Annotated in this window: 43 protein-coding genes, 1 rRNA gene and 1 pseudogene; 6 read left to right on the top strand and 39 right to left on the bottom strand. The window is 51.8% G+C overall.

What is annotated here, in order from left to right:
* The 3 genes from M891_RS25860 to M891_RS0115465 all read left to right on the top strand — a co-directional run.
* On the top strand, window positions 1-196 hold a 196-nt coding region (locus M891_RS25860), incomplete at its 5' end, for a hypothetical protein (protein WP_028539484.1).
* A 237-nt stretch (window positions 197-433) separates the two neighbouring features.
* Complete coding sequence (locus tag M891_RS0115470; RefSeq protein ID WP_009223289.1) at window positions 434-1,336, top strand: aldo/keto reductase; 903 nt, start codon at window positions 434-436, stop codon at window positions 1,334-1,336.
* A 215-nt stretch (window positions 1,337-1,551) separates the two neighbouring features.
* Complete coding sequence (locus M891_RS0115465) at window positions 1,552-2,058, top strand: DUF3231 family protein (RefSeq protein ID WP_009223288.1); 507 nt, start codon at window positions 1,552-1,554, stop codon at window positions 2,056-2,058.
* A gap of 68 nt (window positions 2,059-2,126) precedes the next feature.
* Here the strand turns inward: M891_RS0115465 and M891_RS0115460 are convergent, their stop codons facing one another.
* The 15 genes from M891_RS0115460 to M891_RS0115390 form a co-directional block, all read right to left on the bottom strand.
* Entirely contained in the window at window positions 2,127-2,540 is a 414-nt protein-coding gene (locus tag M891_RS0115460) for a hemerythrin domain-containing protein (protein WP_028539483.1), read from the bottom strand.
* Between the two features lie 38 nt (window positions 2,541-2,578).
* Entirely contained in the window at window positions 2,579-4,081 is a 1,503-nt protein-coding gene (locus M891_RS0115455) for a nitrate/nitrite transporter (protein ID WP_036700671.1), read from the bottom strand.
* Window positions 4,082-4,274: 193 nt separating this feature from the next.
* The gene (locus M891_RS0115450) at window positions 4,275-4,793 is read right to left on the bottom strand and encodes a hemerythrin domain-containing protein (protein ID WP_028539481.1); all 519 of its coding nucleotides are present in this window, start codon (window positions 4,791-4,793) and stop codon (window positions 4,275-4,277) included.
* A 14-nt stretch (window positions 4,794-4,807) separates the two neighbouring features.
* Window positions 4,808-5,455: a response regulator gene (locus M891_RS0115445; protein ID WP_036700661.1), complete on the bottom strand. Its 648-nt coding sequence runs from the start codon at window positions 5,453-5,455 to the stop codon at window positions 4,808-4,810.
* A gap of 43 nt (window positions 5,456-5,498) precedes the next feature.
* Entirely contained in the window at window positions 5,499-6,560 is a 1,062-nt protein-coding gene (locus M891_RS0115440) for a sensor histidine kinase (protein WP_028539479.1), read from the bottom strand.
* The gene (locus tag M891_RS0115435) at window positions 6,557-7,015 is read right to left on the bottom strand and encodes a GAF domain-containing protein (protein WP_028539478.1); all 459 of its coding nucleotides are present in this window, start codon (window positions 7,013-7,015) and stop codon (window positions 6,557-6,559) included. Before M891_RS0115435 ends, M891_RS0115440 begins: the two co-directional genes overlap by 4 nt.
* 26 nt (window positions 7,016-7,041) lie before the next feature.
* Window positions 7,042-7,740: a respiratory nitrate reductase subunit gamma gene (gene narI, locus M891_RS0115430; RefSeq protein WP_016312187.1), complete on the bottom strand. Its 699-nt coding sequence runs from the start codon at window positions 7,738-7,740 to the stop codon at window positions 7,042-7,044.
* Window positions 7,727-8,302 carry a nitrate reductase molybdenum cofactor assembly chaperone gene (gene narJ / locus M891_RS0115425; protein WP_009223280.1) on the bottom strand — a complete coding sequence of 192 codons (576 nt, stop codon included), beginning with the start codon at window positions 8,300-8,302 and terminating at the stop codon, window positions 7,727-7,729. Before narJ ends, narI begins: the two co-directional genes overlap by 14 nt.
* The gene (gene narH, locus M891_RS0115420) at window positions 8,295-9,842 is read right to left on the bottom strand and encodes a nitrate reductase subunit beta (RefSeq protein WP_028539477.1); all 1,548 of its coding nucleotides are present in this window, start codon (window positions 9,840-9,842) and stop codon (window positions 8,295-8,297) included. Before narH ends, narJ begins: the two co-directional genes overlap by 8 nt.
* Entirely contained in the window at window positions 9,832-13,509 is a 3,678-nt protein-coding gene (locus tag M891_RS0115415) for a nitrate reductase subunit alpha (protein WP_028539476.1), read from the bottom strand. Before M891_RS0115415 ends, narH begins: the two co-directional genes overlap by 11 nt.
* Before the next feature lie 195 nt (window positions 13,510-13,704).
* Entirely contained in the window at window positions 13,705-14,181 is a 477-nt protein-coding gene (locus M891_RS0115410; RefSeq protein ID WP_028539475.1) for a GNAT family N-acetyltransferase, read from the bottom strand.
* 18 nt (window positions 14,182-14,199) lie between these two features.
* A complete protein-coding gene (locus tag M891_RS0115405) occupies window positions 14,200-14,598 on the bottom strand; it encodes an NUDIX hydrolase (protein ID WP_028539474.1) in 399 nt (132 codons plus the stop codon).
* 25 nt (window positions 14,599-14,623) lie between these two features.
* A complete protein-coding gene (locus M891_RS0115400) occupies window positions 14,624-15,112 on the bottom strand; it encodes a DMT family transporter (RefSeq protein ID WP_028539473.1) in 489 nt (162 codons plus the stop codon).
* A gap of 14 nt (window positions 15,113-15,126) precedes the next feature.
* A complete protein-coding gene (locus M891_RS0115395) occupies window positions 15,127-15,825 on the bottom strand; it encodes a Crp/Fnr family transcriptional regulator (protein WP_028539472.1) in 699 nt (232 codons plus the stop codon).
* 41 nt (window positions 15,826-15,866) lie between these two features.
* A complete protein-coding gene (locus M891_RS0115390) occupies window positions 15,867-16,292 on the bottom strand; it encodes a DMT family transporter (RefSeq protein WP_028539471.1) in 426 nt (141 codons plus the stop codon).
* 150 nt (window positions 16,293-16,442) lie between these two features.
* Here M891_RS0115390 and M891_RS0115385 point away from each other — a divergent pair, with 150 nt between their 5' ends.
* Window positions 16,443-17,003: a GNAT family N-acetyltransferase gene (locus M891_RS0115385; protein WP_028539470.1), complete on the top strand. Its 561-nt coding sequence runs from the start codon at window positions 16,443-16,445 to the stop codon at window positions 17,001-17,003.
* A 236-nt stretch (window positions 17,004-17,239) separates the two neighbouring features.
* Here the strand turns inward: M891_RS0115385 and M891_RS0115380 are convergent, their stop codons facing one another.
* Window positions 17,240-17,755: a GNAT family N-acetyltransferase gene (locus M891_RS0115380; RefSeq protein WP_028539469.1), complete on the bottom strand. Its 516-nt coding sequence runs from the start codon at window positions 17,753-17,755 to the stop codon at window positions 17,240-17,242.
* Window positions 17,756-17,759: 4 nt separating this feature from the next.
* On the bottom strand, window positions 17,760-18,209 hold the full coding sequence (locus tag M891_RS0115375; protein ID WP_028539468.1) for a MarR family winged helix-turn-helix transcriptional regulator: 450 nt from the start codon (window positions 18,207-18,209) through the stop codon (window positions 17,760-17,762).
* A gap of 146 nt (window positions 18,210-18,355) precedes the next feature.
* Here M891_RS0115375 and M891_RS0115370 point away from each other — a divergent pair, with 146 nt between their 5' ends.
* Complete coding sequence (locus tag M891_RS0115370) at window positions 18,356-19,846, top strand: MFS transporter (protein WP_028539467.1); 1,491 nt, start codon at window positions 18,356-18,358, stop codon at window positions 19,844-19,846.
* A gap of 80 nt (window positions 19,847-19,926) precedes the next feature.
* Here M891_RS0115370 and M891_RS0115365 read toward each other — a convergent pair whose 3' ends face one another.
* The 17 genes and pseudogenes from M891_RS0115365 to pxpB form a co-directional block, all read right to left on the bottom strand.
* A complete protein-coding gene (locus M891_RS0115365; RefSeq protein WP_028539466.1) occupies window positions 19,927-20,217 on the bottom strand; it encodes a hypothetical protein in 291 nt (96 codons plus the stop codon).
* A 60-nt stretch (window positions 20,218-20,277) separates the two neighbouring features.
* On the bottom strand, window positions 20,278-20,904 hold the full coding sequence (locus M891_RS24695) for a nucleotidyltransferase family protein (RefSeq protein WP_139816690.1): 627 nt from the start codon (window positions 20,902-20,904) through the stop codon (window positions 20,278-20,280).
* Window positions 20,897-21,631 carry an XdhC family protein gene (locus M891_RS25855; protein WP_232228356.1) on the bottom strand — a complete coding sequence of 245 codons (735 nt, stop codon included), beginning with the start codon at window positions 21,629-21,631 and terminating at the stop codon, window positions 20,897-20,899. The genes M891_RS24695 and M891_RS25855 overlap by 8 nt, the downstream gene beginning before the upstream one ends.
* Window positions 21,632-21,895: 264 nt before the next feature.
* Window positions 21,896-22,048: pseudogene (locus M891_RS26175) on the bottom strand (XdhC family protein); the annotation flags it as partial.
* Between the two features lie 83 nt (window positions 22,049-22,131).
* Window positions 22,132-24,447: a xanthine dehydrogenase family protein molybdopterin-binding subunit gene (locus M891_RS0115350; protein WP_028539464.1), complete on the bottom strand. Its 2,316-nt coding sequence runs from the start codon at window positions 24,445-24,447 to the stop codon at window positions 22,132-22,134.
* Complete coding sequence (locus M891_RS0115345; RefSeq protein WP_028539463.1) at window positions 24,444-24,941, bottom strand: (2Fe-2S)-binding protein; 498 nt, start codon at window positions 24,939-24,941, stop codon at window positions 24,444-24,446. The genes M891_RS0115350 and M891_RS0115345 overlap by 4 nt, the downstream gene beginning before the upstream one ends.
* A 30-nt stretch (window positions 24,942-24,971) precedes the next feature.
* Window positions 24,972-25,931, bottom strand: a complete 960-nt coding sequence (locus M891_RS0115340; RefSeq protein WP_028539462.1) for a 4,5-dihydroxyphthalate decarboxylase — start codon at window positions 25,929-25,931, stop codon at window positions 24,972-24,974.
* Between the two features lie 21 nt (window positions 25,932-25,952).
* Entirely contained in the window at window positions 25,953-26,801 is an 849-nt protein-coding gene (locus M891_RS0115335) for an FAD binding domain-containing protein (protein ID WP_028539461.1), read from the bottom strand.
* 33 nt (window positions 26,802-26,834) lie between these two features.
* Window positions 26,835-27,146, bottom strand: a complete 312-nt coding sequence (locus tag M891_RS0115330) for a 2Fe-2S iron-sulfur cluster-binding protein (protein ID WP_028539460.1) — start codon at window positions 27,144-27,146, stop codon at window positions 26,835-26,837.
* 63 nt (window positions 27,147-27,209) lie between these two features.
* Complete coding sequence (locus M891_RS24020) at window positions 27,210-28,910, bottom strand: FAD-binding protein (protein WP_036700658.1); 1,701 nt, start codon at window positions 28,908-28,910, stop codon at window positions 27,210-27,212.
* A gap of 23 nt (window positions 28,911-28,933) precedes the next feature.
* Window positions 28,934-29,716, bottom strand: coding sequence for a LamB/YcsF family protein (locus tag M891_RS0115320; RefSeq protein ID WP_028539459.1), 783 nt, complete (start codon window positions 29,714-29,716; stop codon window positions 28,934-28,936).
* 131 nt (window positions 29,717-29,847) lie between these two features.
* Window positions 29,848-31,275 carry a UbiD family decarboxylase gene (locus tag M891_RS0115315; RefSeq protein ID WP_028539458.1) on the bottom strand — a complete coding sequence of 476 codons (1,428 nt, stop codon included), beginning with the start codon at window positions 31,273-31,275 and terminating at the stop codon, window positions 29,848-29,850.
* Window positions 31,276-31,374: 99 nt separating this feature from the next.
* Window positions 31,375-32,415 (bottom strand): ABC transporter substrate-binding protein, encoded by a 1,041-nt coding sequence (locus tag M891_RS0115310; protein ID WP_028539457.1) that lies wholly within the window; start codon window positions 32,413-32,415, stop codon window positions 31,375-31,377.
* A gap of 91 nt (window positions 32,416-32,506) precedes the next feature.
* On the bottom strand, window positions 32,507-33,313 hold the full coding sequence (locus M891_RS0115305; protein ID WP_036700655.1) for an ABC transporter permease: 807 nt from the start codon (window positions 33,311-33,313) through the stop codon (window positions 32,507-32,509).
* 18 nt (window positions 33,314-33,331) lie between these two features.
* The gene (locus M891_RS0115300) at window positions 33,332-34,108 is read right to left on the bottom strand and encodes an ABC transporter ATP-binding protein (RefSeq protein ID WP_028539455.1); all 777 of its coding nucleotides are present in this window, start codon (window positions 34,106-34,108) and stop codon (window positions 33,332-33,334) included.
* A gap of 68 nt (window positions 34,109-34,176) precedes the next feature.
* Window positions 34,177-35,196 carry a biotin-dependent carboxyltransferase family protein gene (locus M891_RS0115295; protein WP_028539454.1) on the bottom strand — a complete coding sequence of 340 codons (1,020 nt, stop codon included), beginning with the start codon at window positions 35,194-35,196 and terminating at the stop codon, window positions 34,177-34,179.
* Window positions 35,193-35,954, bottom strand: coding sequence for a 5-oxoprolinase subunit PxpB (gene pxpB / locus M891_RS0115290; RefSeq protein ID WP_157268818.1), 762 nt, complete (start codon window positions 35,952-35,954; stop codon window positions 35,193-35,195). Before pxpB ends, M891_RS0115295 begins: the two co-directional genes overlap by 4 nt.
* A gap of 293 nt (window positions 35,955-36,247) precedes the next feature.
* Here pxpB and M891_RS0115280 point away from each other — a divergent pair, with 293 nt between their 5' ends.
* On the top strand, window positions 36,248-37,039 hold the full coding sequence (locus M891_RS0115280; RefSeq protein WP_028539452.1) for an IclR family transcriptional regulator: 792 nt from the start codon (window positions 36,248-36,250) through the stop codon (window positions 37,037-37,039).
* Window positions 37,040-37,107: 68 nt separating this feature from the next.
* Here the strand turns inward: M891_RS0115280 and M891_RS0115275 are convergent, their stop codons facing one another.
* The 5 genes from M891_RS0115275 to rrf form a co-directional block, all read right to left on the bottom strand.
* Window positions 37,108-38,160, bottom strand: coding sequence for a UDP-N-acetylmuramate dehydrogenase (locus M891_RS0115275; RefSeq protein ID WP_028539451.1), 1,053 nt, complete (start codon window positions 38,158-38,160; stop codon window positions 37,108-37,110).
* A gap of 161 nt (window positions 38,161-38,321) precedes the next feature.
* Window positions 38,322-39,044, bottom strand: coding sequence for a YebC/PmpR family DNA-binding transcriptional regulator (locus M891_RS0115270; protein WP_009223249.1), 723 nt, complete (start codon window positions 39,042-39,044; stop codon window positions 38,322-38,324).
* A 174-nt stretch (window positions 39,045-39,218) separates the two neighbouring features.
* Window positions 39,219-40,775, bottom strand: a complete 1,557-nt coding sequence (locus M891_RS0115265; RefSeq protein WP_028539450.1) for an ABC-F family ATP-binding cassette domain-containing protein — start codon at window positions 40,773-40,775, stop codon at window positions 39,219-39,221.
* A gap of 295 nt (window positions 40,776-41,070) precedes the next feature.
* Complete coding sequence (locus tag M891_RS0115260) at window positions 41,071-42,747, bottom strand: methyl-accepting chemotaxis protein (RefSeq protein ID WP_028539449.1); 1,677 nt, start codon at window positions 42,745-42,747, stop codon at window positions 41,071-41,073.
* Between the two features lie 279 nt (window positions 42,748-43,026).
* Window positions 43,027-43,143, bottom strand: a 5S ribosomal RNA gene (gene rrf / locus M891_RS0115255).
* Window positions 43,144-43,259 lie beyond the last annotated feature (116 nt).

Below are 43,259 nucleotides of genomic sequence, written 5' to 3'. Positions count from 1 at the left end.
TCACGTCAATACCGACAAAAAGCTTCAAGTGAAATTCCTCCTTTCGCTAGGGATTCAGGGAATGGACGCTCCGGGATGCCTCCGGCGCACGCGCAGATCTATCACCCTCGCGTATGAGGACACACTTCGGGCCATGAGCTGCCCCGGATCTGCTAAAACCGGGCATGGGATGCCGAAGGGAACAGCCAGCGGGTAAGAAGCTCAGACGCGTACCGGAGAAACAGACTTAAGGAGTAGACGATGCTACTGGAGGCAGAAGGATTTCCCCGAATGGACCCTACGTTCCATTGTCCAGAGGCATACCGGAAAGTCCAGTCCCTGATAGAATTTTCAAAGAACAAGCTGAAAATTTGGAGGCTGTTTTCCATCCCCCGGGGGGATGGAAATGAACCTAAAAGAGCTTTTTAAAGATACTATACGAGGAGTCTAGAAAATGAAAATGAACCGTTTAGGCAACTCCGAGCTGATTGTCAGTGAAATCGGGCTGGGATGCATGTCGCTAGGGACGGAAGAATCCAAAGCGATTGGCCTGATTCACGAGGCGTTGGACCGGGGCGTCAATTTTCTCGACACAGCTGATTTGTACGATGCCGGAACCAATGAAGAAATCGTCGGCAAGGCGATTAAGGGGCGCCGGGATCGCGTCATTCTGGCAACCAAAGTCGGAAATCGGCGGATTCCTGGACAAGACGGCTGGGTCTGGGATGCATCGAAATCGTATATCCTCTCGGCAGTGAAAGATAGCCTGCGCCGGCTCGGCACGGATTATATCGATTTGTACCAACTGCACGGCGGAACGATCGAGGATCCCATCGATGACACGATCGAAGCGTTTGAACAACTGAAGCGGGAAGGCGTCATCCGCGAGTATGGGATATCTTCCATTCGTCCGAATGTCATCCGGGAATATGTCTCTCGCTCGTCCATCGTCAGCGTCATGAATCAGTACAGTATCGTAGACCGGCGCGGCGAAGAAGAAGTGTTCCCCCTGCTGCAAGAGCATCAGATCAGCGTAATAGCTCGAGGGCCATTAGCCAGCGGTGCGCTGGCAGCGAACCGCGAACCCGCTAAAGGTGTGCTGGATTACGAGCTGGATGAACTCCGTGAACTGCGCCGCAAACTACAGGACCTGGAGACGCCGGAGCGCAACCTTACTCAGTTGGCTATCCGCTATTCCCTCGCCCATCCTGCGGTTGCCGTGGTCATTCCGGGAGCCAGCTCACGCGAGCAGCTGCTGCAAAATCTTGCTGCTGCAGAAGTTCCCGAATTAAGTACGAAAGAAGTTGAACTGATTCGCAGTTTAAGTAAAGCGAATCAATATACGTTGCACCGTTAATCTCAAAATAAGAGCAGGCCCTATAAGTGAACAGCATCCTCGCTAACTCGAGTTTAGTGACGGGAAGCCCCTCACCAAAGGGTCTGTTTTTTATGCGGCTTCTAATCATTTGTCACGGTTCCTTACTAGCCCCATAGTTTCGGCTTCATACAACACGACTTAAGGAGACATACTACTTGCGGTAAGCAAAATGACGAAGCAAAGGAGATTTCTTCATGGGTGTGTTAGACGGGAATCCGAAGCATGAGCCAATGCACTACGGCGAAATTTTCACGATATGGGAAAGTTCGATGGCAGCAAAAATGATGTTATCCTGCTACCAGCTGTTCACGTACCATGCGGGTGACAAAGATCTGAAAGAGATTCTAAAGGACCTGATGGATCAGGCTAAACTGGAGATTAAAGAACTGGACAAGCTGTTGACGGACAATGGGATCACCCCCTCCCCCATGTTGCCGGAACGACCGGAAACGAAGCTTGAGGATATTCCACCAGGAGCCAGATTTGCCGATGCAGAAATCGCCGCGAAAATCGCCATGGATACTGCAGCTTCTTTGGCCGGTTGCAGCGGAGCCATGGGGTTATCGATCCGAGAGGATATCGGCGCGTTGTTTGCAAAATACCACGCCACCAAAACCGCATTGGGGCTTAGAATCTTACGGATGAGCAAGGAAAAGGGCTGGCTGGTTCCTCCGCCTCTGCAACTCAAAAAACCAGAGTAATTCGTGTTTACAAGTCATGAAAAAAGCGATTAAACAGACCCGCTGCTTAATCGCTTTTTCCTATTTCATTAAAACAATAACCTTTCTTCTTCCCTGCTGTGGAGTTCATTAATCTCCAGCAAAGCATAAAGCTTGTGCAAAATAGCCTCGCTCCAACCAGAGGTCTCTCGCTGTTGGTGAATGCTGCGAACGACGATTCGCATCAGTTCATGATCGCGTTTTAATTGCACGACCGCCTCCTGGAGGTCTGGATTCTTCTCAGTTACTTCTTGATAGAAGCCGTCTTCTTCTGCATCCGCATGACTTAGAATCCGCGACTCCCAGTATCCCAACAATTCATTCGTTGCCTGCTCTGCCAACTCCAGATCTCCGCTGGCGTAGAAACCCGCAACTTCCTCCGTTTTCGACTTCGCCCCTGCCAAGCCGCCGTCATGAATGGCCTGATGAGCATGGAGTTGCCGCAGCGATGGACCAACCGGCATTGGACTCTCCCCCTATTCTCTGATGTAATCTGGATTCGTTACTTCTCCGCCTTTCCCTTTGGAAGCTCAGAGAACGTTCCGACATAGCGGATATCCTCACCGGTTTCGTCTTTAACCGTGCTGATATTTAGCCACTGTAAGTAGATCTCACCGTTTTTGCGCTTATTCCAAATCTCCCCCTGCCACATGCCAGTTTCTTTAATGCTCTTCCACATGCGGTCATAGAAATCCGGGGCTTGTCGATTCGCTCGCAGAATATTCGGCTTCTTCCCTAATGCTTCCTCTTCACTAAACCCGGTTACGGCAGTAAACGCCGGATTCACAGCCACAATGGTACCTTTCGGGTCAGTGACCAGAATCCCTTGCGCTGTATTGTTGAAGACTTCCGAAGACAAACTCAGCTTATCGGAATAAATCATCCAGAGTACGAGAATCAAGCTGGCTAAAGCGACCTGCGACAGCAGCATAAAACCGATGGAATACTGACCGGTTACCGAATGGATATAGGACAATAACAGCGGCGGGAAGAATCCGCCCAGGCCGCCCATCATGGACACGATCCCGTTGACGATCCCGGCCTGCTTATTGAAATATTGTGGAACCAACTTAAAGATGACACCATTTCCTGCACCGGCAACAATTGCGATTACCAGACAACCGATGGTGTACAAAGTGAATGTTGGTGAGAACGCCAGCACGATAGCCGCAAGCGTAAACCCGGAAAAGATGACGATCAACAGCATCAAAGCATTAAACCGATCCGCCAGCCAGCCGCCAACCGGACGCATAAAGGTCGCCAAAGCGATAAATCCGGCGGTACGCATCCCTGCATCCACCTTGGTAAGTTCAAAGTTCGTCACCAGGAAATTGGGCAAATAGACGGTAAACGCAACGAACGAACCAAACGTAATAAAGTACAACAGCGAGAACAACCAAAGCTTTTCATTCTTATAAACGCCTTTGATTTGTTCCATCATAGCCGTTTTCACCTTCGGCTCTTTACGGTCACCAAAGAAAAGATTTAGCGCTGCAAAAACAAGCAGAAGGATCAAGTACAGCTTGACCGTCGCCGACCAACCGATTTGCGTCGCGATGACCGGTGCGGAGAACGAAGTCACGGCCGTCCCGAGATTCCCGAGACCGTACACGCCGTTGACCAGACCATGACGCTCCTTCGGATAATATTTCGGCAGCGAAGTGACGCCTACGGAGAAGACGGCGCCGCCGATGCCGAGGAACAGCCCGCCGATGATCAAATCGACGTAAGAGTTCGCCTCACTAATGTAGAACACTGGAAACAACAGCAAAATGAAACTAATTAGAAAAACCAACCTTGCCCCGAAAATATTCGCGTAATACCCCAGCGGAATACGTAAAACGGAACCCAATACGACAGGAATAGCCGTAATGATCGCGACCTTATCGGCTGGGATCTGAATGTCCTCTCCCATAAAGGATACGAGGGACGAGATAATGACCCATACGGCAAAACCGACGATCAAATTGAGTGTTTGTAGCGGTAACTGAACTTTTTTTATCAAATCGCTCACCTTTTCCAAAATGACTTCTGAATGACCATTGATTTCCCCACTCATATTGTAGCTGATCCGCTTTGGGGGCCTGTATAGGGTTTTCCCCCGTTTGCCCAGGGAAACTCCCTATCCGCCCGGTTTGGTCACAAAAATACCCATAACCATTGGATAATGATTATGGGCTGTACATTTTATTGGAAAACTATTCAACAATTAACGTGTAAAGTTCCTGATTCAACTGCTCTTGTTCCGCCGATCTCATGACCTGCCTGGTCATTGGAAATAAGACGGTTTCTTCCTTCACGAAATGCACCGTCAAAATTTCAAACGCTTCCCCTGCGTCTCGGCACAAAGCCTTCATTTCCTCCAGCGAATGCTCACTGTTGGCATGGTGAAGAAAATGATCGATATAAGCGAAGATCTCTTCATGCTCTTGTTCGATAGACACGAGAGGCCCTTGGTCATACCCAATATGTTGACCTAATCTCGGAAAAAAGTACGTTTCTTCTTTATGAAAATGCTTGCGCAAAGGCGCTTTAAACTCATGTAACAGCTCCTGAAGAAGCGCGAACTGCTGCGTCGCCTGATCCCCGGAGTAGCGGTCGTTTTGAAAGTCCAGTACAATCGCATGCCATTCGTTCATCAAACTAGCCAAATAACGGTGCTCGTTCTCTAGAATACGCATGGCGGGCGTTTCATTTAACAGTGTTCCTCGTTCCATGTCATAGGCCTCCATTAGAAATCCAGCAGCTTCTTCTTAATTGCGTATTCCACCAGCTCAGGTCTTGATTTCAAATTCAGCTTCTCCATAATTTTGGCTTTATGGGCCTCTACCGTTTTGACGGAGATGTGCAGCATTTCAGCGATTTCTTTATTTCCGTAGCCTTTGGCGACCAGCGGCAGAATCTCAACCTCACGGGTAGACAACAGCTGGTAAGGGTTGTTCTCATCGGCTTGCTGATCTTGGCTAACGAATTCTCGGACAAGGGAGGAGGCGAGCTTCGGATGGATATAAACCCCTCCTTGATGCACCATGCGAATGGCTGAGACGAGTTGCTCATCTGGCGAATTTTTTAAGACATACCCTCTGGCGCCTTTCTTAAGCACATGAAATAAATATTCCTCGTCATCGTGCATCGTGAGGATAATAATATTCGTTTCGGGAAAATCCTCATGGATTTTGGCCGTCGCGATCAAGCCGCTTTCGCCTGGAGGCATGCTGAGATCCATCAACAGGATGTCAGGCCGGTGTTTGGCTACCATTTTGTATGCTTCGATCCCGTCTGCGGCCGTCGCCACGACCTCCATATCCTCTTGAAAATTAATAATCATCGCAAACCCGCTTCGAACAACCGCATGATCATCCGCGATTACCACTTTCACGATCCATACCTCCCTATCCAAGCTTTCGTTCTTGCAGCACCGTTTACGGGGAGACGGCGGCCAACGGAATTCGTAAATGAACGGTGGTCCCTTTCCCCCGCTCCGAAGTCACAGTGATCTCTCCGCCGACCAGCTCTGCCCGTTCTTTCATCCCATATATGCCAAGTCCGGTTCCCTTCGGATCGTTTGCATTCACGTCAAATCCGCTTCCCTGATCGGAAACGACAAGCTCCAGCGTATGCTCGGAAGCAAATAAACGTACGTCAACTTCGTCAACGTTGGCATATTTCAGTGCGTTAAGCACGGATTCCTGACATACCCGGTAGACTACTGTCTCAACCTCACTGTTAAACCGCTGCCCGCCGAGCTCCGCCACAAAACGCACGACGACCCCGTAGTTCTTCTCAATCCATTTGAAATGCGAACGAAAAGCCGCATCCAGACCAAGATCGTCCAAGGAGGCTGGACGCAGCTCCACCGATAGATTGCGAATTTGCTCCAACAATCGGGTGAGCGAAGCCTCCGTTTGTTGGATTTTCTGCAAGGCTTCCTCTTGCACATTCAAATATTTCAACACCCGAAGATCCACCAGCGAGCTGATCAACTCTTGAGCGACACTATCGTGCAACTCGCGGGAGATCCGCTTGCGTTCATCCTCCTGAGCTTTAATAATGCTCTTCATCATAGTATTGCGGTTCAGCATTTGCTGCGTCATGATGGGATTCGTCAGATCGCGCAAGATCAGCACCCGAACCCCCGACTCTTGGTCCACCGTCTGAAAACTGGCCGAAAACGGGACGACGCCTTTCGTCTTGGTCTCCAAATAGAGCTGGAAGGAGCTAAAATCCTTCTTGGTGTTGGAAAGATAGCAATTGATACAGGACATCGGTTCATCTTCACTAGTATATCCACGGCACGAGAAGCAAAAAGCGTTGTGCTCGGTGTCTGCTGATTCCTCCAGCACCCGGCGATCCAGCAGCTTCTCGGCCTGAGGATTCATCGCAATAATCCGATGCTGTGCATCAAAGAATATGATAGCATCGGAGCTTTGCTCATACTGCTTCTGCAGAAGCTCGATGGGTATGTTCAAGGATAACGGATTCATGGGATCAGCTCCTTGATCTCAAAATCACCAAACTGGCCTTGCAGCCATTCATACAGCTGGAGCAAATCTTCCTGGGACATCCGTTGCTCTCCCCGGTAACCGGCCAAGAGCACGCCTTCCACCCGATCCGCCAAATACAGCGGAAGCGCAGCCAAACTGGTCAATCGCTCCGAGAGTAAGATCGGAAAATTGTACTGCTCTTGCGGTTGAAGCACTTCGTCTACACGGGGAACCAGCATGGGGCTGCCGGTTTTGAACACGATGCCGGCAACCCCCTTCCCCGACTGGAGAACGATCCGTTTGTAGCGGTTATTCAAATTGCCTGAAGCGTATTTCCAGGTAAGTACAAAGTCGTTGATCGCCGACTCCGCAAAGGCCAGCGACACAAAATCATACCCCATTTGCTCTCTTAATTGATCGATCATCACCTGGTAGCAACCGGAGGTTGGTTTCATGAACTCGTCTCCCTAATCTCAAATCCTTAACGTCCCGCAGAGTGCGAGCGATTCTTCCTATAAAGGATATAGCTTCTCCGGGCATAATTCAAGGGTACGCTCCACACATGAACGAGCCGGGTAAACGGCCACAGAGCAAAGATGATAAAACCTGCTAAAATGTGGATTTGAAACGTGATCGGCACCTCTGACATATAGCTGGCTTCCGGACGCAAGATCAGCAGGTTACGGAACCAAATGGATATCGTCTCCCGATAGTCAAAGTCCGGTTGCACGTTATTTGTCACCAGCGTAGAGTACATCCCCATAAAAACGATAAACAGCAGCAAACCGTTAACGATCATATCCGATGCGGAGCTGAGCCGGCGCACGTTTTTCATCGTCAATCGACGGGCTGTCAGAATCAGCATTCCGGCAAACGTCACCACGCCAAAAAATCCACCGCCATACATCGCCCCGATATGATACAAATGCTCGTTGACGCCAATCGCATTCATCCATGCCTTCGGAATCCCCAGCCCGGCCACGTGACCCATAATAACTGGGATAATCCCGATATGAAACAGGAGGCTGCCGAGCATCAGCCGTTTTTTCTCGATGAACTCACTAGATTTGGCCGTCCAGTTAAACTGGTCGTAGCGGTAACGGAAGATATGCCCCACCACGAACGTGACCACACAGAGATAGGGAAAAATCACCCATAGAAATTGCTCAAACAGGCTCATGGACTTTCACCTCCTGCGACAAACACAGCTTAAACGTTTCCCGAAGGGCTTTGATTAATGGATAATAAGGGTTCCCCTTCGACTCCAGTGACTTCATTAATTGGTAAGTGCCGTCCTCCAAAATCGAGATTACCGTCTGCATCGCCATCAAGCCATGCGGATGATGGAGCCAATCGGCCGCATACAAAAACTCCAGCATCAGCGGCAGAAAATCCGGCAGCTCCCGGTCCACCATCTCCATGCCAAACATCTCGTAAACCAATTTAAGCGAGGTCAGCAGTTGTCCGCGGTCTTTAGAATCTTCATATTTGAAATACGTCATATACAGCGTTGACGACTTCTCAAAATCAAATGTATCGACGTAAAGCTCCTCGATCTCTTCCATGCTTCGTGCAAGCATCTGTTCCCGGTATTTCGACACCGGCTCCATGACGGAAGCAGGGAAAGCCTCTTCCCCACCTTCCTGAATGGAAGCGAACGTCTCCTTGTCGGGGTAAACGAGCTGCCCGGCAAAAAAGCCGAACAACTCGCGATGTGCATCCAGTTTCACCAGATCAATCACGCCAGATCCCCCCATAGAAGTTTTGTTCATACAGATCCCGTCCACTCTTGCCGGTGCTCGCCGGAATCGGAGTGGCAGGACCGCAGCCGTCACAATCCATGCCAAATCCGGCGGTGCCTTGGGCCCGGTACGGGTCCATGTACCCCTCCTTATGCGAGGTTGGAATGACGAACCGATCCTCATATTTCGCGATCGCCAGCAAACGGTACATTTCTTCAACCTGTTGTGCGGTCAGCCCCACGCGATCCAATCGTTTCTCGTCAAACGGCTGCTTGGAGAATTGTGCGCGTTGGTATTGGCGCATCATTGCCATCCGTTGCAGAGCGATTTTTACCGTTTCCATGTCCCCAGCCGTCAGCAGATTCGCCAGGTATTGAATCGGCGTTCTCATTTCCTCAATTGCCGGGAAGATGAGATCCGGGTTCTGAATCGAATCCTTGCCTTCAAAATGGCTCATGATCGGGCTGAGCGGCGGTACGTACCACACCATTGGCAGCGTCCGGTATTCTGGATGCAGCGGGAAGGCCAGTTTATATTCGATGGCCAGCTTGTAGACCGGCGAATTTTGCGCCGCTTCGATCCATTCCTCAGAAAGTCCATCTTTGCGGGCTTGCTCGATGATTTTCGGATCATTTGGATCAAGGAACAGGCTTAGCTGAGCTTCGTACAAATCCTTCTCATCTAGGGTAGATGCCGCTTCTTGCACGCGATCCGCATCATACAACAGCACGCCGAGATAACGGATACGTCCGGTGCAGGTTTCGGAGCACACGGTTGGAAGTCCTGCTTCGATTCTTGGGAAGCAGAATGTGCATTTTTCCGCTTTGTTGGTTTTCCAGTTAAAGTAAACCTTCTTGTATGGGCAACCCGTCATGCAATAACGCCAGCCGCGGCAAGCTTCCTGGTCGACGAGGACGATGCCGTCCTCATCGCGTTTATAAATTGCGCCGGATGGACAGGAAGCCACGCAGCTTGGATTTAAGCAATGCTCGCATAGACGAGGCAAGTACATCATAAACGACTGTTCGAAGTTAAACTTGATGTCCTCTTCGATCTTCTCGATGTTTGGGTCCTTTGGTCCGGTGATATGGCCGCCGGCCAGATCGTCTTCCCAGTTTGGCCCCCAATCCAGGTCCATCGTGTCGCCGGTGACGGCGGATTTCGGACGGGCCACAGGCTGGTGCTTCTTCTCACCCGAATTCGTCAGCTTCTCGTAATCATAAGTCCAAGGCTCGTAGTAGTCTTTCATTTCCGGCATATCCGGGTTATAGAAAATTTTACCGAGCGCGATCTTGGACAGCTTGCTGCCGGATTTCAGCTCCAGCTTCCCGTTACGCAGCGTCCAGCCGCCTTTGTAATGCTCTTGGTCTTCCCAACGTTTCGGATAACCGATCCCCGGCTTCGTTTCAACGTTGTTAAACCACATATATTCGGCGCCTTCCCGGTTCGTCCAGGTGCTCTTACAGGTCACACTGCAGGTATGACAGCCGATGCATTTGTCCAGGTTCATCACCATGGCGATTTGCGCTTTAATCTTCAAGCCAGTCAACCTCCTTCAGTTTGCGCACGGCAACGTACACATCGCGCTGGTTGCCGATAGGTCCGTAATAGTTGAAACCATAGCTAAGCTGGGCATAGCCCCCAACGAGCTGAGTTGGCTTCAAATGGATTCGCGTCGGCGCATTATGGCTGCCGCCTCGCTCACCCGTAATTTCCGAACCAGGAACATTAATGTGTTTGTCTTGGGCGTGATACATAAACATCGTGCCCTTGGGCATCCGGTGGCTGACTACGGCTCTAGCCGTAACAACGCCATTGCGGTTATAGACCTCCAGCCAATCGTTATCGTTAATTTGATGCGCTTCGGCATCCTCATTGTTGATCCAGACGGTAGGCCCGCCGCGGAACAGGGTCAGCATGTGCAGGTTATCCTGATAGGTGCTATGGATGTTCCATTTCCCGTGCGGTGTTAAGTAGCGCAGGACAAGTGCATCCTTGCCGCCCTCAACCTGTTTGTCCCGTGGACCAAACACCATCGGCGGAAGCGTTGGTTTGTAAACCGGCAGCGCCTCACCGAATTGCAGGAAGATCTGATGATCCAGATAAAAATGCTGGCGTCCCGTTAATGTCCGGAACGGCACCAACCGTTCAATATTCGTTGAAAACGGCGAATACCGGCGTCCTGATTTGTTCGAACCGCTGAATACCGGAGTTGGGATGACCTCGCGAGGTTGTGCGGTAATGTTCGCAAAGGTGATGCGTTCCGCCGCACGATCTGCAGAGATATCCTTCAACTCCACGCCGGTATCCTGTTCAGCAGATTCCCAAGCTCTCTGCGAAACTTTGCCGTTTGTTGCCGAGGACAGGTGCAGCACTGCATTGGCCGCTTGTCTTGCGGTACGCAGCTTCGGACGACCGTTTTTGATCGTATCATCGGTGTAAGCGCCGTTGATCTTTTTCAGTTCCTCGTATTCTTCCTTCACGGAGAAGCTGACCCCGTGGGCGCCCACCTTGCCAGATTCCAGGTTAGGTCCCAGCGTGATGTACTTGTCGTAGATCTTCGTGTAATCGCGCTCAACCACGCTAAAGCTAGGCATCGTTTTGCCAAGTACCGGCTTGACTTCACCGCGCTTCCAATCCTTCACTTCCCCATATGGCTGGGAAATTTCAGCCATCGAGTCATGACCCAGCGGAGAGGAAACTACGTCTTTGTATACGCCCGGCATATGTTCCTTCGCCATCTCAGACAAGACGTTGGCCAGCGACCGGTAAATATCCCAGTCCGTCCGCGATTCCCACAGCGGATCGATCGCCGGGTTAAACGGATGCACGAACGGGTGCATGTCGGTTGAGGAAAGGTCGATCTTCTCATACCAGGTTGCGGCAGGCAGGACGATATCAGCGTACATCGGGGTCGCTGTCATCCGGAAATCCAGTGCCACTAGCAGATCCAGTTTGCCTTCCACTTCATCACGCCAAACGATTTCCTCCGGCTTCTCCTCTTCGTTCGGATTGGATAACAACCCGTTATGCGTGCCGAGCAGATGTTTCATGAAGAACTCTTGCCCTTTCGCCGAGCTGGAGATCAGGTTCGACCGCCAGACGAACAGCGTACGCGGGAAGTTCTCCGGCGCATCCGGGTCTTCCACCGCAAACTTCGTTTCGCCTGACACCACTTGCTCGTAAGCATGCTTGATGATGTCCGCGTTATCGGTTTTACCTTGAGCCGCCGCTTCTTCGGCGAACGATAGGCTGTTCTTATTAAACTGCGGGTACGAAGGCAGCCAGCCCAGTCGGGCAGCCAGCACATTGTAGTCCGCTGGATGACGGTACGGAATCTCCCCGCCGGTTGGCGATTTCAGCGATTCCGCGCTCATCTCCTCGTATTTCCATTGGTCTGTAGCAAAATAGAAGAACGAAGTCGCGTTTTGCAGCCGCGGCGGTGCCTGCCAATCGCGGGCAAACGCGATTGTCGACCACCCTTCAATCGGGCGGCATTTCTCCTGCCCGACATAGTGGGCCCAGCCGCCGCCGTTCACGCCTTGGGATGCCGTCAACACAACCAGGTTCAGAATGGAGCGATAGATCGTATCGCTGTTGAACCAGTGGTTAATCCCGGCGCCCATGATGATCATCGAACGGCCGCCAGTATCCAGCGCGTTCTGCGCGAACTCGCGTGCGATTTGCACTACCAGCGATGCCTTCACACCGGTAATGCGCTCTTGCCATGCAGGCGTATAGTGCGATTCCGCATCATCGTACCCTTTGGCGGTATGGGTGCTGCCAGGGCGGTTCACGCCATATTGACTAAGCATCAAATCAAAGACAGTCGCAGCCAATCGGGTGCTGCCGTCTGCCAAAGTGACCGTTTTTGCCGGAATCGACCGAGTAAACGTGCCGTTGCCTGCCGCATCGAAGTAAGGGAAGACGATTTCTGTCCATTCTCCGCCGTGCGGTTCGACTGACAGCGCCGGTTCGATCCGGGTGCCGTCTTCCCGCTCCAGAATCAGATTCCACTTCACGTCCTTCTCCCAACGTTGGCCCATCGTTCCGTTCGGAACGATCAGCTCTCCAGCCGCCTCGTCGTAAATGACCGGCTTCCATTCGGCATGCTCCGTCGCCTGCCCCAGATCGCTGGCCCGCAGGAAACGTCCGGCCTTATATCCACCTTCATGCGGATCCAACAAAATGAGGAACGGCATGTCCGTGTATTGTTTGGCATAATTCAAGAACATCGGTTCTTGGCGCTTCACATAGAACTCGTCAAGGATGACATGGGTCATCGCTTGGGCAACCGCAGCGTCTGTACCCGGATGCGGCGCGAGCCAGTTATCGGCAAATTTGACGTTCTCCGCATGGTCCGGCGCTACGGACACCACCTTGGTTCCTTTGTAGCGAACTTCGGTCATAAAGTGGGCATCCGGGGTCCGCGTGAGCGGCACATTGGAGCCCCACATGATCAAATATCCGGCGTTATACCAGTCGGATGATTCCGGTACATCGGTTTGCTCGCCCCAGATTTGCGGCGAAGCCGGCGGCAGGTCAGCGTACCAGTCGTAGAAGCTAAGCATTTCGCCGCCCAGCAATGAAATGAACCGCGCGCCCGATGCATAGCTGATCATCGACATCGCTGGAATCGGTGTAAATCCAGCAATCCGGTCAGGCCCATATTTTTTAATGGTATAAAGGATTTGTGCTGAAATCAGCTGGGACGCTTCTTCCCAGGTCACGCGAACATGTCCGCCTTTCCCGCGAGCTTGCTTATAGGATCTTGCAGCTTCCGGATTCTCCACGATGCTCGCCCAAGCTTGCACGGGATTCCCTTGAGACTTGGTCATCGCCTCGCGCCATAAGCGCAGCAGCTTCCCGCGCATATAAGGGTATTTCACCCGCAACGGGCTGTACTCGTACCACGAGAACGAGGCGCCCCGTGGGCAGCCGCGCGGTTCAAACTCGGGCATATCCGGTCCGCAGGACGGGTAATCAATCTGTTGATTTTCCCAGGTAATGATGCCGTTCTTCACGAACACCTTCCAGCTGCAAGAGCCGGTGCAGTTCACCCCGTGCGTCGTGCGCACAACTTTATCATGCGACCAGCGGCCGCGGTACATATTTTCCCATTCCCGGCTTTTCTCTTCGATCTTGGTCCATTTCCCCGAGATCGTTTCCGGCTTCTTAAAAAAGCTAAGTCCTGATCTTCGTTTCACGGAAGTGTTCACTCCTTCATCGCCCAAATGAATGCCTTTGATGGGGAATCAATGGTATTCGAGCTTCTGACTCCATTATGAAACGAATTTCACTTGCTTTCCCATCAGGGAATTCCCTCGGCTTGTCGGTGAACGCCCTATAACGACAAAAAAACGCCCAAATGGCGTTTTTTGAAGAACAAATTTCGGTATTCGTTAGGAATGAAGATCCATCATGTACCAGGCGTCACAGGCAAAATGCTCGGAGCCGGCTAGCGGAACTTCCAGCTTCCGGAAGCCATGCTTGCGGTAAAAACGGTTCGCCGCCTCCATCGTCTGCAGCGTTTCCAGATAACATTGCTTATAATGACGCTTGGCAAAGTCTAAGCAGGTCGCCAGCAACTGGGCTGCGATCCCGGTCCCGCGGATTTCTTGCCGCAAATACATTTTCTGCAGCTCGCACACCTCGCTGGAATCAGCAAACGGGGCAATCCCAGCTCCTCCGATCACCCGGCCATCTTTCTCCACGACCCAGTAAGCTCTTCCAACTGGCTCATAATAGCGGGAAAGCGCGCGAAGGCTGTCGTCCTGCCAAGCCAGCCCTTCCCGGTTTCCGCCGAACTCGATCAGACAATCGCGGATCACCGCTTCAATCTCTGCATTATCCTTCGATTGGATAGGTCTAATGATCATCGGTCGTCCATCCTTCCGTTATAGAAGATCCATCTCATGGAGCTTGCCGAAGATCATCCGACTGACCAGCGATGTCCGAACGCGCTCCTCATAGCTAAGCCAAGCCATTTCCTCGATCTCGGAAGCGGGTTGAGGCTCGCCTTCGACCTCCGCAAAGTAACAGGTCATCCGTACAAGTATCCCTTCCGGCTTGCCGTCAGCTTGCGCTTCAAACGTTGCAAAGTAGTTGATCGTCTCCGGCTTTACAGTCACGGATAACTCCTCTTGAATCTCTCGTTGCAAAGTTTCGTGATCGGACTCGCCTGGTTCTCTTTTGCCGCCTGGTATATAAAACAGCTCTTTCCCCTTCGAACGGACATTTAACATGCGACCATTCCGCAGGTGAATCCAGGCGATTTTATCGATGTTTCCCTCCATATTTTGACGCCCCCTAACTCCTAGCTTAATTCAAAGCTTCTCTCTTCCGAACAGAGCTTTCCTCCTCGCTCTCGCTTCCCCCGCCCAGCTTAAATACGAAGATGCCGCCGATAATCACTAACACGCCGATCAGTTGGTTCAGCGTAAACGGCACCTTCTGTAAGCCGAGCCAACCTAGCGAATCAAACAACAAGGCAAACCCTAACTCCGAAGTCATCACGATGGCTACAGCATACGTTGGCCCCAACAGTTTGACACCCTGTACCATGCAAGTAACAACGCCCACCCCAATCAAGCCGCTGAACCAAAACCAAACCGGCATCCCGGGTAATGACGTAAACATTCCTTTTCCTTCAACGATCAGTCCAATGACAAAGGAGGCGGCGAACCCCAGAGCTAACACCAGCGTCGTCGTCGTCCAATTGCCGGTCTGCTCATTCACCTTCGTATTAAACACGTTTTGCATCCCCACCAACGCTCCGGCAGTCAATGCGAACATTATTCCTAACAGCACGTCTCTCCGTCCCCCTATTCGTAAATATTCCGGCTCGCCAGTTTGTGAAGCCCTTCCCGATCCTTCACCGTGATGCCCTCGCGGCTTCGCTCGATCAAACCTAACGCCGCGAATTTCTGCAGCACCCGGTTCAAATGGCGATAGCTGGTACCGATCAAATTAGCCGCATCGGCCAAATCGGCGGTGCCGAGTTTCCCCTGAAACCGCGCATCCGCTTCGTCGAAAGATACAGACAAGAGATAACTCGCCAGGCGGATCTCCACCGGATACAGCAGATTAAAGCTCATCGAGCTGGATTTCATATAGAACTTCTTGGTGATAATGTCCAGTAAAAAATGCAACAGCGGCGAATGATCCGCACCGTATTTCCGCAGCCAACGGTACTCTACCCCGATCATGTGAACCGGGGACACAGCCTCAACGGTATTGATGATATCCCCATCCCGAATGTATTCGACATCCCCGATGATCTCCAGCGGATTCTTAAAAGAAATGACCAGCCTACGGCCTTCCGGAGAGGTGTTATAGATTTTGATCTTCCCCCGAACCAGCACGTACATGGTATGCGATGGCTCGCCTTGCGTGCAAATCAGCTCTCCTTGGTCAAACCCGTGAAGCGTCAGATAAGGCAGCAACGCTTTGGGAAATACCTTCTGAAGTCCATACGATTCGATATAGTCATTTAGCAGGTCCGGGTCTGCCACTTCTTTCATATCCGTTCTCCTCCTTGAGGCTTGGGCCATTCACTCATCCTTTAAAATTTAAGAATAATTACTCCCGCAATCATCAAGCCGATTCCGATAAACTGCGGCAGCCGCATTTTTTGCTTCGGTACACCAAACCAACCTAGGCTATCAATCAGAAAGGTGATGCACAACTGGGCAATCAAAACCGCTGAGATCGTCAAAGTGACTCCAACCTGCTGGATCGCCGTGACATTGCTAAAAATAATAATCGCTGCCCAGGCCCCGCCGCTGATATACAGCGGCTTCACCTTGCGCAAGTCGTTCAGCCCCCCGTCACGAATCATCAGCCAAATCAGCAAAGCCGCGACAAAGCCGGTACATTGAGTCAACGCTGCCGCCGGCCATGTGCCGATCTCGCCGCTGATTCTTGTATTGGCCACCCCTTGCAAGGTGATGAACGCCCCGGCCAAAAACGCAAATAACAAACCCCTCATCGTCTCTCTCCTCGTTCTCGAATCTTCGCGATCCTTTATATCAATACCTAATTAAAGGATATCTTCTGCCGTTTGGAAAGGACATATGTCCTGAATGCCGGTGGAAGGATAAAATAGAAGTAACCGTACATCTAAAATGGGGGGCCCAAAATGCAATGGACATTCACAACCTTAAACCAATGGGATGACGTTTGGTGGGACAAGCTCGAACCCATCTATCGCGAAGCATTCCCGCACGGTGCCAAGCCTGTAAAGGTGCTGAAGAGCATGCTGGATCGCGGAATCGCCAGCTTGCACGCAGGGCTGTTAGACGGCGAAGCGGTAGCGATGGGCGTCACCGGCCTGAGCAGCAAGCAGGGACACAAGCGATTGATCCTCGATTATATGGCCGTGCGTCAAGATGTAAGAGGACAAGGCTTTGGCACTCAGTTCTTCGCAGATATCCGTGACTTAGCCATGTTTGAACATCACGCTGAGGCGATCATTATTGAAGCGGAAGCCGATGACACGGATACGAACCGGGAGCGCCTCCGCTTCTGGATCCATTGCGGATTTATTGCCACACCTTACGTCCATCAATATATCTGGGTTCCCGAGCCGTATCGGGCGCTGTATCTCCCGCTTAATCATCAGTTCACCGTGACCGATGACGGTCAATCGCTGTTTCAGGATATCACTTCGTTTCATCATCGTTCATTTCGCGGGCAGTAACTTCAGGGAAAATAGGACGCAAATGGTGCAATAACAGTAAAAACTACCGTTCATTTTCCACCAACTGGCGTTATTGTTTGAACTAACTGCAAAAAGTACTGCTAAATTCGATCAAACCCCGTGTATTCGAGAAAATTGGCAAAATTAAAGGCAGGATTTACTGTTAATTGCCCCGATTAGCGTAAATTACGAGAATTAACAATACGATTTACCTTTAGTTCTTCACCATTGGGGATTCACAACGTCTCCAGGACCTTTTCAAACACGGGAAACACATCTATTCGCCCTGGAAAACGCACCTCGCCCCGCTGCTCATAACTAAGGCCGCGATATAATTTTAAGGCGGCGGTGTTCCGGGCATAGGTGTCAAGCCGCAAACTGCGGTAACCTTGCTCACGGGCATAAGCTTCAGCGAACTCAACCATCCGGCGGGCGATGCCCTGCCCTTGCATCCGGGGGTCCACAGCCAACCGGTGCATGATTAAATGAGGGCCTTGGGTATCTTTCCATGCAATCGTCTCATACAAATCGTCTTGTTCTTCATCTAAAACGACGATCGCAGCGACTTTCCCCTGTGCTTCTGCAGCAAACAACACCCCGCGCTGTAAATCATCCGCTAACACGTCCCGGTTCGGGTAATGTTCATTCCATTGATCGCTGCCGCCTTCCTGCATCACTTGAATGCAACGCTGCAGCATTTCCATGATCTCGTCCAAATCTTCGGGACGTCCTGTCCGAATCTGCAAATCCATGGGTTCACCTGCTTTTTGAAGGATATTCGTCGTTTTTCAGCTTGCTCTCGTAAATCTTCGTAAGTAAATGCTCGAGTTGCTTTGTTTCCTCTTCGGTTAACACAGCCGTCAGTCGGAAATTAAAGTCGGCTAAAATTTGCCGAAGCGTTGGCTCGAAAGCTTTTCCCTTTTCCGTCGGATACCACAAGATTGACCGCCGGTCCTGCTCATTCACGCGCCGTTCGATGTAACCGGCCTCCTCCAGTTGCTTAACGGAGCGGGTTGTGGTCGCCTTATCAAACTTCACCAAGTGCGTTAACTGGTCTTGATTTAACCCGGGTGTCGCTAATATTGCAAGCAGATAACTGTGGTTTCCGCCTCCGCCGATCCCGTACGGCTTCAACAAGGCGGTGACTTCCTTCTGGTTGATCCGTTGCAGATAGGAGATCAGTTTCCCAACGGAAGGGTAGTTCATGACCTGCACCTCTTTTACAAATCTCATTTATGAAAATTTTAACTGAAATCAGTTGCGCTCGCAACTAAATTGGAGTACACTGGGATTGCTTAAAATGGTTGCAGATGCAACAAATTTGGATGGAGAAGAGAGAGGTGTGAAATGATATGGATATGACGACTCCACGTTCTGACCTACGCACAACTTCTTATCAGGATGATCCGGACATTCAACGGAAACGTTGGTTGATTCTGATCGTGTTGAATTTATTTACGTTTATGTCGACGCTGGATGGCAGCATCGTCAATATTGCTCTGCCTGTGATCTCCAAACAATTGCATCTTTCCGTGGCTCAAGCGGAATGGATCGTTTCTGCGTACTTGATGATGACCTGTGCGGCCATTCTGTTCTTCGGAAAGCTTGGAGATATTGTCGGTAAAATCAAGGTGTTCAAATGGGGCATGGTGATTTTTACTGTGGGCTCTCTGCTGTGCGGTTTTAGCCATAACCTGCCGCTGCTTGTTGGATCCCGGCTGCTGCAAGCGCTTGGGGCCTCGCTAACCATGGCCAACAGCCAGGGAATTGTCACCGACATCTTCCCGGCCACTGAACGAGGCAAAGCGCTTGGTTTCACCGGAACCTTCGTGTCGCTCGGCAGTATCACGGGCCCAAGTCTTGGCGGTGTGATCGTATCGGCCTTTGGCTGGGAATATATTTTCTGGGTGAACGTTCCTGTTGGCCTGATCGCGATTGTCATCGGCTGGAAGCTGCTTCCGGCGGACCGAACCAAGCTGAAGGTGAAAATCGATAAAGCGGGCAGCACGCTGTTCCCCGTCTTTATTCTGGCACTGTTCAGCGGTTTGCTGCTTGGCCAGCAGATCGGGTATCAGGACATCCGAATTGTGGGTGCGCTCGTGCTGGCGGCTGTCGTGTTCTTCGTGTTTCTGTGGATCGAGACGCGCAGTGAAGCACCGATGCTTCAACTGACGTTATTCCGCAATCCGTTGTTCAGCTTAAGTATTCTCGCCGGCTTCCTGGTGTTTGTCGCCAACTTCTGCTTTAATATCATCGCGCCCTTTTATACGCAAAGCATCTTAAACCTCTCGCCTTCTCATGCTGGGTTCCTTATGATGCTGTTCCCGATCGTTATGGTTATCGTCGCCCCGCTGAGCGGTGCATTGTCCGATAAAATCGGCTCCGAGCTGCTGACCTTCGTCGGACTCATCGTCATGGTAATTGCGCAAATCGGGCTGGCCCGTTTACACGACAGCAGTTCGATGGCCTTGGTGGGCGTGTGGATCGCGATGCTTGGTCTGGGCAATGGTCTATTCCAGTCACCCAATAACTCGCTCATCATGTCGAAGGTCCCGAAAACTCAGCTGGGTATCGCCGGCAGCATCAACTCGCTCGTACGCAATATGGGGATGGTTGTCGGCATTACCGTTGCGACCACAACTTTATTTAGCGTCATGAGCAGTCGCGCGGGGCATCGCGTCACCGGCTTGGTGCCGGATCGTCCCGACCTGTTCCTGTCCGGCATGCGTGTGGTGTTCATGACATCCGCCACCATCTGTCTCGTCGTCGCGCTTTTGACCGGCTGGCGGTTTTGGGCCGCAAAACGAGCTCAATGGAGGGAACGGGTGCATTCGACGCACTAACCTGCAAGCAAAAAATCCGTAAAGGTATGAATGACACCCTTACGGATTTTTTTGCTTCTATATATAGGACTGTCATCAGCTTAGTCCTTCCACTCAAGCTTGTTCACTATGCGGTATTTCATTAAGGCAAGCAGAAAATCATCATAAAAATCTTTACGAACGATGATCCGGTATTGGCGCTCCTGATCCTGATTCAAGTAGAACAAGACATCCGTGTATACGTCATTATCCTCGAACTTTTTCTGCACTTCCCGCATGTTCGAGAACAGCGGTTCGTTCTGCAGGAAAGTCAACTCGAATTCTACGTCCTCTTCATTTACCGTTTCACGAATGCGGACTTGCTCCGGATCAAAGTGATAGATCAGCGGCATGTCCTGTCCCCCTCACGCAATAGATTGATGATCTAAGCGTATCGTGTCGCAGCAGCGAAGTCAAATTTTAGAAAAAGCTGACTCTCGGTATCTCGCATATTCCTCCGGCGTGTCGATATCGCGGGGGGCATTTCCCGAAATCTTCACCTCAACGATTTGCTCTCTGTATTGCTGCAGCAGCTCTTTGGCCCCAACGTCACCGTCCAGCTTAGTCAACTCAGGGAACAACGGCGCTGCAAACAATACGGGATGCGCCGGTCGATCATCATAACGCGCTTGCACAATCTCGGCTCCGGTTTGGATGAACACTTCCGTCACTTGCCGTATCGCATCCGGTGAGATCTCCGGCTGATCGCCCAAGATGATTTGAATCGCTGCAGGTGCATAACGCGCCTCTAGCTGCCGGACTCCAGCCGCCAGCGAGGCGCCAAGCCCCCGATTGGCCTGCGAGGTTGTCAGCCATTCCACCGGCACACTCTCCGTATCTTCTTGGCGAAGCGGTCCGCCTTCCGCGGTAATTACCGCCATCTGAACATTTCCTGCCGCCAACACCTGGTGCATCGTTTGTTGCAGCAGATTTCCGCGCGGTGCTGGCAGCAGCAGCTTCGGCTCGCCCATACGCCTGGAAGCGCCGCCCGCGAGGATTAACGCCCATACATCTCCTGACCCAGCTCTGCGCTTAGACACGGCAGGACTCCGGAAAGGCAGGTTCGTCAAGAAATGATGGACTCGAAGTCGAAGCGTTCAATGAAGCGTCAGTTCCTCCCCCGCGGATGGCCCCTTTCCGATCACGCAGAAACCCGCCGGAGCGTCCATTTTTGATTGCGGTAATTTCTGCCAAGATACTCATCGCAATCTCTTCAGGGGTTTCCGCACCGATGTCCAGCCCTACTGGCGAATAGAGCTTATCCCGCAGCGCAGGGTCGATCTTGCGTTCCGGCTCGCCAGGCTGACGTATCGGCTCCAAAATCTTCTTCAGCCGGTAGCTGGAGCCAACCAGGCCGACATACTTGACCTCCGGGGTGAGCATCCGGTGGACCGCCTCCCGATCCAGGTCCAGGTTATGTGACATGACGACGACGTATTTGCCGCGGACGTCGACCTGCTCAAACGCGAAGCGCGGGATAATCTGCAGCTCGTCCGCTGCAGGAAACCGCTCCCGCGTCGCTTTCCCCGTCGCATGGTACGCGACGGTCACCCGCCACTGCAGCCGGCGCGCCAGGCTGCAGAGCAAACGCGCATCGTCGCCAACGCCGACGATGACCAGCTCCGGGCGCGGTGCGACCCGCTCCAGCAGCAGCTCCAGCTGCGTGCTGCCCTCGGTGCGTCGCACCAGCCCGGCCCGCCGGCCCGCGCCCAGCAGGCCGGCGGCTTCGGCCGCGCCGGCAAGCGTGCGGCGCGTGCCGGGCGGCACGGCGGCGGGATCGGAGGAACCGATCACCGTCGCCGCCACATACGGCTCGCGCGTCTCTACGCGCTGCCGCAGGTCGCCGATGATCCGGGCCGCCACGTTCGGCGCGCGGACCGGATCAAACGGCTCGAGCCACACCGTGATCGCCCCGTTGCACCCGAGGCCGGTGCCCCATACCTCGTCTTCTCCGATGCGGAAGTCGTAGAGCAGCTTGCGCGGCTCCAGGATGCGAAGCACCTCTTGGGCATGCTCGCGCAAGTCTTCCTCAATACAGCCGCCGCTCAGAATGCCCGTCACCTCGCCATCCGCATGGATGAGGCAACGCGCGCCTTCCCGGCGGTAGGCGGAGCCGTCCACATCTACAATTGTGGCAACAACGCACGCCTGACGCTCGGCCAGACAGGCGTCTAACGCAAGCATGAGCTCCTCCATGTTCATGTCATCTCCCGTCTTCAATCTGGGGGCCGTCTAGTCGCATTCTGGAACGGCCCCCCCTTACACCCTTAGGATTGCAACGATTTCCACACGCGTTCTGCCGACAATGGCAGCACATAACCGCGCCGACCGGTGGCATGGGCGATTGCATTGGCAATCGCGCCCGGAACCGGGTCCAGCGCCACTTCGCCTAAGGACTTCGCTCCGAATGGACCATGCGGATCGGCTTCCTGTACGAAATGCACCTGAACATCCGGCATATCCTTAACCCCCGGCATGCGGTAGTCCATCATCGAAGGGTTCATGACTCTGCCTTCACGGACGATCAAGTCCTCCATCGTCACCCAGCCGATGCCTTGGGCTACGGCGCCCAGCACTTGGCCCTTCGCCATCGTTTCATGAATGATCGTGCCGGAATCATGTACTGCCCAATATCCGACGACCTTCGTGCGGCCAGTGTCCGGATCCACTTCGACCTCAGCAACATGCGCCGCAAACGGATAGTTTGGCGATGGATGCCCGAAATAGGTGGCGTCCGGCAGCTCGGTATCCGGCACATAACTTTCCTTCACCGTAAGCTCCTCGCCGGCATGACGAGCCCGGAACCAATCAGCGACATCGCTAAGGGAATACGTCTTACCGCTATATTGAACGACGCCGTCTTTAAATACCGCGCCTTCGCCCAGCGCTTCAACTGCCAGCTTCTCGATTTCGCGGACCAGCGCTTCCGCCGCTTTTTGCACCGCATTACCGCCCATAACCGTACTGCGAGAAGCCAGCGTACCGATGCCAAACGGATACCGCCCGGTATCCCCGGATTTTACTAAAATCCCGTCTTCCGGAATCCCCAGCACGCGGCTGGCGATGCGGGCGTAAGTCATCGACATCCCTTGGCCCAACTCGATTTCGCCGGTTTCCACTTCCACGAATCCGCCCGGTTTCACGCGGATCACGGCCGTTGAGCCGTCAAACCGCGGATCGATCGCACGGAAGCCCGAGACGTGATTGGCCACCGCTAGGCCAAGGCCCCGGTAAGGCGGCAATTCGTTTCTCCGCTCCCAACCGGACAGCTCCTTCACCTTCTCGATGCACGCCTCCAAATTACATGTATCGAGACGATACCCGTGCAGCGTGGTGTCGCCGGCGTGAACGATATTTTTGAGACGCAGCTCAGCCGGGTCCATCCCCAGCTCCAGCGCAATCTCATCAATCACGCTTTCCACGGCAAATAGCATCTCCGCATTGCCAAACCCGCGCATACATGTCGTGGGACTATTGTTGGTGTACACCAGGTACCCCGTCGACTTCACATTATGGAAATGATAAATGTTGTCGGGCCGGGTGCAGGCGGTGGCAATGACGTTAGGGCTCCAATAGACACGAGCGCCCGCATCGGCATATACCGTCAGATCTTTGTACACGAAATTCCCTTCCGCATCTGCCCCGATCTCAATGTCAAAAGTCAATGGAACCCGTGGATGGGCCGTGATCATATCTTCATACCGATCCAAAATGATCTTCACATGCCGCCCTGTCGCCATCGCCAAGGCGGCTGCGATCACATGAACCTTCAGAACGTATTTGGCGCCAAAAGAACCCCCAATCGGCGGCACGATAATCCGCACCTTGTCCTCCGGCAAGCCAAACCCGGCCGCATACGCTTCCCGCGCCCGATACGGAATGTGGGAAGGCGCCCAAATGGTGACGCCCTCTTCCTCCGACCAGTGCGCGATCGCCCCAACCGGCTCCAAATGCCCCTGATAAATGCGGTTCGAGATGTAACGCCCGCCTTTGACGACGGCCGCCTTCTGCTTCCCGGCTTCCACATCACCGCGCGAGACATCTACCTTCATCGGTCGGTTCAGCTCCACGTCCTCATGAATCTGAGGAGCACCGGGAGCCATCGCTGCTTCGGGGTCAAATACGCCTTCCAGAGGCTCTAGCTCCACCTCAATCAAGGCCAAGGCTTGCTCGGCTGCTTCTTTCGTCTCAGCCGCAACAGCAGCGATTTCGTCACCGATGAAGAGCACGCGATCGCGGGCGAGAATATTCCAGTCTTTGAATTTGGTCGGCCCATATTTATGGTTAGGTACGTCATCTGCCGTGATAACAGCATGTACGCCTTCCACCTGGCGTGCTTTGTCCACGTTAATCCGTTTGATCCGCGCATGGGCCAATGGGCTGCGGTAAATCGCGCCAACGAGCTGCCCCGGAAAATTCAGATCGTGCAAGTAACGGGTCTGCCCTTCCAGCTTGGACTTCAAATCCAGCGGCTTCTGCTTTAACGTCGGATTCCCTTGCCGAGCCGAAGGATTCGGGTCAGCCGGGTTCATGACCTTGGCGTCTTGCGATTTGCTAGCTTGCTGTTGGCTATTTGTCGTCATCGCACGGCTCCTTTCGAGGCCAGGACGTGCTCCGCCGCTTCCATAATGCCGCGATAACCGGTGCAGCGGCACAGGTTGTTCTTCAGCGCCGCGCCGATGTCGCCGCCGAACAAATCGGGATTTTGCAGCCAAGCCCAAGTAGACATCATAATCCCCGGCGTGCAAAAACCGCACTGTACGCCGCCATATTCCTGCATCGCTTGCTCCAGCTCCCGGAACTCCGGATGTCGGGCTAAGCCTTCGATCGTTTCCACCGATTGCCCTTGGGCGGAAGCGACCGGCACCAGGCAAGAGACGACCGGTTGGCCGTCCAGCAGCACGGTACAAGCCCCGCATTCGCCGGTGCGGCAGCCGATCTTTGTCCCTGTCAGGCCTTGCCCTTCACGGATGACGTCCGCCAGCGAAGCGGTTGGCTCTCCGTTCCAGGTCACGTCCTCGCCGTTAATCGTTAACGTCAAACTAGAGTTAAGGTTATGGTTATGTCCGCCGTTCATGAGGCAGCACCTTCTTCCTTTTGCAAATGCTTATGTGTTTTGGACGGAGGCATGGAACACTTCCTGCGGTGTGAAGCTGCGGTCCAGCAGGCCGTCCTCCTGAAGATAAGAAATAAACGTCTCGATCTGCGGCCAGTTCGCTGCAACTCCGTAAGGCCACATATCCCCGTTCATCAGCTTGGCCGAGGCTTCAGCCGATTCCCAGACAAACGGATTGGAGGTGGCATTGCGAATCGTCTCCAGCAGCTCCGCGATCCCTTCATCCTTGATCGCCCGCATCAGCTCATACAGCTGCTTGGGCAGTTCCGGGAACTGCTCTACGGTGGTTGCCTTCAGCGAAACCAAGTGCATAATTGGGAAAATCCCCGTACGCCCGTAATACTCCCGCTCGACGTTCCATACGTCCGGGATTAACCGGCGCAGCACGCCGCCTTCGCCCGAAGCCGGGAACAGCTTGGCCGGCGGGCGCCGGGCCGTCATGATCGCATCCACTTTCCCTTCCGCCAGCGCTTCAAAAATATCGCCCTCGACGAGCGTTGCCGGTGTCTCCACCGGCACCCGCTCTGGACGGAACGTAAACCATTCCATCTCGTCAGTGGCGATCCCCCATTCATGCCGGAACATGCCCCGGACCCAGACGGCCGCAGTCATTTGGTATTCGGGAAATCCGAACCGTTTGCCTTTAAGCTCGGAAGGATGCGTATATGGACTGTCCGAACGGACATAAATCGCATTATGTCGGAATGACCGGGATAGAAATACCGGGATGGCCGTTAACCGCGTATCTCCTCCGCCTTTGGCAATCAGGTAGGAGGCCAACGACAGTTCGGATACGTCATACGACGCCTGGGAAATTTGGTTCACAAAAATATCTTCAATCGACTCCCGCTGCACATCGAGCGTAAAGCCCGGCAGCGGTTTGGCGCCGCTGAGCAATTTTAAGGTGCGATCGCTCTCTGACATGGCGATCTTTAAGGTTGTCCCTGCCATGGTGATGCTCCTCTCCCCTCGTTACAGGCCGTTCGGTAGCAAAGCGTTCGCGGCCCGCTTGATATAAGTCCCTACTAAGGCGCGGCGATACTCCGCGCTGGCGCGCACATCCGTAATTGGCGAGCTGTGCTGCACGTACAACGCGCTGAGCTCGTCCAGCTTAGCGGCGGTAAGTTCGCCGCTCCACCGCTCTTCTTCCTCCGCGCTCAGCGTGAACGGCTTCGGCGCGGCTGCGCCCACGGCGGCCGTCCCCCACTCGATCTCATGGCCTTTGCCTTGCAGCAGCAAGGCGACGGAGACGATCGAGATGTCGGTGGCCGCACGCTGATCGTGCCGCAGAAACACCTGCGGCACCTCGAGCACCCGGGCCGGAATGAACAGCGACGTGATCAGCTCGCGTTCGCGGAGCTGGGTCGCCTTCGGCCCGGTGATGAAGTCCGCGATCGGCACGCTGCGAGTGCCGTCCGCCCCGGCTAGCCGGACTTCCGCTCGGTAAGCCACGAGCGGAACGACCATATCGGCGGCCGGGGAGGCGTTCGCCACATTGCCGCCCAGCGATGCGCGGTTTTGGATCTGCCAGCCGCCAACGATGCGGGCGGCCTGTTGCAGCGCGGGCACGACGCGAAACGTGTCGCTGCCCCAGATCTCGGCAGCCGTCACCGCGGCGCCGATTTCAAGACCCGCCTCGGTGCGGCGGGTCGCTTGCAGCTCCGGCACACGCCGGATATCGAGCCAGTCGGTGTGCTCCGACTCATAGGATTTACGCTGCGCGTTCACGAACAAATCGGTTCCCCCGCACACGATACGGGGATTCCGCTCCCGAAGCAGCTCAAGCGCTTCGTCTAAACTGCGGGGCTGTAGCCAGGCCATAATTGCCCCTCCTTCATGTAAATATGATGATGTCTACTCCAAGGCGGTTGCCAAATCCTTGATCCACGGTCGGCCGGTCAGCGGCTCAATCTTAACCTCACTGCCTGGAACAGCGCGAATGCTGCACAAGTAACCAGGTTTGCCATCCACAAACGCCGAGCATTCTTTGCAGGCGTTGGCGGAACGGCAGGAATACCGTACCGAAAAGGACGGGTCGACATGCTCCCGAATCCAAAAGATCGCATCCAGCAGGCTCATCCCGTCACGAAATGGAACTTCGTATTTCTCAAAGGAAGCGCCGCTTTCTGCATCGCCGCGAACTACGTTTAAAGTCACTGTTGCCATTGTTCCTTATTCTCCCTTCATTCGGAACCGTCTTGCCGGCTCGTTTGATCTCGTCCGTCTCGGTTAGCTGCCCGCCGGCAGCGGAACCTCGGTGACAACCCAATCCCCTGCCTCATTTAAGACATAGCTGTAGCTGGACGGTTGGCTGAGCGTTTCGTCGTAATCCAATCGTACATGGGCACCGCGCGTCTCTTTGCGTTCCAGGGCGCCAAGCACAATCGCTTCGCTGACTTTCAGCATATTGGCGGCTTCCAGCTTCTCGAACAGGGACAGCGCAAATTTGCCCGGCTTCGCCAGCGAGATGCGGTCCAGCTCGCTGCCCAGCGCCTTAAGCTCCGTCAACGCTTCCTTCAAGCCGCTTTCCGTACGAAGCGGACCAGCACCCTTCCACATCACCTTCTGCAGCTTGCGTTTAAACGCTTGGAGCGAGGCAGAATCCCGCTCAACCGGGGTAGGATGCCAAAATTGCGTTAACCGCTCCATCTCCCGCTCAAAGGCTTGACGCACAGCAGCTTCATCCAGTGCATCGCTTTTCTCGCGTGCGGCAGTTTCACCGGCAATTCGCCCGGTAACCAGTGCTTCGGTGATGGCATTGCCGGATAAGCGATTCGCACCATGCATGCCATAAATCAACTCACCCGATGCGAGCAGACCCGGTACTCTTGTGCGCATTGCTTCGTCTACCCGTACACCGCCGAGCATAAAGTGCGCCATTGGGGCTACTTCCACCATATCCTTGGTCAAATCCACGCCTTGATTCCGCAAAATATCGATGACCGGGCCAAACGCTTCCTTCAGCTTGTCCTCCGGTACCATCGTGAAGTCGAGATACGCTCCGCCGTGCGGCGTACCGCGGCCAGCCTCCACCTCGCGGAAAATCGCCAGTGTCGTTTGGTCACGCGCCGCCGTGTATTTTCCGGCAACTTCGCCGTTGTATTTATCCATAAATTCTTCTTTCAAACCGTTCAACAGGCGACCGCCCAGCTTATAGCGGAACGGATCCCACATGATCGGATCGATGCCAACGAGAGGCGGGAACAGGTGAGCAATGGGGAAAAACTGCACCATCTCCATATCGCGCACTTCGGCACCTGCCTCGGCTGCCAGCACGAATCCGTCACCAGTCATGTTCGCCGATGCACTGTTGCGTTCAAAGACCTCCGTTAACCCTCCTGTAGCCAAAATGACCGATGAGGCGGCGATACTAATCGGGCGGTATTCCTCCATCTCAAAGCCGATGGCACCGACGGCCCGCCCATTCTCAACGACAACTTTCGTGATCATCACGTTCTTCAGACGTTGGATCTTCTCGTCCTTCCAAATCGCCTTCTTTAAACCAGCGGCTGTAGCACCGCCCGTATTCAAAATATCCACGTACACGCAGCGGGCTTTGGAATGCCCTGGAGCAAACGCCTGTGAACGCTTGCCATCCGGTGTGCGGGCCCACTTGACGCCATAACCTTCCGCTTCGAGAATCACCTTGGGTCCCCGTTCGACGACAGCACGAACGATCTTGGGATCAGCCAAGCCCCGGCTTCCCTTCATCGTGTCCTCAAAATGAATTTCCGTACTGTCCTCTTCCGCTTCGCCCAATGCTACGGCTACGGTCATCTGCGCCAAAATCGTCGCTCCGCCCCGGCTGATTAAGCTCTTGTCGGTCAAAATTACGCGGGCGCCTTCATCGGCCGCCGCTCGGGCTGCCATCAACCCGGCGGCTCCGGATCCGACAACCAACACGTCCGTCTGTAAATGCAATGGTTCCATCCTGTTGTCTCCTCCTTCAGCGCTTACGCTTGTTGCCCCAGCGTGATCCCTACCGGTTGTACCGTAATCCCCGCAGCCGTTAATGAAGTGCGAATTTTTTCCGCAAACTCAACGGCATGAATGCCGTCACCATGAATACAAATCGTATCTGCTTGGATATCCACATCGACGTTCTGCTGAGACATGACTTTGCCTTCGGCAACCATTCGAATGACCTGTTTCACCGATTGCTCCTCATCCGTAATCAGAGCATCCGGCAAACGGCGCGAGGTGAGTGAACCGTCGGATTGGTAGGTCCGGTCAGAGAAGACTTCGCTCGCGGTGCGTAACCCGACTTTCTTCCCGGCTTTAATCAGCTCGCTGCCGGCAAGTCCAAACAGAATCAACTCCGGATCGATTTTATACACTGCTTCGGCAATCGCCTCAGCCAAACCGGCGTTCCGTGCCGCCATGTTGTAGAAAGAACCATGGGCTTTGACATGCTGAAGCTTCGCCCCTTCCGCGCGTACGAATCCCCAAAGCGCACCGATCTGGTACACTGCGATGTCATAGGCCTCTTGCGGAGACAGATCCATATCGCGACGGCCAAATCCAATCAAATCCTGCAAGCCCGGATGTGCCCCTAGAGCCACGCCATGATCCAACGCCAGCTTCACGGTCTTACGCATCGTCGCCGGGTCGCCGGCATGGAAACCGCAAGCGATATTTGCTGATGTGACATACTTCAACACTTCGCTGTCTCTGCCCAGCTTATAAGCGCCAAAGCTCTCGCCCATATCACAGTTCAAATCCACTACATTACTCATGCTGATGCTCCTCTCACAATTCATTAATAGGATTAATTCATGGCATTAACTATGAAACAAGCCAGCCTCAAACGGCAGAATGGACAACGGAAGTGGTCTTCTCCGTCTTCTGTCGATTGAGGCTACATGCTTTAGATTTGCCAGTTGGTTTTCTCTTCGGCCGACAGTTCTCGCAGCGAAGCCAAATCGGCCAACTCCACGTGTTCCTTTGGAACAACGGCCCGTTTCGGAAAGACGACTGGCGGCGCCGGTTTGGTGGCGTCAACGATTACAGCACTGGACATGCGCGGCGTGTTCTTGCCTTCGGCGTTGTACTCCCAGTTCGTTGGAAGCAACCCGCCCGGACCGTTCCAACGCGGGATGACCAGCAAATCACGTTCTGCATCAAACCGTGTACCAATCGCCCAAGCCACCTCTTCTCCGTTAAACACGTCGATGTCCTCGTCCACCACGACGATATGACGTAAATTCTCCGGCTCGGTATTTAGCGCTGCAAAAGCTGCTTTTTTCACGTCCGCATCCTTTTCCTTCTGAATTGACAAATAACAGTTCATGCGGGCATAGAAAGGAACGTTTACCGTTTTGAGACCTGGCACGATTTTTTTCACCGTGTGATAAATACTGCCGGAACGCGGCACTCCGCCCACAACCAAATGCTCTCGACCCGATGCTACAATATCTTGGAAGATCGCATGGTTTCGATATGTAATCCGTTTGATGCGGATCGTTGGTACCGAGCCTCCGCCGAGATAATGGCCCGGCCATTCACCGAACGGTCCTTCGCTGTGATCGTTATCCGGCAAAATCTCGCCTTCCAGAATGATCTCCGCATGCGCCGGAACGAGCAGATCAGACGTATCCGCCTTCACCAGTTCCAGAGGTTCGCCCATTAATGCGCCAGCCGCTTCGTATTCCCCGCCGATCCCTTGAACCCGGGAAACCGCTCCCATGATGAATCCAGGATGATGGCCTAATGCAATTGCGATTGGAGCCGGCTTGCCTTGTTTTTTATACTTTTTGTAAATCAATCCGCCGTGGTGTGCTCCAAGGAACCACACACCCATGTCGCGTTCGTTGAAAATTTGGTGACGATAGATCCCCGCATTAATCAGCCCGGATTCGGGATCGCGGATAATCATCACACCCGCCGATAAATATGGACCGCCATCCATCTCGTTGTGCACGGGAATTGGCAGTTTGGACAGGTCGACGTCTGCTTCTTCAATCACGTTTTCCTTCACTGTAGCAGCAGCGCGGTCTACGACCACAGGTTCAATCGGTTGCTGCAATTTCTCGCCATATACCCGCGGAATGTCTTGGACCTCACATCCTAAATAGAGGGCGACGCGCTCGTACGAGGTCAGCAGATTGGAAATACACGCCATTTGTGCGCCCTTCACCTTATTGAAGAGCAAGGCCGGGTAATCGCCTTTCTCCGCCAATGCCGCAGCATAAGCGGTAATGCCAAAACGCGGATCAACCTCCGTGTCGACAAGCTTGACGCTATTTGCATCAAATTGCGTTAATTGTCCAAGATAGGTTCTTAAATCTTTGGCCATGAGCGGATCGCCTTCTTTCTCTAATATCGTCGGTTGTGAAATAAATCGGGCGAAAACGCACGGTATAAGCGCGCGTTGTTCACCCGATTCTAATATGTCTTAAGGAAGCAACGAAAGGTCCACCGTATCTTCAAACGGAATTTCTTTCTCAAGAACGCCTGCTTCGATTTGCGTCTTCGAGACGTTCTTTGCGCCTTCCTCAGTTACTTTAAGTCCCGCCGGTACTTTCGCCAGTTGATTTTTAACGGCCGTTTCCATTACGTCGGCTGGAATTTGATCGAACTCTTGCAGCATTGCTTCTACTGCGGAGGCCGGATCCTTCTGCACGCGTTCATTCACTTCATTGCTGACTTGAAGGAATCGCTTCATCGCATCCTCATTTTTCTCAACCCAATCCGTTTTGGCCATAACCGTGATCCCGGCAAAATCATACGGCGGGTCATACAGCACCCGGTAGTTCCCGGTAGCTAACATTTGCGAAATCGTTGGCTCGGACACCATACCGCCAGCAGCTTTGCCGCTTTCGATGGCAGCCAGCATCGTAGCGCCGCTGCCGCCATTGATGATTTGTACGTCTTTGTCCGGGTCGATATTGACTGCTTTCAAGCCTTCACGCAACCCCGTGTCGGACAAACTGCCAACCTTGGTTACAGCCAGTGTCGTTCCCTTCAAATCTTCCAGCTTCTGATACGGAGCATCGTTCTTCACAACCAGCGAATAACCTACGCCATTGTAAATTTCGCCGTAAGCTTTCACGCCAAGGCCGTTCTTTTGCTGTCTTAAGACGTGCTCATAAGAACCCAAGACAATGTCCAAGCTGCCGCCAACCAAGGCTTGTACCATATCCGCACCGGACGTGAAGCTTTGCTTCTCGATCGTAATTCCGGCTTTCTCGTAAGAGCCATCATTAATCCCGATTTGCGCAATAATTGGCGTCATGCCGCCGCCCACCAGACCTACGCGAATTTTGACGTTTTCTGGTTGAGTAGCATTGCCAGCATCTTCATTGCTTCCTGTTGTCGCATTGTTCGCGCCAGCGTTATTCCCTCCAGAAGCCGCATTGTTGTTGCTTCCGCACGCGCTGACCAAAGCCATCGTCAGAACCAGCAGCGTTGCCAGGAGCATTTTTGTTTTTTTCATGTGATTCCCCTCCTTGAATAATCGCTTTCTTTCTAAATGTATGGTTGCTCCATTTTTATTTCATGGGGTGAAATAATTTGGAGTTCAGCCCTTAACGATATTTCAGTAGCCGCCGCTCAACCTGAACGATAATTTGTTCCAAGACAACGGCGATAATCATGATGAGGACAAGGCCTGTAAAAATACCTGTCGTATCCAGCATGTTGGACGAATAGGTGATGTAATATCCAAGCCCCCGATTGGAGCCAACCAATTCAGCGATAACTGACCCGATCAGAGCCATGCCGATATTCAGCCGCAAGCTGGTTAGAATCCAAACCGTAATCGAGGGAAGTACAACCCAGCGAAGCTTATGCGTCCATTTCGCCTTAAACGTGCTCATCATATCCATTAAGTCTTTGTCGATGTTTCGCACACCTTCATAAGCATTGTAAAAAGCGACGAAGATAACCATTGCCACAACCATCAAAATCTTCGAGGTCATTCCGATCCCAAACCAAACGATAAAGAGCGGTGCCAGCGATACCCGGGGCAAGCTGTACAAAGCCATGATGTACGGATACACCCATTTTTGAAATATCCCGCTGAACGCGAGCAGAATCCCGAGTAAAGTACCTCCAAGCATCCCGATGATAAGACCTACGATAGATTCCTGCAGCGTAATGCTCATGTGGAACCAAAGATCCCCGTTTGCGGTCATGTCGATAATTCGCTTCACAATCAAGGACGGCTTGCTTAGCCAAAAAGAATTAAATGCCGTACCCGACAACAGCTCCCATAATCCGATAATGACGATAAATACGACCAATCTGCCGATCCATACGGTGGCGCTGCGATTCCCGCGTCCTGCCTTAGGGGAAGGAGAGCTTGCCGATGGGGTTGATGTTTTTGCTGCCATATTGATGATTCCTCCTCTCTATTCCCCGTCAGACATTTGGGCCCAGATTTCTTTCTGCAGCTCTTTGAACTCGGGATCAAATCGGATCTCGTAAAATGGACGCGGTCGTTGCAAATTCACTTTAAACTCTGCTTTGATTCGCCCGGGCCTGGAGGTCATCACGATCACCCGATCAGACAGTGCAATCGCCTCTTCGATATCATGAGTGATAAAGAGCACGCTTTTTCCGACGTTCTCCCACAACTGTAGGAATTCTTCCCCAATTTTCACCCGGGTCTGCGCATCGAGTGGTCCAAACGGCTCATCCATCAAATAGATTTCGGGGTCGTAAGCGAAGGTCCGTGCCAGAGCTACCCGTTTACGCATTCCGCCCGATAGCTCCTTCGGATGGTAACTGCCGAAACCGTCAAGTCCAACCATTTTGAGAAGTCGGTTAGCTTCTTCCAGTTGCTTGTCTTTCGCAAACCCTTTGATTTCTAATGGTAAGCGAACGTTGTCGATGACGCTTTTCCACGGGAGCAACGCATCGTTTTGGAACACCATTCCAACCTGGCTAGGCACACCCTGGATTTCTTGACCATCCAAAAAGGCATGGCCGCCAGCCGGCTTCAGCAACCCAGACACTACTTTCAGCAAGGTTGATTTTCCACAGCCGCTCGGACCTACAACCGATACGAATTCGCCGTCTTCCACCTTAAGCTGAACGTTCTCCAAAGCAACGGTGCGTTGGCCCTTGGAGTCGTACTCTACACGCAAATCCCGAATTTCGAGTTTTGGATGGCTATTGTTCTCCATAATAAATTCCTCCATACTGAATTTTCCATTCATGCTGTCTGATTATGCATGCCGGTCCAAGTCCCTGATCAGAATTTGCGCCCCGATATCTCCAGCTGATGCAGCCCCTCTCGCAGCGTTTGAATCGAGAGTTCCCGCTCGATCATTTGCTGCTGGGCCTCTTCCAAGGTGATCTTGCGGAATCGCACCCGAGCCCCTAAGCTGGCCTGTGCAAGCAACGGCAAATCTACACTCGCGACTTGCGCAATTTTCGGATATCCTCCGGTTGTTTGGCGATCCGCCATCAAAATAATCGGGTTCCCGTCAGGTGGTACCTGTACAGTTCCCATTGTCACGGCCGAGGAGATCATCTCTTTCGACTGCTCCAGCTTTAACTCCCGGCCTTTGAAACGGTAACCCATCCGGTCGGACTGCGGCAAAACCGCAAATTCCTCTTGCCATAAATCGTGACGGCTGGATTCTTGGAACAATTCGTATTCTTCCCCTGGAATCAGCTGCACAGTTGGATTAGCTGCATATTTCGGCAGCATTTGCGGAAAGACCGCCCATCGGCTGACCGCGCCGCTATCCTTGCTTGCCTCTCTGGCGAGTAAACCAAGAAAATGAGAGCCAAGGGGACTGATCTCCCCGAGCGTTAATCGGTCGCCGGCTGCAAGCGCCCGACCTTCATAACCGCCGATGCCTGCTCGTAAATAAGTCGAACGGCTGTTCATCTGGATCGGAACATCGATGCCGCCCCCTACTGCCAAATATGCGCGACAGCCTAATTTCGCCGGACCGAAGGTCAGCGTGCTTCCCTTAGGCGCCAGGACGGTTCTCCACAACGGGACGGGTACTCCATTCAGCTTAGGGGATAAATCACCTCCACAAAGTGAGATCAGCGTCGTCTGCTCAAAGTGGATGACGGGACCTAGCAGCGTAATTTCCAGCCCGGCCTCCCCTTCCGCATTCCCAACCAGTAAGTTCGCAATACGTAAGGCGAAGGCATCCATCGCACCGCCAACGATTACGCCATACTTCTGAACACCAAACCTTCCCAAATCCTGAACCGTAGTTAGCAACCCGGGTTTTTCGATCAAGAGACTCATCGCTCCAACTCCTCCCATGCTTCAAATTGTTCACGGGTGATCGAGTAGAAGCGGACGATATCTCCCGCTTGCAACAAAGTTGGCGGCATTTGCTGAGGCTTAAACAATTCGATCGGCGTTTTACCGATCAACTGCCAGCCGCCTGGGGTGTCAATGGGATAAACTCCTGTCTGATCTCCGGCAATGCCAACGGTACCAGCCGGTATGGACAAACGAGGGGTTTCCCGACGCGGGGTGGCAATGCGTTTAGACATTCCTCCCAAATAGGCGAAGCCAGGAGCGAAACCAAGCATATAAACCAGATAATCTGCAGATGTATGAATATTGATCACTTCTTGAGGGGTTAGACCATTGTGAGAAGCGACCGTTTCTAAATCCGGCCCCCACTCCCCTCCGTAGCAAACAGGAATTTCAACGATTCTTTCTGGTGATGCTTTAATGTCTTGCAGTGTGTGAATCAACTTGGACACGAGCTCGGCAGCGAACTGGAATGGAGTCAGTGTGCGAACTCTGTCCTCATGCTTCTCCGCTTCTTCCAAGAGCTTCATGAGGTCATAATATATGGTCACCGACGTAAAAGCCGGAACGGTCTCGATCATCCAAGGAAAAGGGTGATGCTCCAAATGTTCCGCCAACTGCCTTACCTTTAAATGCGTGCTTGTTTGAATTGAATCACCAAATGTCACAATTAACGCCGAATCTCCGAGCGGAGTGATGATGGGAAACTCAGCAGGTGACGGAGAAAACATGATGTCCATCCTCCTATCCGAATTTCGGACTTATAATACCGAATTACGAATTTTCTGCATAAAATCATTGTTAGTTATAATTCCATAAAAATCAAGATTTTTTCCGCTAAAGCGTTAAAAGATTTTGTTCCGTAATTCGGATCGGAACTTCCGAAAATCGAATGTCCAATATATACGATCATTATAGTCGGAATTGGTTAAAAATCAAGCATTATTTTCCGTAAGCGTTTTTGGTTTTCAACAATCTTCCATTCGTTGTATACTAATACAGAACGAATTAGAGGCCATGCAGGAGGCATACCGTGCAAAAGAACACCAAACACAAGAACAAAACCGTGGTCAGGTCCATGGATTTGCTTCAGTTATTCCTGACCCACGCCAAGCTGAATATCAGTGAGATGGCCAAGTTATCGGGGATTCCTAAAACTTCGGTCCTGCGCATGATCGGATCATTGGAAGAAATGGGATTCTTGAAAAAAGATACAGAAGGTTTTTATTCGCTAGGTCTACTCTTTCTTCAATACGGCAACCTGGTTGCCGAACGATTAGATATCCGCCATATTGCCCTGCCGGTCATGCAGCAGTTACGTGACGAAATTCAGGAAGCCATTCATCTCGTGCTGCGTGATGGAGACGAAAGCATTTATATTGAGAAATTGGATACGGATCACCCCGTAAGGCTATTCACCAAAATTGGTCGCAAAGCCCCGTTGTATGCCGGCGCTTCGTCTCGCATCATCTTAGCTTTTATGCCGGAGGAAGAACGTGAGGAGTACCTCGAAGCCACAGAACTGCTACGGATCGCCTCCGGTACAATCACTGACAAAGCGCAGCTGCGTCAGATTCTGGAGCGTTCCCGTCAGGAAGGATACAGCTTTAGCCGTTCTGAATTGGAGAACTACACGGCTGAGTTAAGCGCTCCGATCTTTGATCATACGGGGCAAATTATTGCTGCACTCAGCGCTGCTGGATTGGAGGTCCAGTTTGAGGAAGAGCGTATCCCAGAACTGGTTAAGGAAGTCCAGCAAGCGGCTAACGAAATTTCTCGTAAATTAGGTTATACCCAGTCCATACCGATTGCGGTATCGCAATAACCTATCTTTCCAACAAGAACAAGCCCGTCCCGGCGACTGCCGAGACGGGCTTTTAAGGTAATGAAACGTTATTCTTGTTGAAGTAGGGTGGCCTGACCTTCGACGATCACGACTTCAGGTTCGGGAACAAAACCGTAATTCCGATCAAAGGCATCCTGTACGTGACGAATGAGTTCGATCACATCGGCCGCGGTCGCCCCGCCCACATTTTGAATGACATTGCCGTGAACAGGTGAAATCCGTGCATTGCCGCGCTGAACCCCTTTTAAGTTAAGACGATCCGCCAGTTTCCCAATCGGCTCGCCAACGGAATAGTTGTTTTTGAACACCGATCCACAGGAAGGATACGAGAAATGCATCTTCCCTACTCGGTCCTCAATAATCTTTCGCATCGGGGTCAACGCAGCATCTTGCCCCCCTAACCCTTCCTTCGTCTTCAACCATGTGATGAAATGCGAAGCAAACTCCGGTAATTGGTGAGACGGAAGCTTTCCTTCCTGAAGCGCAACCAGCTCCGGGATCGCTGTCAAATCGGCAGCTTGAGCGATAGAACCGAGCTTAAACTCAGCGCCAACGATAAACCAGCGCGTTCGATTATGCTGGAACACCGACTGTTTATACCCAAATTCGCATTCCTCGCGGCTGATGGTTTGAACGGTACCCGGCTGTTGCAAATCGATATAATGAACCTTGACCAACGTATCGCTGATATGACGGTCAAAATATTTAGCATTCATATAAATTCCACCGCCCACCGTTCCCGGCAGCAAAAAGGTAAAATCAAAATCAGTAATCCCCAGGCCATATCCGATCACAGCCAACATCGACATTGGCACCCCTGCCGAGACGTATAGCCGATCTCCTTCAAGCTTCACCTCAACCATTTCTCGAGTGGTCAGAAACAGTGCATCGGGATCCGGCTGATCGGGAAACAGCAAATTGGATCCTCCGCCAAAAAAGATCGGTGATATACCGCGACGATAAGCCAATTCCAGCAACTCTTGCAATTGTTCTACTGAATGAGGCGTTCCCACAAAACGGGCCTCTCCCCCGATTTCGTAAGTCGAATAACGGGACAACGCCTGATGTGTTCGCAGTCCAGCCAAATTCCAGCTTGTCATATAAAGCCCCTTCCTACCTGCTTCCTAAACAGTAATGTATATTATGTCGTTGGGCGATTTCAGTGTCAATGAATCGTTTAAAGTATTACGCAAACAATCAAAAACGGGCTGAAAGAAGAGTCCTTCTTATCAGCCCGTTGTTTATCGCCTCGTCCGAGGGCTTAATCCGAAAATTCCACGTTGTGATAGACCTGCTGTACGTCCTCCAGATCCTCCAACGCATCGATCAACTTCTCGAACTGCGCTTCCACTTCTTTACTCGGTAGAGTAACGTAGTTTTGAGGCAGCATCGTCAGTTCCGCTACCGTAAACTCCGTAACCCCTGAGTTCTTGAGCGCTTCTTGAACGGCATGGAATTGATCGGGTTCGGCATATACGATCACCGACTCGTCCTCTTCGATGATATCCCGCACCTCAAGATCGGCTTCCATCAGGATTTCAAACACTTCATCAATCGATTTGCCTTCCATCCCGATGACGGCTGTTTCGTCAAACATATAAGATACCGATCCGCTTACGCCCATGTTTCCGCCATTCTTATTAAATGCGGAGCGTACTTCCGGTGCGGTACGGTTTACGTTATTCGTTAATGTATCTACAATGACCATTGCGCCGTTAGGGCCGAAGCCTTCATAACGCAACTCTTGATATACTTCATCCGTAGCGCCTTTCGCTTTATCGAGAGCCCGGTCAATGATCGCCTTCGGCACATTGTACGTTTTCGCCCGTTCAAGAACGACCTTCAAGGCACGGTTCGATTCCGGATCCGGCTCGCCCTTCTTGGCAGCTACATAAATCTCAACGCCGAACTTCGCGTAGATTCGACTAGTGTTCGCGTCTTTCGAAGCCTTTTTCTCTTTAATATTATTCCATTTGCGGCCCATACTCTTCCCACTTTCTTAATAATCTACCCAACTATTATAACCAACAACTTAGTTGGCGGCAATGAATGCGATAGTTTTAGTTGACCGCGAAATACACTTAAGATTGCAGAAATGCCCTATGTGATTTACACAGGGCACGGGTTGATCCTGCTTTACTCCACAGCGCTCGGATCCTTAGATCATCTTGGTGGTCCAAGATTCACAGTTCCACGTCTCCGTAACGACATCACGATAAAATTCCGGTTCGTGGGAGATTAACAGAATGCTGCCTTTGTAAGCTTTCAACGCACGCTTCAGCTCATCTTTCGCATCCACGTCCAAATGGTTCGTTGGTTCGTCCAATACGAGCAGGTTCGTTTCCCGGTTAATCAGCTTGCACAGGCGCACCTTAGCCTTCTCGCCTCCGCTTAGAACTGCGATTTTGCTTTCGATATGTTTCGTTGTCAGTCCGCATTTCGCCAGAGCCGCACGCACCTCAAACTGCGTGAACGACGGGAACTCGTTCCAGATTTCTTCAATGCACGTATTGTAATTGGCATCCTTCATCTCTTGCTCAAAGTAGCCGATTTCCAGCAAGTCCCCGAGATGCACCGAACCAGAGATCGCCGGGATTTGTCCCAGGATGCTGCGAAGCAGTGTGGTTTTCCCGATCCCGTTGGCGCCGACGAGGGCGATTTTCTGCCCGCGTTCCATTCTTAAATTCAGCGGCTTCGATAAAGGCGAGTCGTAACCAATGACCAGATCATTCGTTTCAAAAATTAACTTGCCTGATGTCCGAGCATCCTTGAAGTTAAACTGCGGTTTCGGTTTTTCCTTCGCCAGCTCGATAATTTCCATCTTGTCCAGCTTCTTCTGACGAGACATCGCCATGTTTCGCGTCGCTACGCTGGCTTTGTTGCGGGCTACGAAATCTTTGAGATCGGCAATTTCCTGTTGCTGACGTTTGTAGGCGGACTCTAACTGTTGTTTTTTCGCTTCATACACCTGCAAGAAGTTATCATAATCACCGACGTAACGGTTTAGCTCTTGATTTTCCATATGATAAATCAGGTTAATCACGCTGTTCAGGAACGGAATATCGTGCGAAATCAGGATAAACGCGTTCTCATACTCTTGCAAATACCGCTTCAACCATTCGATATGTTGCTCATCCAAATAGTTCGTAGGTTCGTCCAACAGCAAAATGTCAGGTTTCTCCAGCAGAAGTTTCGCGAGCAATACCTTCGTCCGCTGCCCTCCGCTGAGGTCGTGAACATCCCTTTCGAGCCCGATATCGGTCAATCCCAAGCCCCGAGCCGTTTCCTCAATCTTAGCGTCGATGAGATAGAAATCCTGATTCGTGAGCGTGTCTTGAATCGTACCAACATCCTCCAGCAGCTGTTCCAGCTCTTCCGGCGATACTTCCCCCATTTTGGCATACATGTCGTTCATTTCCTGTTCCAAATCGAACAGGTATTGAAACGCTCCGCGCAGCACGTCGCGAATCGTCATTCCTTTCTCCAGCACCGCATGCTGATCGAGATAACCCACACGCGTGCGTCTAGCCCACTCAATTTTGCCTTCGTCTGGCTGCAGCTTGCCTGTAATGATGTTCATGAAGGTCGATTTCCCTTCACCGTTAGCCCCCACCAAGCCAACATGCTCGCCTTTCAGCAAACGAAAGGAAACATCGTTAAAAATCGCCCGGTCCCCAAATCCGTGGCTCAGTCGTTCAACATTTAAAATACTCATGGAAATTTAACACCTTTTCTATATGAAATATAATTGGTTAACTCAAGATTTACGAAAAAAGGTACACTCGACCTATTATAATGGTTCGATGGGCTAAAGCTCAATATGGAGGGAGAAAATAGTAGAAAAAAACACCGCCCGGAAAGTCGGGCGGCGTTTGCCTCGGTGATCCATGTCCTAAGATCGTATTGATTTTGACGCAGTTCCTCTGCCGTAAATGTCAAACTGGCCAAAGTTTATGTTTACATAATATTTATTACGTAACTAATATGTTGTCAGATATGTAATTACAGGTTTATTCAAATCTAAATTCATTCACTATCTGTTGCAACTGTTCTGCCATTGCTGCCAATCCCTGGGCAGTACCCGTTATGTCCTCCATCGAGGCATTTAATTGTTCGTATGTAACACTTATTTCATTGATCGCATCCGCATTTTTTTGAGACAAACCGGCAATGGAGTCAGATCCCTGTTCTACATTCAACGCCTCCTGCTTGACCTCCTCAATGCGCTTATACAACTCAGAAACATTTTCATCTACCATCATAAAGGCCTTCTCTACCTTCTCAAAAACTAAGCTCATTCTTTCCGCGGCCGTTCCTCCGCTTGCGACCGCACCTGAAGTATCTCTTACGGCTTCAACAGCAACCTGGATATCGGTATCCACGGATTCTATCGTACGTACGATTTCTCCAGAAGCTTGGTTGGCTTGATCTGCCAATTTACGAATCTCATTCGCAACTACCGCAAAACCTCTTCCTTCCCCACCCGCTCGTGAGGCTTCGATCGCTGCATTCAGTGCGAGCAAATTCGTTTGTTCCGAGATTCCACGTATGGTAAGAACAATATCTTTGATGGACACCGAGTTCCGCCCAAGTCTATCAATAGCCTCTTCAGCGATGGATACCGACTTAATGATGTCCCCCATTTTAGCTGCCATATTCGATAACGCAATGCTGCCCTGATTGACATCTTCCATTGTCGTTTCAGATTGCTTCGCCATATCCTCAAATTTAACGACCATTTCCTCAACGATCCGTGTTGTCTCGTGCACAGAAACTTCGCTTTTTCTGACTTCCATTACCTGAAGATCTGAGCTCTCCGCGATTAGCTGCATCGTCGTAGAAACCTGCTCCGTTGCTGCAAGGTTCTCCTCAGAGCTTGCTGACAAATCTTCAGAGGAAGCATTCAAATTCTGCACAGTGGCCTGCATCGATCGGATCACCCCAGCCAAGCGATCGGCCATATGATTATACATGTTTTTCATGATGCCAAATTCGTCTTTCGTCTTAGCGACGAGCCGTACTGCGAGGTTACCGCTTCCAAGTTCCTTCATAGCACCACTGATCTCTATTAACGGTTTAACCGTAAGGCTGCCAAAAAGATACGCGATGATGAATACAAGAATAAAACTAATTACTGCGGTAATGGCAATGCTGTCTAATATTGAAGATGCAGGCTGCATAATATCATCGATATAGCTTCCTATTGCAAAAATCCATCCGTTCGGCAGCTCGGTAAATGAAACTATTTTCCGCCCATCCGACCAGTTATATTCGATGGATCCATTTTTTTGGCTGAGCATCCTCTTGATAAAATCATATGTAGAGAGATCGGTTCCCCGCGTTGCTTCATCCGGGTGGAACAAGGCTTTCCCCGTCTCATCGATGATATAAGCATATCCAGTCATGCCGTCAGGTTCAAAGTAATTCCGTTTCACATCCGAAACAATTTCGTCAACGATAACTTGGCTATTCTCCGATAATTCCGTTGATTCGGTATAAGGTGACAACTGACCGGATTTAATATGAACAATATAATCCAAGTCATTATATACTAAATTCTTTATACCTTCGTAAGACTGCCTATAACTTATCACACTCGTCACAGCTAGCGGAAGGATGACAAGAAGCGACATTACCACAATAAGCCTAGCCTTGAATGTAACCTTGCTGTAGATTAAATTCAGCATAAATAACTATCCTTCTTTCGTTATAAGATGAGAATCGTTCATTATTATATCAACTGTAGTACTATTTAACCATATTAAATGATATATTATAGTTCTTTTGTATCACGATGATGCAGTCGATTACCATTCAATTCTTAGCTAATTTTCGAGTCTATTCATCAGATTTGTCGAACATCTCAAATGATGATAAGGCGAACCTCAACCCCCGCATCAATGCAGGTTTTTTCTGAAAATGCAAAAAGAGCACCACCGATCAACGGTAGTGCTCTTTCTCCTTTTGCTTGGCAGCGTCCTACTCTCCCAGGACCCTTCGGTCCAAGTACCATCGGCGCTGGAGGGCTTAACGGTCGTGTTCGGGATGGGAACGAGTGGAACCCCTCCGCTATCGCCACCAAACATGATTTTTGCACTGCTTTTACTTCCACGCTTTCCGCTTCAGCAAAAGATCATACCTTAGAAAAGGCATGCAGCTAAAAATCGCTGCGAGAAAAGATCAAACCTTTCTCACTCAG

The organism is Paenibacillus sp. J14 (genome assembly GCF_000518465.1).
Lineage (GTDB): Bacteria > Bacillota > Bacilli > Paenibacillales > Paenibacillaceae > Fontibacillus > Fontibacillus barengoltzii.
The sequence above is the reverse complement of the archived record's forward strand: the minus strand, read 5'-3'. Positions and strand labels throughout refer to the sequence as shown.

Bases quoted from the DNA above. Each gene is read 5' to 3' on its own strand.
- M891_RS0115470 (WP_009223289.1), top strand. From the start codon at position 434: ATGAAAATGAACCGTTTAGGCAACTCCGAGCTGATTGTCAGTGAAATC.
- M891_RS0115465 (WP_009223288.1), top strand. From the start codon at position 1,552: ATGGGTGTGTTAGACGGGAATCCGAAGCATGAGCCAATGCACTACGGC.
- M891_RS0115460 (WP_028539483.1), bottom strand. From the start codon at position 2,540: ATGCCGGTTGGTCCATCGCTGCGGCAACTCCATGCTCATCAGGCCATT.
- M891_RS0115450 (WP_028539481.1), bottom strand. From the start codon at position 4,793: ATGGAACGAGGAACACTGTTAAATGAAACGCCCGCCATGCGTATTCTA.
- M891_RS0115440 (WP_028539479.1), bottom strand. From the start codon at position 6,560: ATGAATCCGTTATCCTTGAACATACCCATCGAGCTTCTGCAGAAGCAG.
- M891_RS0115435 (WP_028539478.1), bottom strand. From the start codon at position 7,015: ATGAAACCAACCTCCGGTTGCTACCAGGTGATGATCGATCAATTAAGA.
- narI (WP_016312187.1), bottom strand. From the start codon at position 7,740: ATGAGCCTGTTTGAGCAATTTCTATGGGTGATTTTTCCCTATCTCTGT.
- M891_RS0115410 (WP_028539475.1), bottom strand. From the start codon at position 14,181: ATGATCATTAGACCTATCCAATCGAAGGATAATGCAGAGATTGAAGCG.
- M891_RS0115405 (WP_028539474.1), bottom strand. From the start codon at position 14,598: ATGGAGGGAAACATCGATAAAATCGCCTGGATTCACCTGCGGAATGGT.
- M891_RS0115395 (WP_028539472.1), bottom strand. From the start codon at position 15,825: ATGAAAGAAGTGGCAGACCCGGACCTGCTAAATGACTATATCGAATCG.
- M891_RS0115390 (WP_028539471.1), bottom strand. From the start codon at position 16,292: ATGAGGGGTTTGTTATTTGCGTTTTTGGCCGGGGCGTTCATCACCTTG.
- M891_RS0115385 (WP_028539470.1), top strand. From the start codon at position 16,443: ATGCAATGGACATTCACAACCTTAAACCAATGGGATGACGTTTGGTGG.
- M891_RS0115380 (WP_028539469.1), bottom strand. From the start codon at position 17,755: ATGGATTTGCAGATTCGGACAGGACGTCCCGAAGATTTGGACGAGATC.
- M891_RS0115375 (WP_028539468.1), bottom strand. From the start codon at position 18,209: ATGAACTACCCTTCCGTTGGGAAACTGATCTCCTATCTGCAACGGATC.
- M891_RS0115370 (WP_028539467.1), top strand. From the start codon at position 18,356: ATGGATATGACGACTCCACGTTCTGACCTACGCACAACTTCTTATCAG.
- M891_RS0115365 (WP_028539466.1), bottom strand. From the start codon at position 20,217: ATGCCGCTGATCTATCACTTTGATCCGGAGCAAGTCCGCATTCGTGAA.
- M891_RS0115350 (WP_028539464.1), bottom strand. From the start codon at position 24,447: ATGACGACAAATAGCCAACAGCAAGCTAGCAAATCGCAAGACGCCAAG.
- M891_RS0115345 (WP_028539463.1), bottom strand. From the start codon at position 24,941: ATGAACGGCGGACATAACCATAACCTTAACTCTAGTTTGACGTTAACG.
- M891_RS0115340 (WP_028539462.1), bottom strand. From the start codon at position 25,931: ATGGCAGGGACAACCTTAAAGATCGCCATGTCAGAGAGCGATCGCACC.
- M891_RS0115335 (WP_028539461.1), bottom strand. From the start codon at position 26,801: ATGGCCTGGCTACAGCCCCGCAGTTTAGACGAAGCGCTTGAGCTGCTT.
- M891_RS0115330 (WP_028539460.1), bottom strand. From the start codon at position 27,146: ATGGCAACAGTGACTTTAAACGTAGTTCGCGGCGATGCAGAAAGCGGC.
- M891_RS24020 (WP_036700658.1), bottom strand. From the start codon at position 28,910: ATGGAACCATTGCATTTACAGACGGACGTGTTGGTTGTCGGATCCGGA.
- M891_RS0115320 (WP_028539459.1), bottom strand. From the start codon at position 29,716: ATGAGTAATGTAGTGGATTTGAACTGTGATATGGGCGAGAGCTTTGGC.
- M891_RS0115315 (WP_028539458.1), bottom strand. From the start codon at position 31,275: ATGGCCAAAGATTTAAGAACCTATCTTGGACAATTAACGCAATTTGAT.
- M891_RS0115310 (WP_028539457.1), bottom strand. From the start codon at position 32,415: ATGAAAAAAACAAAAATGCTCCTGGCAACGCTGCTGGTTCTGACGATG.
- M891_RS0115305 (WP_036700655.1), bottom strand. From the start codon at position 33,313: ATGGCAGCAAAAACATCAACCCCATCGGCAAGCTCTCCTTCCCCTAAG.
- M891_RS0115300 (WP_028539455.1), bottom strand. From the start codon at position 34,108: ATGGAGAACAATAGCCATCCAAAACTCGAAATTCGGGATTTGCGTGTA.
- M891_RS0115295 (WP_028539454.1), bottom strand. From the start codon at position 35,196: ATGAGTCTCTTGATCGAAAAACCCGGGTTGCTAACTACGGTTCAGGAT.
- pxpB (WP_157268818.1), bottom strand. From the start codon at position 35,954: ATGGACATCATGTTTTCTCCGTCACCTGCTGAGTTTCCCATCATCACT.
- M891_RS0115275 (WP_028539451.1), bottom strand. From the start codon at position 38,160: ATGACAAGCTGGAATTTGGCTGGACTGCGAACACATCAGGCGTTGTCC.
- M891_RS0115270 (WP_009223249.1), bottom strand. From the start codon at position 39,044: ATGGGCCGCAAATGGAATAATATTAAAGAGAAAAAGGCTTCGAAAGAC.
- M891_RS0115265 (WP_028539450.1), bottom strand. From the start codon at position 40,775: ATGAGTATTTTAAATGTTGAACGACTGAGCCACGGATTTGGGGACCGG.
- M891_RS0115260 (WP_028539449.1), bottom strand. From the start codon at position 42,747: ATGCTGAATTTAATCTACAGCAAGGTTACATTCAAGGCTAGGCTTATT.